This is a genomic window from Streptococcus raffinosi (assembly GCF_030284685.1).
Taxonomy (GTDB): Bacteria; Bacillota; Bacilli; order Lactobacillales; family Streptococcaceae; genus Streptococcus; species Streptococcus raffinosi.
The window spans coordinates 115,344-173,014 of record NZ_JASUZV010000001.1; the positions used below are offsets into that span (position 1 = coordinate 115,344).

The window sequence follows — 57,671 nt, forward strand, 5'->3', positions numbered from 1 at the left end:
GTCCCAAACGTAACTACAGATTTTTTTACCTCCAACTTTTTTTCAATCATTCCCTCTAAAATCCGCCTCGCCTCACCTTGTGCCTGACGTGTTTTAGATTTTAATGTACAAGAAACTTGTCTCCACTTTTCGCAATTCGTATCATAAAATTTTTCATAATAACGATACTTACCATTATCTAATGCTACAAAAAACATAACTACCTCTTTTCTAAAATTAAAAAGCAGGTATCTAGTTAATACCTACATTATATCATTATTTGTACTTATTATTCTCACACCATCGCAAATACTCATAAAATCCTCTAACATTGATTAAAGTCATTCTCGTTGACGGTCTCAACAATATCTCCCTAAATTCTTTATTCTTACCAATAGCAGTCATATATTTTTCCAACGTCTTCTTTGAAAAAGTCGGAAAATACTTACTTATCAATTCTTGTTTCCCAACCATAATATCAGGAAAATCATTAACATTCAAAACCATGTTTACCTCTTTCGTTCGTTATTTGCTCAAAAATCACGCCTTCCTGGAAAATCGATTATTCGGTTTTTGGCAAAATAAAAAGGCTATGAAAAAAATCATAACCTTAAATGCTTTTTAAAATTACAGTTGCCCAATCAGACCTTGCCGACAGCAAACGCAAAACATTTACTGTCTCAGCACCTACGACATCATAAAATAAAATATAGTCATTAACAACCTGATACCTAATTGACGTTTCAATATCAACTCGTGATGATAAACTAGCTCCTACCATCGGACTATCACACAAACGACTATAAATTAACTCATCTAACTCTCTAACAAAATTATCTATATTCCTAGCATATGTTCCCAACTGCTTTTTGTAAAAAACTGCATCTTGAATATCCTTTAACACCTGACGAGAAACATTAACTTTATAACTCATTCTTCAATGCCAAACACTTTCCTAAATTCATCTTGTGATACCGTTTTTTCACTTGCTAAAGAATGATAACCCTTTTGTAATTCCTCAAAAAGTCTTACTCTTGCTTGCATCATCCTATACTCATCAAAATCAATCACAGCATACTTAGCATTGCCATTTTTCGTCAAAATGACTGGAGACCCCACCGAAACATCTTGCAACGACTTATTATAAAATCTCATATCTGAAACAGGAATAATATTTTCCATAATAACACCTCTTAAGCAATATTTTAGTAATATTTTAATTAAAATTATTATATCATAAAACAAAAAAATAGGGTACAGCCCTACTAGACTGCACCCCACCTATTCTAATTACTCATCATCATCTTCATCCTCCTCAATATACTCATACTCAATTCCACGCAACTTATCAATCAACTCAGTAATCTTATCTTTTGCACCAAGATAAACAGCACCCAAGATAACAATGATTCCAACAATCCAAGACCACCAAGCCGTTTTCTCACCTGTATGAGGTAAAGTTTTCATCTCACCTGTAGAAGTTTTAAAACTAACTGTACCATCAGAATTAGTCTTACCTCCCAAATTCTCAGCACTTGTCTTAACCGTATTACCTGCAGTATCTACAGCAGTAACCACAGCATCTTGTGTATTGACTACTTGATACCCTGATTCAAGAACAACTGGTGCATCATAACTTACATTTTCAATAACCTGCTTAGTGACTTGTGACACTTGTCCTGCATTAGTTCCAACATTTTCAACTGGATTTACTCCAGGAGCAATATTCTCAGACTGTTTATCACTTGACTTAACCTTGTCTGCTTTTTCTGAAACTGGTTTTGAATCCTTACCTAGTGAACTACTTGAAGAACCCTGCTTATCAACTGGTTTTACTGGTGACGTGCTACCTGAAACCTCCACACCTGCACCATCTGTAACCGTTGCATCTTTACTAGATTTTGATTCCTTACCTAGTGAAGTGCTTGTAGAATCTTGCTTATCGACTGGTTTTACTGGTGACGTGCTACCTGAAACCTCCACACCTGCCCCATCAGTTGGCTGTCCCACAGTTGAATCCTTACTAGGTTTTGATTCTTGACCCAAAGACGTATCACTCGTAGAACCTTGATTATCAACTGGTTTAGCAGTTGACGTGCCATTTAAAGACCCTACGTCTGTCCCAGTTGTTGGTTGTCCTACAGTCGCCCCTGTATCGCTCGTAGAGCCTTGATTATCAACTGGTTTAGCGATTGACGTGCTGTTTGAAACCTCTACACCTGCCCCATCAGTTGGCTGTCCTACAGTTGCACCTGCATCACTCGGAGAAACCAAAGCAGAACTGTCTCCCAAAGTCGCAGACGAACTTACCCCATCAGCAAATACAGCACTTGCATTAGATAGTACCAAAGTTGATACTGCTACCATTGATAATAATTGTTTTTTTGTCATTTTAAAAATCTCCATTTTCTTTTTTTATTTTAACAACTATAAGTCCTTTGACAGACTCATAGTCTTATTCTTTAACAGCATAGCTATAGTAACTTGCAGGTTGACATACTCGATAATGCACCTTATCCTGAACATTACTATAATTACATTCAGACACAAGGAATGTTCCATCTTCATTTACATGCTCGACAAACCCAACATGTCCATACTGAGGAAATGTACCATCATTACCACCTGCAGTTGAAACAACAGCTCCCTCAACAGGTGTTGAAGATTCTTTCCATCCCTTAGAAACCAACGACCTGACCCAATCTTGACCGTTACCATTACCATTATAGATTCCTGCATCTTGACAGATACCTGTTTCTTGCAAACGATTAGCAACGTACCAAGTACATTGTCCAACAGGATATGAATTAGCACCCAACGTAGTCAATGAAGCTGACGTAGGCTGACCGTATTTCAACTTATCAGCATACTCGCTAGGGAAATCCCACGAACTAGCTAACGAACCACTCGCAAGATTTGAAGTTGGTACATCGCTACTTGTTGACGGTGGGTCAGGTGTTCCACCATGCTCATCTATATACTTGTCCATTTTTTCCATGAACTCAGCACGTCTTTTTCCTGAACCTGACGTATCAGTAAAATAAACCCCACCGTCACTAGGACTTAAAGACCCATTCGCATTTTTTTGAGCCTTCTCATCCTGAATCTTAAAGGTTTCATTATGATTCGCTATAATCGTTTGTTTCGTTAAAGCTACCACAGCAACTTCATCATTGAAGTTATTAGCATTTTCAGGGTTAGAGTCAAAAGCACCATAACCAAACATATTAGAACCTGCATTAGTCGCTACACCTGCAGTCCCAAGCGAACTTTCATTCATAGCGATTGCTAAAATAGCCCTAACATCCAAATTCGACTTTGATTCCCATTCAAGCAATTTAGCACCATTGATTCGGTTTTTATCATAATTAACCCCTAACGTACTCATAAAGCCATCAATCTGTTCTGCAGTAATTCCATACCTATGAACTAACAAATTATGAGTATAAGCATCACCATCCGACCAATGCTGACAATATTTAACTTGCCCATTCGTTCCTAATGAACTTGTACCACCTCCTGAACCGTCTCCAAGAACAGCAATAAATATAAAACCAATCAAGAAAATCGGTATGAGAGGTGGAATCAACATTAGCAAGACTAGCTTTATTTTTTTATGAGCAAGTCCTCTTATCAACACTACCTCCTATTTCTTCTTAATTGTTCTTTGATATTTTTTTCATTAACCTTATAACGTTTAAATCCTGTCTTAGGCTTTTTCAATTCTTCACGTTGTTTTCGTTGCTTCAACAAACGCTCTTTTGTCTGTTGATTTTGCACTTTTTGATTAGGAACTTTAGGCTTTTGCGTATTCAATTTAGGTTTTTGAGCTACACGATTACGATACTTATTAGCTCTACTCAAAACTTCATCACGAGCTTGTCCTTTCTTCATTCCTGCTCCTGCATAACCATAGACATTAGCCATTGCTCTATCACGAGTATTACGGATTTTATCTTTCGTATCAGCAAGACGTTTCATACCAACTTCTCTACGATGTTGTGCAACCTCTTGACCTCTTTCATCAGACCATCCATTCTTATGAGCTAGATATTTACCTTTTGCATTGAGATAAGTCTTATCTACTCCCTGAACACCCTTACGAAAAACACTACCTACACCATGTCTCATGGCACCTGTTGTCATTTGTCTCATCATAGATAGACGAGAAATATTCCTTTGAGTACCATTACCATAACGTCCTGAACGCCCTCTTCTAAACTGTCTCATAGAACGATTCAAACGTCTCATTCCAACATTGCCGAAATTATAACCCAAGCCACGCATAAATGATTCTGCACCATTAAATTGGAAATGAGAAAGAATCCAATCACGCTTACAATAAGCTACAATCAGGACAATAATTTTCATAGTCGTTGAAGCAAAATAATTAGGAAACATTGCCTCAGTAACTTTAGTCAGAACCATATAGAAATAGAGAATAAAAACAGTCAAGAAATTTACTGCAGAAGCCGAAACCTCAACTACAATAGCACTCTTAATAAAGCGATAAAACATATTCTCAAATGGGGGAAATATAGCTAATAAGAAAATAAAAGGTGATAAAATCAGCAACAAGAAAAATACCATTTTAAGAATGAATGATATTATCGCCATCAGTATTATGATGATTCCCATGCCGATTGCGTCAAACATAGAAATAAACCCATACAAAAACTTATCTCCCCAAGCATTTTGCATCCGAGGAACTTTAGGCTTTTTCTCATCACCTACAAACTTATCAATAGTTGTTTTATCATTGAATTTAAACTTATCATCACCTGACTTATAATCTAATAATTCTTTGAGCGTATCAGTCGTAACCTTATCATCATTAGACGTAAACGTCCCATCAGCATTCATTTCCTTAACATCCGTATTCATATAAACATAAGGTTTCCAAATGGCTTGTCTAAAGTAAAGGTCAAGAACCCCATCAGCACTATTATAAGGCTGAGTTGTTCCAACCATTGAAGCCGTTGACTCAGAGGTCAAAGAATTAGTATTGTTATAGACATTCTGAACCACATAAGCCCCATTAATATTTGAATAAAAGAGCAAAATAGCTAAATACACAAATACAGACCGTCCTAATGACGTAAAGAAATTACCACCTTGAATATGTCGAGAATAGGCATACATCACCATGATTAGCCCTGCTAACGATAGTAAGCCAGTCGTCAACAAACTACTAAATACACTCGCAGACGTTGAAACAATAGTTGTCAAATAACTATCAAGATTCGTATTATTCCCTGATTGAATAAACTCATAGACCATTGAAACTAACCAAAAAATTTGTTTTGTTAACCAAAACGGAATCGAAATAACCGTATTGATTAGATAGTTAGTCTGAGCATCCATATTTAGAAATTTCTTCGGAAAATAGACCTTACTATTAAAAGATGATAATTTCTTTTTTCCCATGTCCTGATAAGTAATCGCAATATTAGTATCATGCTTTGGGTCTGAATCCTTATTATCAGCAGGGCTAGTAGCACTTTGAACAACCGTAGGCTTATTACCATTTAGATTACTAGGTTTTGCTCCATCACGTTTAGGGTCAGGCCCCATTATAGGCTGTTTTTTATCATCACTACTTGAAGCATTACTACCACTCGTCGAAGAACTATCACTTCCTGAAGCCCCATTTTTTTTAGCCTCATTTTTCTTCTTAATATCTTCAGGTTCTTCAGGGCCATAAGTTTTAGAATCACTAGATTTTTTACTTGAATCAGAACCCTTATAATTTTCCTTTAAGAGTGCATCCTCATAGCCTATCTTATAAACATCCTTACCATAATTATTATTGAATGGTTGACTGTTCGACTTTGCTAAAACAGGAGAGGCAAGCCCTAAACTAACCAAGCTTAGAGCAACAAAAAGAGCCAGTTTAGTCTTTTTCATACACCCTCCTTTCTTAAACAGATTTCAACTTAGACTTAACTGTATCAAACAATTTATTAATCTCAGGGAACATCCCCTCAACCGTGATACGTTCTCTACGACCAAATGTATCAAAGTAAATACATTGAGCATGCCCTGTATTTCCTAACCATTTTCTAGTTGTATCAGTCTTTTCAACACGCAAATAATCAAGAACCTCATCAATTTCAGTTTCTTCAAGAAACGCAAAGACCGTACCAAAACCAGTGGTATCATCATTAGTCACTACATCAGCAACCGATTGTGTACCAAGGACAAGGAAGTTATTAAACGAACGCCCAACACGTTTCATCTGCTTTAGAACAGAACGACCTGCAGACGTTGACTTAAACTGCCAAGCCTCATCCACGACTACCACAGTTTCAACTTCCCTATCACGTTGCCCAAAGAGCTTACAGAAATAACCAATACCATACATGACAACCAAGCTATTTTTCTGAGCTTTTTCAATCTCATCCGTTTCCTCAGACGGTAAATCAAGACCTGCAATTTCAAGAACCGTTGTTTTAGCAGTTAAGTCAATAGCATGATTTTTTCCATCTGAAAAACAAAGCGAAAGAATAGAATCCTTAGATTTCTTATCCAACAGCATACCTGCAGAACGAACTTTTTCAACATCTGATTTCATCATTTCCTCGAAAACGTGTCTCATCCCAACAAGCTCCCCTGCTTGACGTCTTGCCATAACAGTCTCAATCGCAGTCATATAACCATATTCAACAATATCTGAATGATTCGTCAACACAGCCGAAATCATAGACTCAGCAAGCTCACTAGCATCCGTACCAGTAAGGAATACGATAGGGTCAAGCACACCATGATTTCTAGGATTGTTTGGGTCGAGCGTCACAAAATCAATAGACCTGATATAATCTTGCAACTCAGGAAACTCATCATTTTCCTCTAACTCAGCTAATACACTTTCATACTGTTTACGCATCTCAGACTTAGGGTCAATGTATAATGACTGAATTTTGAGCATGGAGTGATAAGTAAACAAAAGCTTAATCAAGAATGACTTACCACGACCAGTAGCACCAATAACAGCAACGTGAGGATTCGCAGTCAATTTCCCCTCAACATTATTCTTGTTTGCTTGAAGCAAATTGACATAGACAGGATTAGAGCTTGCCTCAATGGCAGACCTATAATCACCCTGCCAAGATTTCAACTCATTATCCACTCGCCCAATCGCAAATCCAACATCAGTACCAACCTTACGTGTTGTAAAAAAAAGATTCTCACAAAAAGCAGATAAGGACATCTTTTGAATGAAATTCTTATCATAGGTCGTTAGAACCTCACCTATACGTGTCTTATACAAGAGATACAGTTGGTCAGCAGAAGCTTTAGACACCTTAACCCCAATACTTGCCAAGGTCTTAGTCAAAATTTCATACTGTACTTTCAACTGTTCTATTGATTGAGCTGAGAAATCCAAGCAATGAAGATACTGAACAATAGGCTCACCCTCATCAATATTCTCTTTCAAATCATCCAATAATAGAATCGAAGAAACAACCTTAGCATTTTGAGTATCACCATTTTCGTCAGCATCTATCGCTGTTCTATTCAATCTACGTCTATTACGATTCGCTTTACCCTCAACACCTAATGCGCCTTTAACAGCCATAAAATTCCCTAATACGGTAGAACCAACAGGAAAATTTAAACCAACCAATTTATCCAAAACGTGCATAAATGAAACGTTTTGAGGAATTTCTACAATCGGAAGATACCAACGATAAGTCGCATCATCAAAATCCGACATTTTAATAACGCTAACATTTTCAAGTGTAATAGCTACATCATCAATATTCTCAACATTATCCTTAACAGCAATCAACTCAGACTCATTATCATAAAGGAATCCTTGAATGAAGTGTAAACGTTGTAAAAACCAATTCTCATCAGTCGTTAAACGAGTAACATCGAGACCTGACAAGTCTGAGTAAGCTGCCTCCTCTTGCTGAACATATTCTTCATACCAATTTTCAGGAACACCCTCGAAGAAACCTAGTAAATTCATAGTCATATCTCTAGTACGTCTAAAGGCTTGTTCCATTGTTTGCTTCAAATCGACAGACAAATGAATTGATTTCAATGGCACAATAATATGATGCCAATAGTCGAATGGCATACCAATGGAATCAACCAACGTTTCAACCATGCCATTAAGCACATATTCAGCCAAATCTGCTGTCGCTGAATCCCAATCAATATCATCAGCTAACAACTTAAAACGTGCTGACAAATCTTGATTGACAGGTGTTGTCTTAATCATAAAATCACGATAAGTCAAACAATTTGCTAATGCTGAATACTCAATATCCTTCAATTCTTCTTTACCCTTTTCATCAACAGAATTGACAATTTTTGACGGAATCCGATAAATAGCAAATACTGAACCATCCTTACGAAGTACAAGATTATCATGCACATCCCAAATCTGATTCAACATCACATCATCATCCATATTCACCATCTTACTTAGAAAACTACTCATTAGACCTCCTTTCTTCCACGCATTTTTTTAGCTTTCACACGTTTATAAATCAAACCCTTATTGATTATCAATGTTTTATCTTTGCGACCAAAACGAAAATAAAAGATAAGATAATCTTTCAAATACATAAACAAACTCTTACCCTGCACACGCAAATCTGAAAACAAACCTGCTAAATACCAACCAAAGAAACCTGCCGATACAATCTTAAAGCCAAATACAAAATTGAACGGTTTATATAATTGCCAAATCAAAAACGAAATAATGACAAAATAAATCACTCGACTTAACTTAATAGGCGTAGGTAAGCTATACTGTTCGTTTAATTTTTGAATCCATACAGGTTGAGATAGAGCCTCAGTATAAGAGTACAGCTCTTTATCTTCAACCGACTCCTGTTGCTCCTCTCGACTCATTAAGCACCACCACCTTTTACTTTATCTATAATTGTCTTAGCAGAATCCAAGAAACCAACAGGGTCTTTACCAAACCAGTAAGCAATCGCACCAATGACACAAGCCCAAATAGCACTACCTGTATCACCTGAAACAGCAGATTTTGCTATTTTCCACACAACAATTCCACCAATTATCCATACACCAAAATTTTGAAATAACCATTCATATAAACTTTGAAACGTCATTCAGTCTTATCCTCCTTTTTTACCTTCGCATAATCTGCAGGAATTTCATGTTTTAATTCCTTAACAAAATAAGAATCATTTTTCTTAGCTAATTTGAAACTAAAATTCTCACTATGCGTTATACCCTTAATTTCAAATGTAGCTTGCACATAAGCATCCACAGAACCATCTTTGTGAATCTTGTAGTAAGCCCAATCCGTTGACTTATAAATAGCACCATTGATAGTAGTCACACCATCAGCAATCAAATCCAAGTTTTTCTGACTCGTAGTATAGTTCTTGAAAAACAAATCCATGAAGTCATTCAACTTTTTCTTGTCTGAATTTGACAATTCTGTAGTTTGACTTGATAGAACCAATTCTTTATCATCAGAACTAGATTTTTTAAGATTCGTTACTGCTGAATACCAAGGCAGACCTGAAACATAATATTTTCCATCTTTACCACCAAACGGAACATTAAATCCGACCTTAATATTTTCTGCAGAGTCCCCTGAACCTGACTTATAAACCACTTCATAAACAGCAACGTTATCTTTAATTTCTTGAAGATAACTGCTTAACAAGGACGTTTCCTGTCTTAACTGCCCCTGATTCTGTTCTGACGGTACATAATCGTAATAACTATTCAATTCATCTAACTGTTTTTTCTGAGACTGATTATCCATTGAATAAGTGAAATAAGCATTGACATAACCATCTAAAAACTGCTCCAAACGATAATCAACCTTATCGGACGTAACCTTTTCAACTTTAGGCTTTTGATTACCAGTCAACTGCCCATAAACATTCAACCCAATAGCCGTCGTAGCTAACAAACCAAATCCAATCAACCCAGTCACAAATATTGTCGTCATCTTACGAGACGAAATCTGCCTCATCTGATGCTTTTGTTTCTTACCAACTTTTTTCAAGACCTTTGGTTTAGCCTTTTTCTTAACAATTTTTTTAGCCAATTAAACCTCCCTTTCAAGAAACATCAACGTAATATCTATCTTCAATCTGCAGTAAATATCCTGCTCTCAAATACTGACTAACAAAATTAACCCAAGAACCAGTCTTATAAAAGGTTACAAGCAATTTGTCAGAGTCAACTTGACCTATCACTTTAATCATTGCCTCGACCTCATCCTTAGATAAAAATTTGTAATAATGAGTCGCAATAAAATATATTGAACGACCTTGATTCAGCAAATAAGCAACTACCGTAGAATCACCATCATAAAGCTCCTCTACAGCTTGTTTAAGCACATACACCTCACGCAGACTAAAAATTCTATCAACATTCCAATCAGTTATTGAACATATAAAAAAGGCATCTTCTTCAATGCCTCGCTCATACATCCGTTGTCTAACTTGATTTTCTGTAAACTTCATCAAGTCCAAATCACACAGCTTTTTAGACTTACCATTTACTCTAGTCCTAATCACTGCAATCATTTATCTTATAATTCTTCCTCCAAACGACTAAGCAATTTTTTTGCTTCCTGCAAATGTTCTTGAATATTTGCAAGAGTCTCATTAGCTCGCTTAACATCATACTCAGTCTCCTCACTAGCAACTGACCTACGACTTTTAGCGTGAATCGAATCTACAATAGCAGACACAGACCTACCAAGACTTTCAATCTCATTGCTACGCTCTAACATCAACAAAATCCATTTTGTCATATCACTTACCTCTTAAATTTTTCCAAATCAGAAATAGACTCATCAGCATTGATTAACTCGTTAAAACCTCCCATCACCTTAAAACGTACCATGACTCAATACCATCTCGACCAAGAAATTCATAACCCAACTCACTAATCGCAGATTCTATCTGTTCAATGTTTTCATCAACCCACTCAGAAATCATAGACTCACCTTTAAGCTCTCTAAATTCCTGATTAGAAAGCAATTCAAGATTATCTACAAGTGTTTCCTCCAAAGTCCATTCATCAAAACCATTTACCCAAATATCATCAGGATTACATCCCTCACCATCAACACACTCACGACCATCATAAATCTCATTTAACCGTTCCTTAATATCGTCAGATAAATCCTTAAAGTTTTTCCCATAATAAAAATCTGAACAAGCTGAGACAAAATCTGAATAAGTCGTAACCACTTTAAAACCCATTACTTATTCCTCCACTTTTTTCAAAAAAATAAGTGATTAGCCTATGAAAACTAATCACTTTGTCTTATCGATTCTTTAAACCTAGTTTGCAAAATCTACAAACTTTTGACCTTTTTTACGCAAAGCACCAACAGCCTTACGCATTTCACCATTGAAATACCAATATTTTTTTAACTCAGTTTCAATATCAGGAATATGATACTGATTCAATTCTCGACCAGTTAAATCCTGCAATGCTTCATCCTTAACATAGTCTTTCAATAGCATAGCATTGTTAAAGGCTTCTTCCCAATCTTCTTTGGTTAAAGCCTCCCCTAATGCAGTCGTAGTAGTTTTGATTTTTTTCAAAACAGCATCTAATTGTTCATTGTTTTCTGCCATTTTCTAAATCCTCCAAATTTTCTATGACAGTTTTATGACTTGTCAAGGTCATTTAACTCACCTTAATTTTTCCCAAAAAGAAACGATAATGTTGTAAATACAAAACCACCAAGCCAACATAGAGGAACTATAGTAAATCCATGCTCACACATCTTAAAAACATAATCAGGAAAACTATCAGCAATCACAACATAATTTGAAAATATACCAAACATAAAGGCAAATAGACAATCAAAAAACAAACCTACAAGCAGATAAACGATAAGTCCAAAAACAAATCGAAAGAAACACACTATCTATATACCTCCTTGTATCTTAATAATGACTTTTCCAAATGATAATCAGTTGCTAACTTAATAATCATTTCCACCTGCCTATCTTCATCCTGCATCTGACAACCGAACAATAAGAGCTTTCGTTTGGTATTAGCCATATCTGATAGAGAATCAAAATAATCCCTTTGTACAAAACTCAAATCATCCTTTATCAATCTAGGACAATCAGAATTCCTAACCCTAACTAAAAGCTCATTCATATCCTCACGTTTTCGCTTGAATAAATCACTATCTATATCAGAACCATAGAAATATCGTTCAGGAATCATATCAACACATTTCTTTAAAATATCAGGTATTGAATCATTATCCTCTAACCAACGCATCAACTCCTCTTGCTTATAAGTTAAATCCAATCAAAACCTCCTATAATTCATAGTATCAACTTTCTCAAAAGAAAAGCATTAACCATATCAAAACAATAGCACGTTGATAGAAATTCAACTTAGAACCATCTCGTTTACAAAAATAAGTACCACTATCAGTTTTCTTTGAATAAATACCAAACAAATGCTCAGTTAATTTATCTTCCATAAAAAACTCACTCCACAATAAATTCTTGATAATATGCTTGACTATTACATCCTCGAATAGCTCCCTCAACCTCCTTATCACTTAAACCATGAAAAATCTCCTCATACCAATCAAGATTCTCTAATTCTTCTTGTGCCTTTAAAGAAACTGTTTCATACTCAGAATTAAGTCGCTTATCCAATTTATCAAGCCTATCTGATACATAACAAAGTTCACTATATAACTGCTCCCCCTGATACCTATAATCTGAAATATATCCTTTATCAATCAACATTTCCATCAAAGCTAAATATGATTCAGCCTCGACTTTACGAACCCACCTACCATCCGTACTTTTACCTACCCACTTAATCATAAATACTCCTTACCTTTTTAATTCTATTGACTAATAGTCTATATTTCAAAAAGTCACTTTCATCAAAATCAAGAACATCTTTTTTCCATGTAGAAACAACAAGACTATGAATAAAACTTTCAGAAACAAAATAATTCAATAGTTTATTAAACAATTCTAGCTGATAACTATTAAAATCAAACCCATCAACAATGACATAGAGTCTTTTTCGCCCCTCAGGAAAATCATTAGCTCTCATTTTTAAAAATTGCAAGTAAGAAATAAACTCATCAAAATCAAGAAACAAACCTCCAGCCCTAGCAAAATCTTTATCACGATTAAGTCGTTCTGATAGAACAACAACATTTACATTCTGATTTGCTTTTAAATAACTTACAAACCAATTAAGAAAATATGTTTTTCCTGCACCTGCAGAACCATTAACAACCATATAAGTTTTTTCATCCCCAATTAATCGACTGAATATATCAAACACACAATCACGAGATTCTAGTATAGATTCTAACTTTTTACCTTTAGAATCATAAAGATCATAAACTCTTTCCATAACGCCCTCACTTTAAACTATTTTTTCTTCTTCAATAACCATCAAAGTAATAATCAAAACAACAATATCCAAACAAAAAGCACCTAACAAAAACCAAAGATTAGTTGAAACAAAACCAAAACAACTTATAATATCCTCTTTACCAAAAATCAAAGTGTAATAGACAAAACCAAATAAAGCCAAAAAACACAGAAACCAAGCTATTAGATAGGCTAACAGAACCACCACATTTTTAAAAAAAGAATATAAGTTTTTTATCACAATAAGCCTCACTTTAAACTATTTTTTATATCATCAAGCATCTGTTGACCTCGTTCAGTTATCTCACCACTATTCAAAATCATAGCAAGATAATCTTCTTGCACAATCTTGTCATACTCACTTACCAGAGCGAGACTAGGTGCTACCTGCTGAGACAACCACTTAATCGTCTTCTCAATGCTATAAGGTTCAGGCTTCGTACTTAACACTAAGGGAAGACTGCCACCAAATAGCTTTTGCCACTTTTTATCAGCAAGATAAGCCCCCCACTCATTCAAACCATCATAGACATCAAAATTTGCATTGATAAGACCTCTTGCAACCTCACCTAAATCTATACCTTGTAAATATTCTTGCACAACTGCATTAGCCTTTTTCTGTGCTAAACGAATCTCATATCTGTTCCACTCATCATAGACGCATAACGCATCCTCAACACTAATACCATCTTCTTTCGCACGTTCATAACGCTTCTCATAAAAATTAAAGTAAATCTCAGATTGACGAGAACCAAAATAAAGCGAGATACCCTGTCTGTTATCTTCTCTATCTTGCTCATCCTCATAATTAAGAGAACCACCCCCAATATAATTCCACCGTCTCAACTTTTCAAAATATAGCTCTTGATTGTAATACTTAGTAATCATATCAGACAGCTCAAATTGTTCACTTTCATTACCCTTACCCAAATACAACTCATCAATCGCAATATCAAGACGTGTCACATTCATACTTGCTCGATACGAGAAATCAAGATTCTTGAAAAAATCAAACCACGTCAAATCATACTTAGCTAGAAGACATTCAAATTCCCTGCATCCCTGACCTGACATCTGCAAGGTTATCTGATAATTACCAGTATCAAATTTATCTGCAAAATCAAAAATCCAAATATTACCACGTTGCCAAACGTGATTATAATTCATCAAGCCTGACGTAACAGACCTAAAATCCTTAAACTTGCAATGCAAAAACATCTTACAAAAGAAATCCAAATCACGAACATCCTTAAATGTGATTCTCACATAGTCTATCAGAACCCTCAACCTCTCAGATTCTGCCTCATCATAGCCGAACGCCTTTTTCATGGCTACAAACGTACCAAGAGATAATTTTCGCATTCCTCGCTCATACTGACTAATCATAGACTGACTCATACCGACTACTTTCGCAAAATCAGCTTGATTAAGCCCTGTTTTCCTGCGAAACTGCTTCAAATACCTTGCATCCATCCAGTTTTCTTCCTTTTCTAGCTAAAATATAAGCACTTTTTGCCGATTTTATAAGCAAACCTTGAATCTCGCAATCGCAAGCTACACAAGGCTTTAGGGAGGTTTGATACCCCAATTTTCCAAATTGTTACCCCCCTATTAGAAATAGGGGGTTGAAATCAAAACCCCTCCCTCTGTCAAGACCATAGCGTGTCCGTAAAGAGGACGTGTACGAGCCAAGCGTAGCTTGGCTCTAGTCCCCTTTACTAGCTATGGTCTTGACAGAAAGAGTGGCACTTATACCCTTTCTAATTGTCGGCATCACGGTCAAAATGGATAGAAACCATCTCTTTCCATGTACCATCAAACGATTCAAATGAGTCAAAAAGCCCCTCTAAAAGCAGACAATCCTCCTCAGTCAAAACAACCTTACCATTATCTCGTTTAAATTTCTTAAAACCTCCTTTTTCAATAACATCAATAAGTTTCTTAATCTGTCCAAAGGACTTACCTATAGACTTAGACAATTCCCCAATAGTCTTAAAATCAGTAGAATCAGATAAAGTTTGTATAGGCAAATCAATAGGCTCATCTAAATCAATAAGATCCTGAGTCTCTACATCATCCTCCTTATCAACATCACCCTGATAATTAGGTTCATGTGGATTTTCAATCCTAGAATAAGTCTCAAATATATCAAAGAAAGAAAAACCTGCAGTCAGATTCGGAGCGTAAAATTCTTGAGCAGGCAAGCCGAAAATAGCACTATAACCTCGACCATACACCTTTTTACCATTCAAACGCTCAATAAACCTAAATTTTTTATTAGCATTTTCATCACCAAAGGTCATTTGATAACCACTATCTGACAAACGTCCCATCGAAATATGGTGCATCATATTATCACGCAACTTAGTAGGTAAATCATCATAAGTAGGTTTTTGCATAGCCAAAATAACATAAGAACCAACCTGACGACCTTTAAGAATGATTTCAAGTAAATCGTCAATCATTTGTCCTCCAACTTTAGCATTTCTATTGAGTGAAGCCATCAAAGCGTTCCACTCATCAATCATCAAAATAGTAGGCTTCAAACCATACGTATCAAAACGCCCTAATTCACGCTCACTACGTTCCTTAGCAATTTTACGCATATAATCATAACGATTATTCATAGTCTGCTTAAAATCACCAACCATTTTAGCAATATCTTCTTTTTCAAAGAAAACACGTCCTTTTAAAACATCCAAATCCTCCATAGGAACAAAATCAGCACGTTTTGGGTCACCAATATAAACAATACATTTCTTTAAGAGACCAACTAAAATCTCACGCAAAAGAACTGTCTTACCACCACCAGTACCACCAACAATAAGTAAATGTGGATTCTCGGTCATCGACCACTTGACAACCTTAGATAAAACAAGCTCATAATTATCATTTAAGACAACATCTTTAGCCTCAATACGATTAAGAAACGCTGAATAAGCAAGCTCATAAACAACAAATTTTTCTTCATCAATCTTATTCATAAAATCCATGAAATAAGTTGTTTCAAGCTCAGAACCAATACGAGAGAATCGGTCTTGAAATTTACTACCTTGAGTCCCCAAATAAAGCCTTAAATCATATTTACCCTGTTTGAGATACACTTTAGGAAATTTCTTCTTAGACCTACCACCCTGCTTACCACTCGCCTTTTCATAATAAAAACCCTGCTCATTAAGAAAATTCGCAGTAAGCCACAAACGATAAATCCTTTTATACAATGGGATTCTATCCTCAGCAAGTACATGCAAAAAAGACACCAATGGATAAATCAATACCAAAAAGACCACTACAGGAATCATACTCAAATAATTCATAGCAACAAACTGCTCATAATTTAAGTAAGAATAATACCCAATAGCCAAAACAAAGGGCAACGCCCAAAACAGTTTAAGCATCCAAATAAGATTCAAATGCCAAGGTCTTATCCTAGTCCCACGATAAACAAAAATAATACCACCCCATTTCAAAAAATTTTAAATAAAAAGATAATAGCTATATCATTCCAAACTACTATCACGAATAAAAATTAAAAAGTATTACTTAAAAAGTCTTATTTTTGTTCGTTGTGTTGTTCAGGTTTAGGCTTAGGAGCTTGTGGTTGACCTCCAACCTTAGAAATAGAACTAGCAAACAACTTAGCCTCACCACTTCCAACTTGCGAATAAGTTACAACTATATCATTAAGGCTTACCTTATCACCAAACTTAATACCCAAATCATTAAACGCAGACAAAGGCATATCTGTAATAGTAACAAATACTTGCTTATGCACCTTAGAACGTAAGGCAACATCAAAACCAAGCATTTCACCAGTAGCAACTTGACGATAAGTACCATCACCATTAGGTTGACTCAAATCATCTTCATAAACAAGATTATCACGGACTTTTTCAATAAAAGTCAATTCGCCAAGCTGTTCAGCAGGATTCTCAATAACATCATTCAAAATACGATACTGTTTGCCAACAATATCCATCTTATCCCCAAGATTCAATCCATAACGTGCCATAATTTTAGTACCTCACTTCCTTATTTAACAACATTAATTTTCTTAGCAAAAACTGAAACGTAAGGAGCTACCTGACGACCCTCAGCATAATCTTCAAAAAACATAGGCTCACAACCATCAAGATTAACTCTAGCATCCTCCTCAATCACACCATCAATCACAGGAGTAATCACATAAAATAACCCGTGACGCTCATTCATCAACAAATGACGAACATAAGAACCACGCTGACCATTTACCTGACGTGGTGCTTGTGCCTCTTGACCCAAATAAATAGCATCACCAATAGCATTTACATCCAATTTAATATCATCTAATTTCATTACTCACTACCTCACTAACTTAATTTTCTTTCTTTGACTTAAAACCAAACACACCCAAAACAAACAACACAATCCCTGAAATCATAGCCAAAACAGTCGATTTTTCACCAGTATGAGGAAGAACTGATTCTTTCTCAACAACAGGTGCTTTATAGCTTACAGGTTCAGCAGGAACCGAAGGCTTATCCTTAACAGGAATCACAGGTTTTGGATTCTCAGGTGTTTTAGTCTCTACAATACCAAAATAAATCACATCATCATTCACATAATGAAAAACATCATTCTTAATAGAATCCCCTGCTTTAACACGCAAAGCCGAAATAACAGCTTTAACTTGAATCTTAGATGATGAACTCAACTTAGAAAGAAAATCCTTATTAACATCAAAATTCCATTTACCAGTCTTACCATCATAAGAAACAGTAACATTTTGACGTAACATTTCATCAGTTACTTTTTCACCAGTTTTAAGCACAGCATTTGTTTTATCCGTCAATTCAGCCATGTAACCTTGATACTCGTCATGAACCGTATCAAGATAATCTGTAAAACCATAACGATACAACGGTTTAGCAGAAACATCAACCAAAGAACCAGTCAACGGATATTTAACTACATCACCAAGTTTGACTGTCTCATGATTCACGTCCTTACCATCCTTATCAGTAACCTCTTTCTTAACTGTCAAAGGTTCCTCATAAGTATCTTTATGCCAAGAAACAGCAGGAACAGCAGGCTTTTCATTAGTATTTTTCAACTTGAAGTACAACTGACCTGCAGTATTATAAATCCATGTATCATCAATATTAAGGAAATGAACCCAATCTGTTGACTGTCCATCCTTAACATTAAAAGACTTATTCAAAGCAAATGACTTGCCAATAACATCATTAAAGGACTGACTACCATCATGACCTTTAGAATAAAGAACATTACCATCCAAATCTTTAACAATATAATTAATGTTCTTATTAACAGCCAAATTTTGACCCGTTACATTCAAATCATACTTGTCTAAATCAACACTAGAAATAGTAATCTTTTCAGACCCATCACCATTATTTGAAACAGTATAATTCAATTTACCATTCAAAGTACCAGTCGCAAATGATGAAACACCATCGTTTAAATCGTGTGTACTTGAAAAAGTGCCATCATTATTAACTGTTACCTTTTGCCAAGTATTATACTGACCTGCATCCGTCACAGACTGAGACTCACCTTTTCCCTCAGTAGCAACGTTAGTAGCCTTATTATAATCAGCAACTTGCTTATTATAATCAGCTACAGTCTTATCAATAGCTTCAGCCTGCTTCGCATAATCTTCTTGACCTTTTTTCTCAGATTCTACAGACTTTGTTTCAGTCTCATTAACAGTAAGACCACTGTTTTTAGCCTCAGAAACAGAATCAGTCAAATCTTTAGAAACAGGTACAGCAGTTGTATAAGTTGGATTCTTAGAGACCTCAACAGCCTCAGTACCATTCACAGGTGTTACTTTTGTTGTTGTATTATCTACAGAACTTGTCGAATTAGCAACCTCATCTGCAGATACAACACCACCAAACAAAACAACTGCCCCTGCCAAAGCAATCCCTGAAACCAACTTTTTACCATACTTACGGAAAAATCCGTGACCTTTTACATCATTTTTAAATTCCATTTAATACATTTTCCTTTCCTAAAACAAAAATCAACAACAATATTTTTTATATTCACGATGGAGAACGTGAACTTATCATAATAAATCTCCTTTTTCCAATTAAAAAAAAGCCATGTAAAACATGACTAATAAATAGAAACTCCCTTTTCATGCCATCGAAGCCTGAAACGCATTTTAACATCCGTATCAAACCCATATAACAAATTAGCAAAAGTTGGATAAATACCTTTTTCAGTACAATTATAAGCTATAATCTCATCCTCATAATCATCAACAAACTCTTTAAGAGCCTTAATATCTGTCTGATTATAGGCGTAAGGATAATGAGGTCGATACTCAACACCCTCAGAATCAGTTATTAAAAGCGAATACGTTTTCTTTTCCTCTACAGCTCTGTCTCCTACAACAAACGGTCTAGGAACAATAGAGATAGTATAACCAAGAATATTAAACACCTCCTATCTAAAACAACTCCCATTTAACACACTTACGCCACTTTTTATAAGAATGAAGAAGCAATTCACAAACACCATCATTCACAACTATACCATGATGGACAATCACTTCACCATCAGAATAATAACCGTCTAACAAATCAAAATCAAGACCAGTTAATACTAATGAATAACAAAAAGACCTCTTAGCCCCATTTTCAACAATAAGAAGACCATTAGCAACATCATCATCAACATAAACTTTAACAACTGACTTCTTTTTAGAACCCTTTAATAGAGCTATTAACTGAGACTTTACAAATAAACTGGTAATCACATTCACATATACACCCCACAAATCAAACTAACCATACCAAAGAAAAAACAAAATCTATGAATGAGCAATGCCCCATCAGCCCACAAAATAACTCCCTTATAAAAAAGAAAAAGAGCAAACAAAATAAGAACAACACCCATAATAAAATCCTCAACTTACTTTATCTAACAAATCATTAAATAACTGAGCGACCTCAGACTTATAAACAAGTTTAACTTTAGAATCAACTAACATAACAGGAATATCTTCAACTTTTTTAGTCGAATTAATTTGCTTTATAATACCATGAGCCATACTTCCGTTAAGACCCATTTCAGTCAAATCCTTATAAGACAAACAATCTTCTCTATCAAACTCCGAATTTGCCAAAGACTTATAAGAAATCAGATCATCAAGACTACAATCAAATATAAAAGCCATCTTAACCAAAGCCTCAGTATCAGGAAAAGCATCTCCTGACACCCAACGTTGAATAGAACGAAGACTAACACCTAACTCCTCAGCTAAACGCTTATTATCATAACCCTTATGATGAATTAAATGTTTAATATTACTTTCTACTTTTAACTCCATAACAATCACCTAAAAAACAAATACTTCTGCTTCAGCACATGACTTAATAAAATCACTTTGTGCATCACCATTAAAACCACAAACATAAAAAGCTAAACCATAATTATGTTCAACATCTTCAATTTTACGAATAATATCATCTAAATAACCTTCAACAAACTCCTTTAAACTATCAAGACTAGATGAATAAGGACTAATCTTCTCACCAGTTTCCTTATCAGTAATCACAAGTCTATAAAAACCATCATCAAAAACAAAATCAATCTTATAAAATTCATCTTCCATCATAGAACACCTCACAAGTAATTCTTCAAACAAACTAGCTTACAAGAATTTACCAACCTGATAAACTCTTATAAACTAACAAAAACTTACTTATTATTAGGACGAAACCTCATCTAAATAAGTTTTGTCAGTCTTTCTAATTATTATATTCTATTAAAAAAACTCTACAGAAAAAATCCATAGAGTATGAGTACACTAAAGAAAAAATACGCATGCTCTTATCTTCGCACACTAAATCATGTTTCGAAAATCTTCACGACTTTCACCACTTAGAACAAGTCACAGCACAAAAAGCGTCTTACTCACCTTGCCCATTAGCAGATTCAAAAAGAATCCACACACCGCCCACAGTCTTGTTAGCCGTGATTTCTGACATAACCACCAACTAACGCTGTCTCCACCCCGTTAAGGGTAGCAGTTCTAGTTTTTCGCTCTACACGGGAAAACATATCAGCTAAAACCCTAATACCTTTTTAATCTATAATTAGCTCACTAGCTTTTTCCTGCTGATATTCACTCCTCAAAGTATTATTGCTATTGATGTATTGCTTACTTCTATTGAGCTAATACTTTATATAAGTTCATCTATCACCCCTAGTAGGCTAATTATAGATTAAAATGTCAAAACAACAAAAACTATTAAACACTAAACAAAAATTTTGTACAATAAAACCTTGTCTTTTTAACCAAAACATACTACAATAAAATTACCACATTTTATGACGTTGTTTTGATAAAGATGTTATAGATTTATCATTATGACGTATTTTTTATACAATTTTCAAAGAACTGGAATACTCTCTTTACTAAAAAAGAGTATTATTTTAGCATAAACAAAATACATAATTCAAAGCACGAAAACTCATTTTAATTACAGTAATTGTTATGCCACAACCTGTAGGTTGTTTATGTATATATAATAACACCCTGTAGGTTGTATGTCAACAGTTTTCTTGAATTTTTTTATATTTTTTTTAAAAGGATAAAAATATGTTCAAAGAAAGACTTAAAGAACTCAGAAACCAAGCAGGACTAACACAAAAAGAAATTGCCAACAAATTTAACACTAGCCAACAAAGCTATGCAAAATGGGAAAATGGAAAAACAAACCCATCACAAAAAAGCCTAGAAAAACTTGCAGAATTTTTCAATGTCTCTATAGACTATCTTATAGGTAAATCAAACATAAAACACCCTGAATCAGACATAGATAAAGCTATAGATAAATCAGTTGCTTACAACGGAAAACCCATAACAAACAACGATAGAGAAGCTATAAAAGCCTTTCTAAACACCTATTTCTCAAACAAGGACTAAATACCCTATGAACCTGCTAAAACTCATTAGACAGGCTGAAAATCAGGGATGCAACATCATCTTTCTCAAAGACTACACAGAACAAGGCAGATACCTTGAATACAACAGCCAAAACTTTATTTTCATAAACGATAACCTATCAGAACTCATGAAAATAAACGTAATCTTACACGAACTAGCACATTTTAAAAATCAAGATACTAAAAACAGTCTATCCAATATAAAAAGTTTTACACATCATATCGAAAATAATGCTGAAAAAGAAAGAATCATAAATCTTATGACTCTAACTAACTCAACATATCCTATTGACGAATCATTCAATTATCTTGACTACATGAAAACAACAGCAATTCCCGAAAAATACGAAAATATCGTCAAAGAAATTGCTAAAACACTCTATCAATCAAATAAAAAACAAAAATAGACTAGGATAAAACCTAGTCTTTATTCATCTGAACTACTAAAATCATACTCCTCACCTTTAGATTCCTTTGCCTTTATCTCATCATAAGTTTTAGAACCCACTTTTACAAAAGTATCATCATCAACAGTTAGAATATCATTATCCAAACGATAAGGCATCGTAGCATCATTTCCAATAAACACATTTTTATCCTTATCTATAGAAAAAATAACATCCTCATCTACCTTTTTACCTTTATTACCCTGAATCTTTATCACTGATTCATCATCAATAGTAGCTCCCATATTGTTCGAAGCATTATAGGTCTTATAATAAGTACCATCCAAATTTTGCCCACCACACGCAGTTAAAATTACTGCAAATACAACCAACAAACAAATACCAAAAATCCTTTTTCTCATTGTAATCACCATTTTCTTTCATCTTTCTTATATTTTACAAAATTAACTACCTGAAATCAATATCAAGCCAAAATAAAACGTACCAATCAACCTGACTGATACGCTTTATTTTGTACTCATAACTAGATACTTGCATGGTTAAATTTTGGTTAACTTCCAAAATAACTAAAAGAATTTATCCTCAAAAAACATACATCACAGCCCTCTATAAAACAACTAAATTTTATACCATAAAACGCTTTATTTTTCAGTCTCATAAAACGCTTTCACTCAATATTTACTTAATATCTCGTGACATCTGTCACTTAAAGTGGTAGAATAAGCATTGTACGGGGTAACCCAATAAAAAATTAAGGAGATGTTTAGACCATGACTGCAACTAAACAACACAAAAAAGTCATCCTTGTTGGTGACGGTGCCGTAGGTTCATCTTACGCTTTCGCACTTGTAAACCAAGGTATCGCTCAAGAACTTGGTATCATTGAAATTCCACAATTGTTCGAAAAAGCTGTTGGTGATGCACTTGACCTTAGTCACGCCCTTGCATTCACTTCACCTAAAAAAATCTATGCAGCTAAATACGAAGACTGTGCGGATGCTGACCTTGTAGTTATCACTGCTGGTGCTCCTCAAAAACCAGGTGAAACTCGTCTTGATCTTGTTGGTAAAAACCTTGCCATCAACAAATCAATCGTTACACAAGTTGTTGAATCAGGATTCAAAGGAATTTTCCTTGTAGCCGCTAACCCAGTTGACGTATTGACTTACGCAACATGGAAATTCTCAGGATTCCCTAAAGAACGCGTTGTAGGTTCAGGTACTTCACTTGACTCAGCTCGTTTCCGTCAAGCACTTGCTGAAAAACTTGACGTTGACGCTCGTTCAGTTCACGCCTACATCATGGGTGAACACGGTGACTCAGAATTTGCCGTTTGGTCACACGCTAACATCGCTGGTGTAAACCTTGAAGAATTCCTTAAAGACAAAGAAAACGTTCAAGAAGCTGAATTGGTTGAATTGTTCGAAGGTGTTCGTGATGCCGCTTACACAATCATCAACAAAAAAGGTGCTACTTACTATGGTATCGCCGTTGCCCTTGCTCGTATCACTAAAGCTATTCTTGACGATGAAAATGCAGTACTTCCATTGTCTGTATTCCAAGAAGGTCAATATGGTGTAAGCAACGTTTATATCGGTCAACCTGCTATCGTTGGTGCACACGGTATTGTACGTCCAGTTAACATCCCATTGAACGATGCTGAACAACAAAAGATGAAAGCTTCAGCTGATGAATTGCAAGCTATCATTGATGAAGCATGGAAAAACCCAGACTTCCAAGAAGCTTCAAAAAACTAATGTGACATTAGTTAACTAGAAAAAGTCTCCGGAAGGAGGCTTTTTTAGTAGATTAAAGAGACAAAAACAGCCAATTCAAATGAATTAGCTGTTTCATATTATTTAGCTGAGATAGCTGCTTTAGCAATATAGCTAAGTGGTTGGTTAAAGTGTGGCAAGAAGAACAAATCAAGTAATTGGAGACGATCAATAGTGACACCTTCTTGAATTGCCAATGAGAACATGTGGATTCCCATTGAGATATCCATACGTGATACCATTTGAGCACCAAGAACTTTACGTGTATCTTTGTCATAAACAATCTTGATTGTGACTTCTTCATTTCCATCTTCCATAAAGGCAGCTTTTTGAAGATCCGTTGAAGCTACTACTGCAGGATTGAAGCCAAAGCGTTTTGCTTTTTCTTCAGTCAAACCAGTAGATACCATGTTCAAACCATAGATTGAAATACCATTTGATCCTTGAACACCATTTGATTCGACATCGCCACCACCGGCATTATGACCACCAACGATACCTGAACGAACAGCATTTGAAGCCAAGGCAATGTAGTTGACATCATCAAGGGCATTGTCATAAACGGTAGCACAGTCACCAACGGCGTAAACGTCCTTAACTGATGTTTCTTGTTTCTTATTAACAAGGTAAGCGCCATTACGGAATGTTTCCAACTTACCAGCACCAAGAGCTGTGTTAGGACGGAAACCAACAGCAAGAACAACCATATCGACATCGTAAGCATTTTTATCTGTAACGATGCGTTCTACCTTAGTTTCACCTTCTACTGCTTTAACAGTTTCACCAAATGCCAATTTAATACCGTGGCTTTCCATATTTTTAGCCATAAGGTCAGTCAAGTCATGGTCGTAATAACCTGCCAAACATGTATCAACAACGTCGATAAGGATAACTTCTTTTCCATGACGTTGGAAAGCTTCAGCCAATTCAACACCAATGTAACCAGCACCTACAACCGCTACACGTTTGATATCTTGAGATTTGTCGTTCAATTTATCAATAACTTCTTGAGCGTTTTGGAAAAGTTTAACGAATTGAAGGTTTTCAAGCGTAGCTTCGAAAGTACGGCTACCTTCTTTAATTTCGGCACCTTCGATTGGAGGCAAGATTGGTTGAGAACCTGTAGCCAAAATCAATTTGTCATATGATTCAACATGCTCTTTACCATCTACGAGGGCTGTAACAGTTTTACCATCAAAGTCAATAGACTCAACTGGTGAGTTCATATAAACTTTAGCGCCCTTGCTTTCAAGTCCTTCTTTGTTGGCATAGAAAAGACCATCAGAACCTGAGATTTGATTACCGATCCAAAGGGCCATACCACAACCCAAGAATGAAATGTTAGAGTTTTGGTCGAAAACAACTACTTCATTTTGGTCTCCGTAATTATCGAGAATAGTATTAATACTAAAAGTACCAGCGTGGTTAGCACCAACAACTACGATTTTTGACATAAGTTTATCCAACTTTCTTTTGATAATAGTTTACTAATTTATTCTACCATAATCGGAAAACGGTTACACCTTTTATGCTCAGACTTTGTTACTTTTTGAACAAATTAAGTATTTTTGCTCTATATTCCTAATTGATTGTGTCAAATCATGCTAAAAACCGCATTGTGATAACAGATAGTATCCCTAATATGACCTCGGTAATACTTACAGTTAGCAATCAGTACTTTGCTCTTAAAAATGCAAAAAAAGAGTGAGTGACACTTACCTCCCTAGAAGAAGATGTCACCACTCTATTTTAATTAGACTAATTCATTGAAATCCCAAACATCTGTCCAACCTTCATAAAAATCAGGTTCGTGACAAACCATAAGAATACTACCTTTGAAAGCTTGAAGAGCGCGTTTTAGTTCTTCCTTAGCATCAACATCCAAGTGGTTGGTTGGTTCGTCCAGAATAAGGACATTATTTTCACGATTCATCAGGAGACAGAAGCGAACTTTAGCCTGCTCTCCCCCTGAAAGCACTTGAATTTGGCTTTCGATATGCTTAGACGTTAACCCACATTTGGCTAGAGCCGCACGAACCTCAGCTTGATTTAAGGCTGGGAAAGCGTCCCAAACAGCTTCAAGGGGCGTCTGACGTGACCCTTCTGCTTCTTGCTCGAAATAACCTAGGTCAATGAAGTCACCTGTCTCAACTTCCCCTTCAAGTGGTTGGATGATACCAAGCAAACTCTTAAGCAAGGTAGTCTTACCAATACCATTGGCACCAACAATAGCTACCTTTTGATTACGTTCAAAAGTAAGGTTCAAAGGTGCCTTTGTCAAAGGACGGTCGTAACCAATAACGAGATCTTTGGTTTGGAAAATAAAGCGACCAGGTGTACGACTTTCCTTGAAATGAAATTCAGGTTTGGGTTTCTCTGCCTGCAACTCGATAATATCCATCTTATCCAATTTCTTCTGACGAGACATGGCCATGTTTCGAGTTGCAACACGCGCCTTGTTCCGGTTAACAAAATCTTGCAGGTCTGCAATTTCCTTTTGCTGACGTTCGTAGGCGGCCTCTAATTGAGCTTTTTTCATAGCATAAACGGATTGGAAATTGTCATAATCGCCTGCATAACGAACCAAGTCCTGATTTTCAACATGGTAGACAATGTTAATCACGTCGTTCAAGAATGGAATATCGTGAGAAATGAGGACAAAGGCATTTTCATATTCTTGAAGATAGCGTTTAAGCCAGGCAATATGTTCTGCATCCAAATAGTTGGTTGGCTCATCAAGAAGCAAGATATCTGGTTTTTCAAGCAATAACTTAGCCAAGAGAATCTTGGTACGTTGACCACCTGAAAGGTCCGTTACATCTGTATCCATACCAAAATCCATGACACCAAGGGCACGAGCAACCTCATCTATCTTAGCATCTAGAGTATAGAAATCACGAGTTTCCAAGCGATCTTGGAGCTCACCTACTTCTTCCATTAGAGCATCAACGTCAGCTCCTTCTTCAGCCATAGACATGTAAATTTCATTGATGCGTTCCTCGGTTTTAAAGAGCTCATCAAAAGCCGTCCGAAGAACATTACGAACGGTCATTCCCTTCTCAAGGACAGCATGCTGATCCAAATAACCCGCTGTCACATACTTAGACCATTCCACCTTACCTTCATCAGGTTGCAATTTCCCAGTAACGATAGACATGAAGGTTGATTTTCCTTCACCATTAGCACCAACTAAACCAATATGTTCTCCTTTAAGCAAACGAAAAGAGACATTTTCAAAAATAGCACGGTCACCAAATCCGTGACTAAGATTTTTGACTTCTAAAATAGACATATGACCTATGGACTAAACCAAGATTTAGTCCCTTCCTTTCTTGACATTAACTTAACCATTTTACCATTTTTAAGGTAAATTTGGACCATAAATCCTCCAAAAAGCAAAGAAAAAGCAGGACGAGCCTGCTAAATCTTTAGTCTTTTTTCAAAATGCGTTTGAAGACAGGATATAAAAGAGGAACCGCAATGATTGTAACAACTGATGTCCCAAAAGTACCACCAATCTTAACCACTGAAGCCAACATTGCAGCCTTTAAAGGTAGAGATGCGACGACAGTGTTTATAATTGTATATTTGACAAAATTAAGAATGATTTTCGTCACCGCAGCTATCACCCCAATGAGAATAATATAACTCGTTTTATCATTTGACTTGAGAGCCTTTTCAAAAACGAGATGAAGGACATAACAGACAATCAGAGATTCTAAAATCGTAATCCAAACTTCAGCAGCATAACCATTGAGAATATCAAACAGCCCTAATCCTACTGTTGCTACAAGGGCACCTTTTTTTGATCCAAAAATCAAAACAGCAATCACAACTAAGGCATTTCCTAGATGAACAAACTGAGCACCCAAGGGAATACGTAAAAATTGTATAGATACAATAATCAAGGCAGCAAACAAACTGAGTTCAACCAATTCACGAATTTTATTATTTACCATTTTTTTCCTCCAATAATTTTTCAAAGCCCTTAAATAAATAGCCTATGTGGGACTCAAAGCAGAGTCCATATTTTACAGGACGACCACTGGACATGGTCGATAAAAGAACCCTATCCATGAAATTCAAGGCAAAGTCACAGACTTCAAGCAAATCCAAGTGGTGAAAATACCCTGACGATAAGATAGCAGTTAGGATGTCACCACTCCCATAAAAATGTGTTGAATAACTAGGGCGCATGAGGTAGGTCGTTTGCTCATTTTCTTTATCAAAATAAGCTAATCCAATTTTTCCTTCCTCTAGTGAGACTCCGGTCAAAAAGACTTTCTTGGGGCCAAGTTTGCCTAAACCTCTTAAAAGCTTTTCGATAGTAGCTTTATCATAGTTGTCTCTTTCCAAATATGGGGACCCATTCAAAAGGGAGGCTTCTGTCATATTAGGGATAATCACATCCGCCTGCTGACAAAAGTTTCTCATAGCTTCCACATAAGTCTTGTCAAATCCCTGATAGAGCTGGCCATTATCTCCCATTATGGGATCGACAAATAAAGGAATTTGCTTCTCTTCAGCCAATTGAGCAACTAATTCTAGCTCCTCTCTTGACTTGAAATAACCACTAACCAAGCCATCCACTTTAAAGTCCAACTGCTCCCACTGTTGGCAAAAACCTTTCATGTCTTCTTTAAGATCTCGTAGATAGATATGCTCAAACTCGCCGGTATGTGAGGACAAAAGAACCGTAGGCAAAGGAAGGACTTCTATCTGACAGGACGACATGATGGGGAGACTACTGGTTAAGGCGACCTTGCCCAAACCAACCAAATCATTAGCAACTATAAGAGTCGTCATCTAGTTTCCTTCCCAAACTTTTTTAAATTGTTTAACAAAGCCCGTATGGAAATAAATGTAATAGGCTAGTCCAAGACCGATTATGGCTGCCACAATATCAAAAGGAAGTTTCATGATTGCAACTGCTGGCGTACCATAGACAAAGGCACGGCCCAGTCCGTAACCCACCAAATCAATGAGAGCTCCAAGCAAAAGACCTAAAATGGCTCTTGATTTAGACAATTTGCCTAAACGTCTGCCAACTATAAGTGCAATAGCAAGGACTTGTAGGCTATGTGTCACTAAGGTCACCCACATTGGAAGAGGGTAAAAGAGAAAGTCACCAATAAAGGAACCCACCCCTGCTATAATGACAGCTTCCGTCGGAGGAAAAATCAAACCAACCAAGAAAATAACGATACCGTTAAAATAGAAATGACCTCCTGGGACGGGAATAGATAAGAGACTCGAGCTCAAAATAATGACAAGTGCCATAAAAAAGGCCGAAAGGGTTAAGCGTTTTGTTGACATACCTAAAACTCCTTGATTAATAAATATAATTCAAGTTTATGAAAATTCTGACGATTTTACAAGAGGGCTTTTTAGGAACTGTATGGGTACAGAATTCCATTCATCAAAAAATCACCACACAAGCGTGTAGTGACTCATTTTATTTATCTTTTTTATCAAAGTATTTAACTGGTGCTTTTTCTAGATTTCGTAGCGATACCTTAGCAGTGGCATTTGCCTCCGTACCATAGTCTGAGAAATCAATGATTAAGTCATGATCAAAGTCAGCAACGGTATAGTCAACCACAATCTCTTTGACTTCCTTAGGAGCAATCTTGGTCTTATTAGCAATCTTATCTCTGTCATCATCTTGAGAAAAGACCATTGTAGCGACCTTGACTTCCTTATCTTCTTGTTTAACATCAAGAACTACCTTCATCAATAGAGTGTAGGCATTCATGGTTTCTTTACTTGTGTTGCTAAGTTTATAGTGTACACGGACAGCCTTTTGTCCTTCAGGTGATTCGATTTTCTTGGCAGAAAGAACTTGTACACTAGCATCTTGGCCAGTAAATAACAATTTGTTTTTATCGTAAGTCCATGTAGGCTCCTTTTCTGTCGTACAAGCCGACAAGCCAATGATGATCAAACAGGCCAAAGCGACAAGGCCTAAAATTTTCTTAAAAGTCATTTTTATAATCTCCTTAAACTTGTTTTGAAGGGGAGTTAATATTTCCTTACAGCCTTTTTATTATGTCAAAATCTAATAATCTTGTCAAATTTCCCCAGTAACCTTGCCTAAAGCCTATATCTAAGGTACAATAAGGAAAAATCTGTAAGGGGTCAGTTATGAGTATTTATCAAGATATTTTAGAAAGCATTAAGAACGATATCCAAAATGGTAGTTTGGAAAAAGGAAGCAAGTTACCTTCCATTCGTCAACTTAGCCAGACTTACTCCTGTAGTAAGGATACTGCCCAAAGAGCCCTCTTGGAGCTTAGATATCAAAACTATATCTACGCTGTCCCCAAAAGTGGCTACTATGTTCTTGAGGGACGCTCCGATTCAAGTGACAAAGTCCTTCTCAATCTTAATGACTACAATCAGTTAGCCTACGAAGACTTTCACCTTTGCCTAGATGAAAGTTTGGCTGGTCATCAAGACTATCTCTTCAATTACTACCATGAACAGGCTGGACTTTCAGAACTGGTTGAAGCGTTAAAAAATCGACTAGCAGCTGATGATATTTATGTGAATGCGGATCAGATTGTCATCACTTCAGGAAGTCAGCAAGCCCTTTACATCCTCTCACAGATGGATTTTGGCAATGGTGGTCATAAAATTCTCTTGGAACAGCCTACCTACCACCGTATGAACCAACTGGTTAACCGTCAAAAATTGACCTATGAAACCATAAACCGTGGATTTGATGGATTAGATCTTGACCTCCTTGAAAAGTACTTTAAATCTGGCCAAATTAAGTTCTTCTATACCATTAGCCGTTATTCCAATCCTCTAGGTTTGAGCTATACCGCCAAAGAAAAGGAAAAGCTAGCTCAACTAGCCAGTCAGTATAATGTTTATATCGTTGAGGATGACTATATGGGGGACTTTAGTGACAGTAAAAATCTTCCGATTCACTACTATGATACCCATGACCGCATTATTTATATCAAATCATTTTCCATGGCACTTTTCCCCGGGTTACGTTTGGGGAGTGTTGTCCTACCACAAAATCTCAGAGCTACCTTTTTGGCTCACAAAGGACTTATTGACTATGATACCAATCTTATTATGCAAAAGGCCCTCTCAGTCTACCTAGATAATGGCATGTTCCAAAAAAATATAAAAAAACTGCGTGATCTTTTTCAAGAAACCATGGCTAGAAGTCAAGAAACTATTGAACGAGCTAATGTGACTTTACCCTACCAAATTTCTCCTAGACATATCACTTGGCAGCTTCCTAAAGGGCTTTCTTTAGAAAAATTTAAAGCTCAAACACAGATGCGTTTCTTAGAGTCTTCCTTTATTAGCCCTACATCTGATACCTATCTGCAAATAGGTCACGAAGAAGAATTGAAAACTTTTTTAAGACTTTTGCAAACCATAGACTGAAAACTCGTACACACAAAAAGCCATCAAACGATGGCTTTTATTTATTTAGTCTGTTCAAAGCGAAGGTGGACAATCACCTTGTCTCCATAACCGTTACGCTCCAAATCACGTTGTAAGCGATATGAAATGTAATGTTCAGCAATATTGATAAAACCAGCTTCCATAAGACGATTTTCAACCAATGACTGAATCATGTTAATGGTTGGGCGTTCCACTTGGGCGTCTTGAAGATCAAGCACTACTTTACGAGTTACTTGAGCTAGGTTTTGGCGCCAAGCATCATCAATAACATACACAGTCTGGGCTGCTTTTAAGATGGCTTGGTAGATTTTATCAGGATCAAATTCAGCAACTTGACCATTACGTTTAATAATTTGCATGGCTACCCTCTTTTCAAGTTTTTTTCTTTTATTATGCAGAGAATTTACATATTTGTCAAGTGCAAATCACTGAAAGACCTTTTCTAACTGCCTACTCCCAGAATTTAGAAATATAGAGTGGCTTGCCATGTCTATCAAAGGAAAGTGTTGCAGTATAGGAATCTGACTCATGGTGCCGCATATAATTAGCGATTCTTTTATCACCGTTTATCAGGTGAATGTCATAAGTCTGCCCGTCAGAGCTCACAAAGTGAGCATTAATTCTAGCACTACTCGTTTTTGAGCCAACATGACTAATATTTATTTGTTCAACTTTGCCATCAATGGTTTTAGCTATGGGTCCTCCATAATCTTTGTAAATAGTGACGGTAGCTAAAACATCCTCAACCAAAACATAGGTCATTCCGAAAATAAACAAATAAACTATCGGGATGACAATGAAAGATAATTTACTTTGACAAAATTTTTCTTTATGCCAAGCCCAGATATCTTGAGGTGACATGATTAAAAACTTCTTAACATACTGATGAACAAGTAACCCATAGACTAACACTAAAAATGTTAATTGCCCCAAGGGATAAGCAAAACTGGGTAAGCCATCAATAAGTATATTGACTTTATCAGATTCAAAGGTGTAATGTCCCCATACCCCATCAAAAAACTCTAAATACAAGTTAACTCCTTTTTGAAATATCGTCTAATCACTTAAAAATCCATCTTCTCAGATGGATTTTCTAACTATTAACGTACTTCTGCTTTAACTTTTTCAGTGAGAGCTTTAGTAATTTTTTCCATGTATTTGGCAACTTCTTCGTCTGTGAGGTTGTCATTTGGATTTTGGAAGGTGAGGCTATAAGCCATTGATTTCATTCCTGAACCAAGTTTTTCACCTGCATAAACGTCAAAGAGTTTAACGGCAACCAAGCGTTTCACTCCAGCAGAGTTAATAGCATCAAGAACTTCTTGATGGGTGATGTCAGCCTTAAGAAGAAGGGCGATATCACGTGATACTGCAGGGAATTTTGTGATTTCAACAAATGGTTGATCTGGTTGCAAGGCAACTTCTACAGCGTTGAGATTAATTTCAGCTACATAAGTTTCTGGAATACCGTAGTTTTTAGCGGTTTGCGGGTGGACTTGACCAAGGAAACCAATGGTTTGACCATCAAGTACAATAGTCGCAGTGCGACCTGGGTGCATACTTGCTAGGTCTTTTGTCGCTACATAGTCAACAGTAAGGTCAAGCTTATCAAAGAGAGCTTCCACGATACCTTTGGCATAGAAGAAATCAACTGGAGTTGCTTGGGTTTGGAAATCTTTTTCCGCAACAAGACCAGAAATGGCAAAGGCGAAGGTATTGATTTCGTTTGGCAAATCTTCTTTTGGATTACCTTTTTGCTCAAAGACTTTACCGATTTCGTAGATAGCTACGTTGCTATTCTTACGGTTAACATTGTAAGCAACGGTATCAAGCATACCAGAAACCATGTTTTGACGGAGAGCTGAGCGATCAACAGTCATTGGCCACATCAACTCAGTCAGGTTACTTGGTGTCACTGCAAATTCAACAGCTTTTTCAGGTGTTGTCAAAGCATATGAGATAATCTCAGTCAGACCGGCTCCTTCAGCAATGGTACGAATCTTACGGCGTAGAGCTTGTGTTTTCGTTAATTCACCAGCTGTACCTGCTGCTTCTGGGAGTGTTGTAGGTAATTTTTCATAACCATAGATACGGGCAATTTCTTCGACCAAGTCAGCTTGGATTGCAATGTCCCAACGGCGACGTGGTACAGATACTGTGAATTTTTCAGCATCACCTGAAAGACCAAAGCCAAGTTTGGCAAAGACATCTTCAATGTCTTCGAACGTCAATTCAGTTCCAAGACGAACATTTACATAGTCAAGACTTGTAGAAACTTGAACTGGTTCTGTGTCCACTGAACCTGCTTGAACACGGCCTGCAAGAACAGTACCATTTGCCAATTCTTGCAACATTGCTGCAGCAAAATCAAGGGCTTCAAGTACAGTATCGTTATTGACACCTTTTTCAAAGCGTGATGACGATTCTGAACGAAGGTTAAGACGGCTGCTTGTCTTACGAACAGATTTGCCATCAAAAACAGCAGCTTCGAGAACAACGTTTTTAGAATTGTTGTCAATTTCAGTTGAAGCGCCACCCATAACACCTGCAAGAGCTACCGGTTTGTCAGCTACTGTGATAACAATATCTTCAGCAGTCAATTCACGTTCTTCACCATCAAGAGTGACCAATTTTTCACCATCACGAGCATCACGGGCAACGATACGTGAGTCTTCAAATTTGTCCAAATCGAAGGCATGCATTGGTTGTCCAAAGTAGAGAAGAACATAGTTTGTCACGTCCACCACGTTGTTGATTGGACGGATACCAGCATTCATGAGAAGATTTTGCAACCATTGTGGACTTGGTTGGACAGTGACATTTTCAACCACACGGCTAGCATAAGTAGCCACTTTATCGCTTTCGATAGCTACTGAAATCTTATCAGAAGCTGGCTTGCTGTCTTCAGTGACCGCTTTTTCTGGGAAGTGAACAGATTTACCATAGATTGCAGCGACTTCATGAGCAACACCACGCATAGAAAGGGCATCAGCACGGTTAGGTGTGATTGACAATTCGATGATTTCATCATCAAGGTCGAGATATGGGAAAATGCTATCTCCAGGTACAGCATCTTCAGGCAAAATTTGGATACCATCCGCAAATTCTTTAGGAATAATGCTATCTGGAAGTCCAAGTTCAGCCAAAGAACAAATCATCCCGAGAGATTCCATGCCTCGAATTTTCCCTTTTTTGATTTTGTAGTTGTCTGCGATACGAGCACCAGGAATGGCAACAATGACCTTGATTCCAGCAGTGACGTTTGGAGCGCCACAAACAATTTGACGTGGACCTTCAGCATCTCCTGTATCTACTTGACACAAGTGCAAGTGGGTTTCAGGCACATCTTCACATGATAAGACATGACCAACAACCAATTTTGACAAGCCTTCAGCAGGTGTTTCAACACCTTCCACTTCAATACCTGTCGTCGACATTTTTTCAGCGAGTTCAGCAGTGATAACATCCACATCAACCAACTCTTTTAACCATTTATAACTAACTAGCATAATAATGATACCAAGCCCGTTAAGAGCTCTCAGCAAAAATAGGAAAGGCAACGCTGGTGCATCAGCACCTAGGCGCCTTTATCTTTTTTGCCCAGAGCTTAGGGCGGGTTCAAATCCTTTCTCTATAATTAGGAACAAAACATTTGGATTTAGAAACAACTAATCTCGAACTTTGAGGTCGTATTCAAATCCTTTCTATCATTTAGGAATATCTACATTTGACATAAGAGGAAGACGAACTGACACGTTTAATCGCCTTATAAACTCCTCTCTATCAACTTAATAATCGGTTTATAGTTTTAATTTAAGCAACCAGTCACGGTCTACTTTACCGTCACCAACTGGTAAATCGTGTTCTGCGAATTTTTCGAAGCCATATTTATCGTAAAATATCTGTGTTTTAAAATTCCTTTCCCAAACACCCAACCAGGCCCAATCACAACCTAAATCACGAGCTTCCTGTAATGCAAATTCAAAGAGTTGCTTACCCAAGCCCATGCCTTGGAAGGCCTGACTGATATAAATTCGTTGAATTTGAAAGGCATTGTCCAAATGCTGCTCTGTTTGTGCAGACCCTACATTGGTTTTTAGAAAACCTGCCTTTTCACCATCAACCAGAATGAAAAAATAACGTGATTCTTCGTGAGTGATTTCATCGAGGAGAACTTCCTCAGACAGCGCAGTATCAAAGTAAGCTTGCAACTGGGACTCTGTATTATCATGAGCAAATGTCTCCCTAAAAGTATCTTCCGAGATAACTTTTAATTCTTCTACTTCTTCTGGAAGAACCTTACGAATGGCAACTGTCATGACAACCTCCTAAACCTTATTTAAACTGTTCTGAGAAACGAACGTCTCCTTGGTAGAAACCACGAATATCGTTAATTCCATAACGGAGCATGGCAATACGTTCTTGACCAAGACCGAAAGCGAAACCTGAGTATTCTTCAGAATCAACACCTGACATCTCAAGCACTTGTGGGTGAACCATACCAGCACCAAGGATCTCAATCCAACCTGTCTTCTTACATACGTTACATCCTTTACCACCACACTTGAAGCATGACACGTCAACCTCAACTGAAGGTTCAGTGAATGGGAAATAAGAAGGACGCAGACGGATTTGACGCTCTGCACCAAACATTTTTTGGATAATCATTTCAAGTGTTCCCTTAAGGTCACCCATTGAAATATTTTTACCAACGACTAATCCTTCGATTTGGTGGAACTGGTGACTGTGAGTCGCATCATCTGTATCACGACGGAAAACACGTCCTGGTGAAATCATTTTAAGCGGACCCTTAGAAAAATCATGTTTATCAAGCGTACGAGCTTGTACAGGACTTGTGTGAGTTCTCATCAAAATTTCTTCCGTAATATAGAAGGTATCTTGCATATCACGCGCTGGGTGATCTTTAGGCAAGTTCATGCGTTCAAAGTTGTAGTAATCTGTTTCCACTTCAAAACCGTCAACGACTTGGAAGCCCATACCCAAGAAAATGTCTTCAATTTCTTCAGCTGTTTGACTAAGAATATGACGGTTACCAAGTTTGACTTGGCGTCCTGGAAGGGTAACATCAAGACTTTCAGAGTCAAGCTGTGCTTGAATTTTAGCGGCTTCAACAATTTTAGCGGCTTCGTCAAAAGCTTCAGTCAAAACGTCACGTACTTCGTTGACCATCTTACCAACTTTAGGACGTTCTTCATTTGGAAGGTCTTTAAGGCCCTTCAAGAGATCCGTCAAAGACCCTTTTTTACCTAAAACTGCCACACGCAATTCTTGTAATTCTTTAGAGTGTTCTCCACGCATTTTAGCCAATTTAGCTTGCGTTGAGGTTTTCAACTCTTGCAATTGTGTTTGTAAATCCATGAGATTCCTTTCTTAAATAACAATTTCGAATCGCAAACAAAAAACCACGTGCCAAACTCCAACCCGGAGCGTTGACACGCGGTACCATCCGTTTTTTATCCGGTTACCCAGACCTTGATTCGTCAGTCGTTGTTTTCATGAGTGAATTCACCAAACTTCCCTTGAGGGGGCTTCCAGTCCGTGGCCCCCAATCCCTGACAATTTCCATAAGGTTACTAGTCTCTACGACTTCTATTCAATTACCATTTATTTTACCAAAAAAGCAAAAAGCTTTCAAGAGCTGACAAAGAATCCTTTAGTTAATACCAAATTAAAATTATGTCTAAGATAATTGACATATCCATAGGAACTTGCTACAATTATGTCAGATAAAGTTGACATATTTAACTGCTACTTACAGTAACACATTAGCTCGTCTTTCAGAAGGAGGCCCATTATGAATCATGTCAGGAAATTTAGAAAGAATATGGGGCTTTCGCAATTAGAACTCGCAAAATCTATTGGTGTTTCCCGACAGACCATTAATATGATTGAAAATAACAAATATAACCCAACACTAGAGCTCTGTCTTAATCTAGCTAAAGCACTAGATACGGATCTTAACAGTCTCTTTTGGGATGGAAATTGCGAATAGAGATATAAGATAGAAAGAGGTAAATCATGGTTAAAGAAACTTTCACTGACAAACTTATCAAACGTTTTTACGGTATCACAGGTCCTTTAGATGAACAAAAGCGCCAACAGGTCGATCGAATGGGGAACAAGGCTTTCATAGTTCTTTTTTTCACTCTATTGTTTGGTAATTGTATTGCCTTTCTTCTAAGCTTTAAGTACCCTGAACTTGTGGCCCGTGTTTATCCTATCCTACTTCTGATTATCATTTGGGTAGTTGGTAGCATCCTTACTTATAAGTTTAAGATGAGTGCTGTAAACGCCATTGACGAGGAAGAACTGACTGAAAAAGAACAAAAGCAACTTAAACATGTGGGTCTGAAGTCAGGTTTATACTTTGGGATTAGCATGTTCTTAGGCATGCCCCTAGTTCAATTTTTAGTCGATCATAAAGACTATTTTACAGAATTATTCTCAATCCGTAATATGCTATCAGGCATTTTTGATGCTATCCTTTTTGGGGCTATCATGCAGGGCTGGGTAAATGCTCGTATCAAACAAGCCAAATCTCAAACTGATAAAGATGACCAATAAACTCAAAAGGACAAAGAAAAAATCCAGGTTTCCCAGCCTGGATTTTTTGCTCGAAAGAAGACTTCTTAGACTTGTTTACTCGAAGCCTAAAATGTGTCCAGAAAACTCAAATCTTAACACATACACTATAACTAACTTTGAAAAACACCATATCCCCATATGACATTCCCGTTATTATTGTAACATGGCCCAGAAAAAAGACAAGTCGACCTTTTTCTCATAAATCCTGTAATCCTAATCATAGGCTAAGAGATGCTATTTTGCGCAATCGATTGCGTTATTTTGAAAGCGCCAACCTAATTTTTTTATGATAGTCTAAGCAAATTTTTTGAGACTGTAAAAAAAGATAGTGATAAAACTATCAACTACCTTTCATGAAAATATAATCTATTTTTAGTCTAAATCAAGATCTTTCAATTTGACGGAAACGATTTTTGAAACCCCAGATTCCTGCATAGTCACCCCATAAATTGAATCAGCCGCAGACATAGTCCCCTTACGGTGAGTAACCACGATAAACTGACTGGATTTATCAAAGCGATTGAGATAGTCACCGAAACGTTTTACATTGGCTTCATCAAGGGCTGCTTCTACTTCATCCAAGATAACAAATGGAATCGTCTTAACACGAATGATGGCAAAGAGTAATGCTAGAGCGGACAAGGCCTTCTCCCCCCCTGACATAAGGTTAAGCGATTGAATTTTCTTACCTGGAGGTTGAACAGAAATCTCTACACCAGCTTCCAGAAGGTTGTCAGAAGTCAAAATCAAATCGGCCGAACCGCCTCCAAACATCTGAGTAAAAGTCTGTTTATAGCTCTCACGGATAGCCTCAAAGGTCGCTTTAAAGCGTGATTTCACTTCTCCATCCATGTCATTAATGGTACTAAGCAGGAGACTCTTGGCTTCAAGCAAATCATCTTTCTGACCGTTCAAGAAGTCCAAACGTTGCTTGACTTCTTCAAACTGGTCAATAGCATCTAGATTGACTGGCCCCAAAGCCTTAATAGAACGTTCAAGCCCTTGTAAGTTCTGACGAACCTGTTCCACATTTTCAAGAGCTTGCGTTTGCCCCTTAGCCACTTCAAGCGTCATCTGATAATCTTCAGCCAACTGAGTCGCAAATTTACGAAGTGATTGACTAATCTGACGCTCTCCTTCCTCCAAGCGAGTCTGTTGACGAATCAAATCCTCATTGCGATTACCCGCTTTAGCCAAGCGTTCCTCCAAGTCTTCCAACTGACCTTCATAGTCTTGCACTTGAATCTTGGCACGCACAAGGGCCTGCTCCAAATCAGCCTTACGTTGGACAGCTTCATCACGCTGAGCTTTCAGATGTGGTATGCGGTCAGATTGATCCTGGTCAACCTGGTTATCGAGGAGAGCTAAGAGACTATCTGATTCCTTAACTAACTCAGACAAATCGGCTTGAAGACGATTTGTTTCCGTCTTGGCAAAGCGCAATTCTGCTTGTAAGTCCCGTTCCTTTAGCTGAAGTTCAGATTGCTTGTCTAAGAGACCTTGTTTTTGTTGGCCAAGCGCATCCTTATCTTCCTTGATAGCCTCAATTCGGTCGTTGATTGCCTCACGTTTTGATTGCATTTGAGTTAACTCTGCTTTCAGACGCTCGGCCTTATCTTGAAGATTCAAGTCTTCAGAGCCCTGAGCAGCCTGTTTGAAACTGTCCACTAATGCTTGACTTTTCTCAACTTCTGTCAAAGCTTGTTGATGCTCCAAATCCAGTTTTTGCTCCTCTAGACGAGCGTTTTCTCCATCTGACTTGAGATTCTCTAACTCTTTTTGGAGCCCCTTACGTTTGGTCTTAAGGTCTTCAACTTTGGCTTCACTGTCGCTTAATTGAGCCTTAATCTGACTGATTTCAGCAGTCAATGCATCCAGTTCTGGCTTGATAAAGAGATTGTTATTTTGTTTATTGGCACCACCAGCAAAAGCACCACCAGGCCGGATTTCAGAGCCGTCAAGTGTCACCATGCGCACTTGGAAACGTACAACTCGAGCAGCCTTGTTGGCATTGTCAATGGTATCAAAGATGGCCGTTACTCCCAAGAGATTTTGGAAAATATTGGACAAGCGTTCTTCATAAGTTACCAAATCGGAAGCCATTCCAATAAAGCCAGGTGCACTCGCAAGACTTTGAACAAACTGTCCATTAAGTTGACGTGGTTTAATGGTCGTTAAAGGCAAGAAGGTTGCACGCCCCTGACGATTGCGTTTTAAATAGTCAATTGAACGCTTAGCAGCAGCTTCATCCTCGACAATAATATTTTGGCCACTCGCACCTAGGGCTATTTCAAGCGCCGTTTGATAGTTAGTATCAAAGGTCAGGTGTTCACTAACAGCTCCAATAATCCCTTGAATCGATTGGGCATTCTGAAGGACAGCCTTAACCCCCGCATAGAAATGACTGTGATTCTTCTGGATTGACTCCAAACTTTGACGACGAGCATCTTTGCTTTTAAGATAATCCATGAGGTCAAACATTTTCTTTTGGGCCTCTTGGTAATCCTTATCGATAGCTTGATAAGACTGAGCCTTTTCTTTGTAGGTAGCTAAGAGGCCTTGAAGACTTGCTTGAGCTGCTTGATAAGCTTTTTGGGCCTCGCTGGCAACTTCCTGAGCGGAAAGCAAATCAGCTTGAGACTGCTTATATTCTTCAGCTTGAGCCTCCAGTGCTTGGGACTGGCTGTCCATGTCATGATTCACCTGAGTCAAACTATTGGAAACTTTGGCCTCCTCCTGCATAAGACTAACATAGTCCTCACGCAAACGTTCAATAAGCGTATCTGGATCTTCCGAAAATTGCTCTAACTCCGTTTGAATAGTAGTCAAATCTTGGGCAATGGTTTCCAGCTCACGAGTTAATTCAATTTGACGTTTGTTGACGCTATCAAGAGAAGTTTCTGCCTCTTCTTTTAAACTTTCTAACTCACTAAGGCGAGCTTCAGTCTCTTCCTTCTTCTCAGAACGCTGCTGACTTTCCATAGTATAAAGATCAATTTGACGCTCAAAGTCGCTAATGAGACGTGTGACATCCACTAAGGTTTGTTGGTCAGAGGAAATTTGATCTGAAATTTGATGGCGTTTTTGCTTAAGCTCTTGGTTCTCAGTCTCTAAACGATGCCGTTCTTCATAATAGCTGGCTAATTTTTCTTTGACTTCTGCCAAGTCTTTTTGCGCTTTGGTTAAGTCTGATTTGCCAACTTCAATATCGTGTACCAAAAGATTAAGTTGAGTCTGTTTACGCTCTTTATCTAATTCCAAGTAACGTTTAGCTGTCGCTGCTTGTTTTTCAAGTGGCTTAACCTGACCAACCAGCTCAAAGATAATGTCTTCCAAACGATCAAGATTACCCTGAGTTTGATTGAGCTTACTTTCAGTCTCTTTCTTACGTGTCTTATATTTGAGAACACCAGCGGCCTCTTCGAAAATAGCACGGCGTTCCTCTGGCTTGGCATTGAAAATAGCCTCAACCCGACCTTGAGAAATAATGGAAAAAGAATCACGTCCAAGACCAGTATCCATGAAAAGGTCATGAATATCACGCAGACGAACCTTACGACCGTCAATCAAGTAATCATTGTCACCATTTCGATAAATATGACGCTCCACACGAATAGATTCACCAGCATCAGCGATAAAGCCATCACTGTTATCAAGTGTAACTGCTACCTCGGCATAGTTGAGGGCCTTACGAACTTCTGTACCAGCAAAAATAACGTCAGGCATCTTGCCACCACGCAAACTCTTGGCAGAGGATTCTCCCAAAGCCCAACGCAAGCTCTCTGTAATATTTGATTTTCCTGATCCATTTGGACCTACAACGGCTGTTACTCCCTTGTCAAAGACGACCTGCGTCTTGTCAGCAAAGGATTTAAAGCCCTGCATTTCAATTGATTTCAAATACATGCTTAATTTCCTAGTTGTTCAAGGGCAGCCTTGGCAGCCGCCTGTTCAGCTAATTTCTTCGATTTTCCGAGACCTGTACTGAGTTCTTTACCATCAACAGCTACCTGCATGGTAAATTCCTTAGCATGAGCAGGCCCAGATTCTTCAATAACGGTATAGGTAATATCAACCGTACCATTGACTTGAAGACGTTCCTGGAGTTCCGTCTTGTAATCCGTTACTCGGTCAAAGTTGCCTTCTTCGACTTTAGGAATCATCACTTTATTCAAGAATTTTTCAACAGCAGATAATCCTTGGTCCAAATAAAGGGCACCGAGGAAGGCCTCCCAAAGGTCACCGAGAATAGTGGCACGTTCACGACCACCAGATTTTTCCTCACCCTTACCGAGACGAATAAACTGCTCAAAGCCACAAGCTTTCGTAAAGCCAGCCAGACTCTCTTCACGAACAATGGTACTACGCATCTTAGACATCTCCCCTTCTGGCTTATTAGGGTAGCGATTGTAAAGGTAAACGGAAATGACTAATTGCAGAGCCGCGTCTCCTAAAAATTCCAAACGTTCATTATGTGAAATGTTTAGGAGGCGGTGCTCATTGGCATATGAGGTGTGGGTAAATGCCGTTTCTAAGAGGTCTTTTTGGCTAAAAACAATACCAAAATCCTGCTCAAGTTTTTGTTCAAGTTGATTCATAGGACATCCTTTCTTTTTAAAGCATACTAATTATGATTATATCAAAAAAAAGCAGATTTTCACGATGGAAAACTGCTTTTAGGAGACATATCTACTGATTTTGTTTGCTTGGTCCCACTAAACTAAAAGAGCTGAGCACGATACTCAACTCCACTTTCTTAATAGTCTGGACGAACAACACCTGTAACCGTTTTACGTGTTGTTTCAATATCTTCCTCAAGGACAACCTTGATAATACGCTTAGTTTCTTCAGGAGTACATGCTACCAATGGTAAACGAAGTGGACCAACTTCGAAACCAAGATGGTTGAGAACTGCTTTGACAGGAGCAGGACTTGATACTGAGAAGAGAGCATTAACTTTCGGAATGAATTTGCGTTGGATGGCTGCAGCAGTCTTGATATCGTTATTTTCAATAGCCTCGAGCATGGCATGCATTTCATCACCATTTGTATGAGAAGCTACTGAGATAACTCCATTAGCACCAAGGTTCATCGCATGGAAGGCATCACCATCTTCACCGGTATAAACCAAGAAGTCTTTCGGTTTATGTTCGATAAGGTAGGCCATATTGGCAAGGCTAGTACATTCTTTGACACCGATAATATTTGGATGTTCAGCTAAACGAAGCATAGTATCTGGAGCCATTTCGACAACAACACGACCAGGGATGTTGTAGATGATAATTGGCAATTCAGAAGCATCCGCAATCGCTTTGAAATGTTGGTACATTCCCTCTTGTGATGGCTTGTTGTAGTAAGGCACGATAGCCAAACCTGCTGCGAAACCACCAAATTTAGCAACTTCTTTAGCAAACTCAATGGAGTCACGTGTATCATTGGTCCCGACACCAGCAATTAGTGGTACACGACCATTGACAATTTTTTGAACCTCTGCAAAGAGTTCCAACTCTTCGTCGTGAGTGAGTGTTGGACTTTCAGCCGTTGTTCCTGCCAATAGAAGGGCTTCCGTATGGTGAGCCAAAAGGTGCTCAATCAAGCCTGGAAGAGCATCGTAATTGATAGAGCCATCTTCGTGGAAAGGTGTAATGAGTGCTGTGATCAGTCTAACATCTCTTAATTGATCAATTGACATAATATTCTCCTTCAACCGTTTTCTAATCCATTCCATTTTACCATAATTTTGACCAGACAGACAGCTAAGTTAACAATTTTCTGAAAACATGATGTGGCATTGTTTCCAATTTATGGCAATTCACAAAAAAACAGAGAGACAGGGCTCTCTGTTTGATTGAAATTGATTCAAAAATAGTATTTAAATACAACACGAAATCCTTACTGATTTCTGAATCATGGCGCAGTGGTTGATTGCTCAAAGCAATGCTTTGAGGTGGCAGATAAGACTTACTAAGTAAGTTCTTCCTTTCATGTTTGCAACAGTCGTACTTCCTAATCAACTGTGCGGGGGGAGTATAAAAGTCCTGTGGACTTTTATAGCCTGAGCCTTAAATCATAAAAGCGAAGGAGAAATCAAACTCTTCGAGTTACTGATTTCTGAATCATAACGCAGTGGTTGATTGGAACTACTCATGTTTGCAACATTCCTACTTCCTAATCAACTGTGCGGGGGTAAAACTACGAAATCAAACTCTTCGAGTTACTGATTTCTGTTTTACTCCCTATTTCAATTCAAATTTCAATTCTGATGTTGGGTGAACCAAACCACGTTCGTGAAGGGTTTCTGCGATTTGGACTGAGTTCCAAGCAGCACCTTTAAGGAGGTTATCTGAAACAACCCACATGTGGATACCTTTTTCAGCATCCAAATCTTTACGGATACGTCCAACAAAAGTATCGCGTGAACCTACAGCGTTAACGGCTTGTGGGTAGACTTGGTTAGCAACGTCATCTTCAAGGACTGCACCTGGGAAAGCTGCAATTGCAGCTTTCACTTCGTCAATTGGTGCCACTTCTTTTGTTTCAATATAGACTGACTCTGAGTGAGCTGACAAGACTGGAATACGCACACATGTTGCTGATACAGCAATGCTGTCGTCTTCCATGATTTTCTTAGTTTCGTTTGTCATCTTCATTTCTTCATAAGTATAGTCATTTTCAGTGAAGACGTCAATTTGAGCCAAGGCGTTGAAGGCGATTGGGTAGTGTTTCTTATCGCCACCACATGGCAAGATGTTGGCTTTAACATCACGTGGATTAACACCATCATTCAATACTTCTTTCAACTCACGTTGGGTTTCAAGAATAGCTCCCATACCTGCACCTGAAACAGCTTGATAAGTTGACACGATGACACGGTCCAAGCCCCATTTTTGACGAACTGGTTCAAGGGCAACCATCATTTGAATGGTTGAACAGTTAGGGCAGGCGATAATACCGTTGTGGGCATCAAGCGCATGTGCATTGACTTCAGGCACAACCAATGGTACGTCTGGATTTTGACGGAAGTAAGATGTGTTATCAACAACTACTGCACCTGCTTTAACAGCGTAAGGTGCATATTTGGCAGAGGTTGACCCACCAGCTGAGAAGAGGGCAATATCAACGCCTTCAAACACGTCTTCAGTCGTTTCCTCAATAGTCACATCTTGACCTTTAAACTGCAAAACTTTTCCTGCAGAACGTGCAGACGCAAGGTAGCGAACCTTATCAATTGGAAGTGTTGATTCTTCCAACATTTTGATCATTTGAGCACCTACGGCACCTGTAGCACCGACAACAGCAACTGTGTATCCCATAGTTAAACCTCTTTCGGAATTTTCTATCAATTTAGTTTAGTGAATCTATTATACTACGTTTAAGTCCAGTTGAAAAGGGTAAAAAATCCAAGAATAAAGAAAAATCCCCTACCAAACGGCAAGGGATAAGAGGCATCTTTCGATGAGAGTAGCAGGTTCACACAACTACTCAAGGTCCGCTCCTGCGTTACAATCTAATGTAGACCTCCTCAGCGCAAAAGGCTCCTAAGAGCCAATCGACTCATCGCATGTTTTTATTTTAACATAATAGGCGACAGAGTCAAGCCATGAATTCCATTAAGGTATCGTATCTTAACCATCTGCCTTATTTGCCATCATCATGACCATCTTTGTAGCCACGGAGGTATGCTGTTTTCTCTGAAGTTGTTGTGAACTTACCAAGAAGAGTTGATTCCTTTGAATATGAATCATAATTATCGATGCCTTTTTCAGCATCCGCAAAGCCATCCTGATAGCCCTTGGTATAAGCGTTATTATTGACTTTTGAATGGTATGAATTTCCATAGCGATGATAAGAGCGTCGACTCATATACATCCAGAACCAAGGATTACGGATGACATCTTGTCGGTAATAACGGTCACGGGTTTGATAGTCGTCATTATTGTCAAAAATACTTTTGGCCTGTTCATCCGAAAAATCATCGTTTTGCTTTGAATACTTTTTGAGTGTCTCATCATCACTTACTTTCGCACCCGATTGAAAGTTAGAGCGTTCAGAGTCATTTAGCTCAGGAGATGACATCTGAGGCTTTTTGTAGCCTGAAGTTGTATCCGATTTTGACTTGCTAGAACTGTTACCAGAAGAAGACTGGCTTTCTGAATGGCTCTGACTGCTATCTGATTTAGAGCTAGTATTACTGTCCGCACCCGAACTATGCGATCTACTAGAACTAGCGTAATTATCATGGCCACTACTTGACTTGTAGCTCTTACTGGCCCCACTATCAGACTTAAAGCCTTTTCCTGAATCACTATCAGAATGATGTCCTTTGCTAGAACCAAAGCCTGATTTGGATCCGCTTCTGCTACCCCTGTTTGAAGAACGAGAGCCACCTCGTCTGCTTCGTAGAGAAACGATATTCCCGGACGTTTCTTGAGCTTTAACTTCTTGTGCTGTTGTCAAAATTAGGCCTGACACCAAGGTCACACCTAAGAAAACCATTACTTTTTTCATTAAAAAATCCCCTTATTCATCTTATGGCCTTATTATACCACAGAAGAAAAATCGGGGAAATCCGTAAAATTACATTAAAGGTCCTATCAGAGAAAAGAGGTAGCCTCCCAGACGATGAGACACAGGCATTTTAGACAAACTTTCCAAAGTTACTTCATCTGAGAGTGCCTGGGTTACTTCAAAATATTGTTCAATCTTAAGCACTTCTAGATTTTTATAGAGATAAACCCCATTTTCAAAATTTTGATAGAGGCTACGGTAGTCTGTGTTAATGGTCCCAACCACAGCCTGTTTGGCATCCGAAACATAAATTTTAGCGTGAACAAAGCCTGGTGTATATCGGAAAATGCGAACGCCAGCATCTAACAAGGGTTTAAAGTAAGTCGTCGCAATATCAAAGGCATACTGCTTATCAGGAATCCCCGGCATAATGATACGTACATCTACACCTCGTCTAGCCGCAAAGGTCATGGCTCTGACGAGTTCGTCATCCAAAATCAGGTAAGGTGTCATAATATAAACGTAATCAGTGGATGTATTGAGAAGATGGAGGTAAACATTTTCTGCAACCTTGTGGTAGGTCAAAGGTGAATTGGCATAAGGGAGAACCAAACCCTGACTCTTGCTTTTTTGAGGTTTTTCTTGTAGATAGTGCTCCATATCTGTCTTGTCTTCTACTCCAGTCACCGTCCACATGGTCAAAAAGAGAACTTTTAGCGTTTGAACAGCTGAACCATCTAGGCGAAGGGCTGTGTCCTTCCAATGTCCAAAACGTTGACGTTTATTGACATATTCATCAGCAATATTAACGCCACCAGTATAAGCGACCTGACCATCAATCACTGTGATTTTTCGGTGGTCTCGGTAATTGTAATAGGTTGATAGGATGGGCTTGACTGGTGAGAAGGTCTGAGCTTTAATGCCAACCTTGTGCAGTCGCTTGATATAATCGTAGGACAAGGTGGTCATCTCATTCATCCCATCAAACATGACACGAACGTCCAGGCCTTCCTTAGCCTTTTCCTCCAAGATGGCTAAAATCTCTCCCCACATGACTCCTTCATCAATGATGAAATATTCCATAAAGATATAACGCTCTGCCTTTTTCAGATCCTCCAACAAGGCTGGAAGCATATCATCTCCAAGTGGGAAATAAGTCACTTCAGTATCTCTATAAATTGGAAAATGAGCAGGACTATGCTCCAGAAAATAAGCCAGTCTTTGCAGCTGCCTATCGCTATGAGAAAGATAGTCCTCAACCTCTAGCTCAGTAGCCAAATAGTCTGAAGCCTGAACTGTTGCTTCCACAAGACGCTTTTTCAAACGTCTAACACCAAAATCAGCGAGCGAAAAATAGAGCAAAGCTGTCCCAAAAATGGGAAAGAGGGCAATGATGATCAACCAAGAAAGTTTGGAACGGGAGTCCATGGAACGATTGAGCAAATAAAAAAAGGTAAAAACACTCAATAAGTGTTCCCATAAGATAATAGATGGAAAATGCTCTTGTAGGCTAATATATGAAAAGACAAGAAAGGCCAATTCCAGTAAGAAAAACAGGAAAATGGGTACCTTACGATTAAGTAGAATTTTAGCCCATTTAGACGGCTTCTGAGGCAATAGCCGGGCACTTATTTCTTGGGACATACAGGCTCCTTTAGAATGAAAAAAATCGGCTTTGTATTCCGACCTCTTTCAGCAATTTATTTAGTCTTAGTGACATTCTAACATAGGTAAAAGGCATGAGCAATTAACCAGTATTATTGATAGCTAATAGCTCATTTTTCTATTTTCCTAACAGGACCATCTAAGGTCTTTTGCATCCAGACAATATCATGCCATTGCTCAAACTTGTAGCCCACTTTTGGAAAATGAGCAACTTGGACATAACCACGTTTTTCATGCATGGCAATACTAGCCTCATTTGGAACAGCTATACAGGCTAAGAAACGCAGAAAACCACGCTTTTTCAACTCTTTTTCAAGGGCATCGTAAAGTTGGCTTCCCAAACCTCGACCACGGGCATCTTCGTGCAAATAGATGGACAATTCAGTTGTCCAATTATAAGCTGTCCGGGCATAGTAGGTTGAAGCATAGGCATATCCCAGAACTTGCCCATTCTCTTCAGCGACCAGATAAGGGTAAGTTTCAAGGGTTTTATTGATACGATTCTCAAATTCTTGAACACTGGGAACCTCATATTCAAAGGTAATCGCTGTCTTTTCAACATAGGGGGCATAGATAGACTGAATTGCCTTCGCATCTGACAGCTTGACTGGACGAATGGTTAACATCATTTTCTCCTCTGACTTGATTACCTTTATTGTAACCTATCAAAAAAAGGGGTTCAACCCTCTTTTAACAAGCTATGTCACTACATCAATGGTGCGACCAATTTTGCCAGTAAGCCCAATGCCTTCTGATAGAAAGGAAGATTTTCGACATCAGCGACAGTCACTTGGTGACACTTGGCTTTTGTTGCTTGGAAATCTTCTTCAATCGCTAGAACTGAATCAGTCCTATAGAGATAGGTCGCACACTCAAAGTGGTGATAAAGGCTACGATAATCCAAATTAATGGTTCCAACGGTTGCCCTACTATTGTCACTGACAAAGACCTTGGCATGAACAAATCCTGGGGTGTACTCATAAATTTTAACACCAGATTCCAAAAGTGTTGGGTAGTAGGTCTTAGCCAAGTAGTAGACTGTACTTTTATCAGGAATACCAGGCATGATGATACTGACATCTACGCCCCGCTCTGCCGCAAACTTCAAAGCATGGAGTAATTCACCATCCAAAATGAGATAAGGTGTCATGATATGAACAAAATCACGCGCATGGTTAAGAATGTCAATATAGACATTCTCACCAACCTTATCCTTGTCCAATGGAATATCTCCATAAGGAACAACAAAGCCAGGGGTATCAAAGGCCTCATGTTCAACCATATAGGGCGTCACATCTAACCTTTCGTTAGAATAGGTCCACATCTGCAGAAAGAGGACTAAGAAAGTATCAACTGCTGGACCCTCCACCATAAGTGCAGTGTCTTTCCAATAACCAAAACGCTTAATCTTGTTAATGTACTCGTCAGCAAGATTAACGCCACCTGTGAAGGCGACCTTACCATCAATCAGCAAGATTTTCCTGTGGTCACGGTAATTGTAATAGGTTGACAGAAAAGGGGTAACCGACGCAAAAACACGAGATTGAATCCCAATTTTTTCCAAACGTTTCTTATAGTCGAAACTCAAGGTTGAAAATTCAATCATGCCGTCATACATGACACGCACTTCCACCCCTTCTTGAACCTTTTGTTTCAAGATAGCTAGGATTTCGCCCCACATATCACCCTCGTCAATGATGAAATATTCTAAGAAAATGTACTTCTCAGCTTTTAAGAGCTGCTTTTTCATTTCCTCGAACTTGGCTTCACCACTTGGAAAATAGGTGGTCTTCGTGTGACGATAGACCGGAAAATGCCCATTCACATTTTCAAGATATTGAACCAGATTATAGTTGCTGGTGTGACGCTGTTTAAGTTCTTCAAGAGCCTGCTCATCCTGTTTTAAAATACCAGAACTACGGTCAATATTGCTCTGAATAGCCCCCTTCATCCCTCTATAGCCCAAATCAAGTTTCGTATAGGCCAAAAGAAGGGTTCCGATAATAGGAAAAGGCAAGACTATCAGGAGCCATGTATTAACAGCCGTCGACTCCATATCACTTTGAAAGAGATAGATAATGGCTAGGATACGAAGGATCACCTCTGTTACCTGAAGATGGACCCTGTATTGGTGCAACCACAAGTAAGACATGGTTACAACAACAAGCTGTAGCAAGATGATTAAGAGGATAATCGTGGCACGACTAAAGATACCACGAAGAAGGCCTCGGCGTCCTTTATCTAGAAGACGTTCAATTTTAGCTTCGTTCTTGATAGCATGACTCCTTTCTTTTTTAATTATTCTTATTATAACAAAAAATGAGCTTAATTCATTAAGTTTCTTTAATTGTTATCATCATTCAATTTATCTAACAGTGCCTGTGCTACTTTTTCTGGAATGCCAAGGGCATGGATATCCTCGACAGTAGCTTTTTGGATAGATGTCATAGACTTGAAGTGTTTGAGAAGTTTTTGTTTACGTTTAGGCCCAAGACCGTCAACCCCATCGAGTTTAGAGCTAAAGCTATTCTTACTACGAACTTGGCGGTGGAAGGTGATGGCAAATCGGTGGACTTCATCCTGAATGCGGTGAAGGAGGAAAAATTCCTCGGATTGACGTGGCAAATCAATAACTTGTAAGGGATCTCCAAAGAGCAATTCGTTGGTTTGGTGCTTGTCATTTTTCTGAAGACCCGCAACTGGAATAGAGAGATTGAGTTCCTTACGAAGCACATCCTTGGCGACATTGACCTGACCTTGGCCACCATCCATGATAATGAGGTCTGGTGGCGTTAAACCGTCACGTTTGACACGACTATAGCGACGACGAATAACCTCACGCATACTAGCATAATCATCAGGCCCTTCAACCGTCTTAATCTTGTATTTGCGATACTCTTTTTTATTGGGTTTGCCATTTTCAAAGACAACCATGGCAGATACCGGGCTTGTTCCCATGATGTTAGAGTTATCAAAGGACTCGATACGGACCGGTGTCGGAATGCCCATGAGTTTGCCTAGATTTTCAATGGCTCCTTGAGTCTTAGCCAAGTCTTTTTCGAGGAGATCAAATTTTTGAGTCAGACTGACACGAGCATTTTTAGTCGCCAGATTAACCAACTGCTTCTTTTCTCCACGTTGAGGCTTGAAGACCTTAACTCCATCTCCAACCAGAGCTTCGACAGACTCCTGATCAATGTCCCCTGGAATGAAAATCTCCTTAGGCTTGAGATGACGACTATCCAGATAAAACTGCCCCATATAGGTCAGAAAATCCTCTTCGGCTTCATTATAATAGGGGAACATATTGACATCACGCTGAATGAGTTTTCCCTGACGGACAAAGAAAACCTGAACACACATCCACCCCTTGTCCACGTAGTAACCGAAGATATCACGATCCTGCATATCCTGACGAATAACCCTTTGCTTGGTCCTAAGCGTCGATACTGCCTCAATCAAATCCCGATACTCGGCTGCCCGTTCAAACTCCATCTGGTCAGACATGTCCTTCATCTTGACCTTGAGCTGGTTAACGATTTTGTTGTCGTGCCCATTTAGGAAATTCTTGACATCCTCAACCAAACCTTGCCAATAGTCCCTGGTAGTGTGACAGATGGTGTGGGCATTACATTGTCCAATATGGTAATAGAAACAGACCTTATTGGCAGGATTTTTACATTTCTTAAAGGGGAAAATACGATCCAAAAGTTTCTTGATTTCATTGGCAGCACCAGCATCTGGGTAGGGACCAAAGTAGAGACCACCATCTTTCTTAACCTGACGGGTGATCAAAAGCCTTGGATAGAGCTCCTTGGTAATCTTGATAAATGGGTAAGATTTGTCATCCTTGAGGCGAATGTTAAATTTAGGCATATTCTCTTGGATGAGGTTAATTTCCAAAAGCAGGGCTTCAATATTAGACTCGGTAACGATAAATTCAAAGTCTGCAATCTCAGATACCAATAGCTCCGTCTTGGTATCATGGCTTCCTCGAAAATAACTACGGACACGATTTTTTAGATTTTTAGCCTTACCGACATAGATAATATTGCCGAATTTGTCCTTGTGGAGATAGCAACCTGGGTTGTCAGGGAGCAATTCCAACTTATGTTTAATCAGATCATTCATGCTCTCATTGTAGCAAAAAAAGAGCTGAAAAGCTCTCTAAAATTAAAGACAAATTTCTCTTTTGAGACTTTCCTAAGGTGATGACGGACGTCAGCAAACTCCTTTGAAGTTCCATGACTAAGTTTCGAGTCTAAGGTCTTCAAACTTCCGCACGCCTGAAAAAATTGTCATAGGCGTTTATATCACGGCGGAAAGTCTCGGTTTACAATCACTTCGTTCGCAAAAAATTTATTATTCAAAGTCATTTGCAAACTAACTTTGTATATTACACAATCAAAAATGGTCTAACTACATTTTATGAAGATTTTTGAATCCATTAATCCCATAAATAGCAATAATATTGAAACAAAATTAATTGCTCAAAATGTTCAAAATGTCTTGGTAGTTTTTGACTTGATAGGTTGGAACAGCGGGTGTTTCATTTGCCAAACCTTTGGGATTAAACCAAATGCTATCAATTCTTGCATTATTAGCACCTTGAATATCAGCTGTCAAACTATCTCCAATCATAAGGGCTGCCTTTGGGTCAAAATTAGGGATATGGGCAGCTATTTTATCAAAAAAGTCTTTTGACGGTTTGTGTTCACCGACTTCATCTGAGATGAAAACTGCATCAAAGAATGGTAATAGGGTTGAAGCCTGCAAACGACCACGTTGAATATAAGAAACACCATTGGTTGCGGCATAAATCTTGTAGCCACGTGACTTAACTTCAGCTATAAAGGCATGAGCCTGAGGCAACTCCTGCCCCTGTTGACTCAGAAACTCTTGATAACACTCAGCCAAATAAGCACCATCAACTTCTCGGCCAAAATGCGCAAAGAGACGTGAAAAACGGGTACGAAGCAATTCAGCTTTTGTAATCAAGCCATGATTCAAATCTTCCCACATGGCACGATTCATCGGAATATAGTAATCCTTGTAAGTCTTAATATCTTTTGGAGCTACTCCAGCCTCCTCAAGAAAAGAGGTTAAAGCAGTATCTTCAGCACCATTAAAATCAAGAAGGGTATGATCAAGGTCGAAAAATAGAAATTTGTATAACAAGGCTAATATCCTTTCAGAATTCATTCTGACTTGATTATACCACAATCCCACAATCGTTGATATTCAGCTGATCAACCATTGAGACAACAAGGTGAATACCTGCCTACCACCACATTATCGATGAAAATATTGACATCAGAGGTGACTTTTTATAGAATAGTTAACGTAAAATATCTAGGAGGTTAACATAAATGAACAAAACTTATTCCATAACCTTGATTGCACTAGGTGCTGCCTTAATCGTAGCTCTATCGCCATTTCAGATTGCTTTAGGACCTATTCCTATCACACTACAAACATTAGTAATCGGCTTAATTGCTACACTGTATCGCCCTAAAGAAGCAACTCTTTCCGTTTTACTTTACCTTTTATTAGGAGCAATTGGTCTGCCAGTTTTCTCTGGTGGAAATGGTGGTCTTCACGCCTTTATTGGACCAACTGGTGGATTTTTACTTTTCTTCCCACTAAGAGCATTAGTCACATCACTTATTGCAAATCGTAAGAAAAACCTAATACAAATTTTCATCGCAAACTTTTTAGGTGAAGTGGTCCTTTTCATCGGAGGTGCCATTGGCTTTATAATTTTCACTCACTCTCCTATCCCAACTACTCTAAAATTGGTAGTCCTACCATTTGTACTACCAGACCTCATCAAAATTACCCTAACAACACTATTTAGTCTCTTGTTACTAAAAGCACTTCAATCTCAGTCTTACTTTAAAATTGAAAAATAGCTAAAAATACCACTCAGTCTGAAGGTATTTCGTAAAGAAATGATTCAGATTGGGTGGGTTTAATTTTAGGCATTATTACTTTATTTACGATAGAACCTATCCTACTCTATATTTTTGAATTGCTCTAGACTAAGGATAAACAAGTCTGCTTCTGTGACGATATCTTTATATCTCTAAAAAAGTGCTTCCTAACAAACTGTCTATTCATAACCTAGTCATTCTAGCTCTTGAAAATATCAGAATTTTCTGTTATAATGAAAGCCAAGTAAAATAATAAAGACATTTGGGGTGCTTTAGGCTGAGATGATACCCATTGAACCTGCTACAGTTAATACTGGCGAAGGGAAATGTGAAAAGGTTTTTTTCGTGTGTCGAAAAAAACTGTCTAATCTTATAAGCAAAACTCTAATTCTTGATTATAATTGGAGTTTTTTAATTTTTACCAGATAGACTAGATGTAGAGTATTGTGGTAAATCTTTCTTAAATGCCCAACTGTCTTAAAAAGGAATTTTTATGTTTAAAAAATGGCGTTTAAAAGATGTTATCTTACTTGCTTTCTTGTCTATCTTTTTTGGTGGTGTTTTTATAGGTTCAGGATATCTATTTGATGTTCTCACTATCATTTTGACACCTTTAGGATTGCAGGCTTTTGCCAACGAAATATTATTTGGTCTTTGGTGTATGGCTGCACCTATTACTGCTATTTTCATCCCACGAATCGGTAGTGCAACTATTGGAGAAGTTTTAGCTGCCCTTGCTGAAGTCCTTTATGGTAGTCAATTCGGTTTAGGAGCTCTATTATCCGGTTTGGTTCAAGGCTTAGGAAGTGAATTCGGCTTTCTTATCACCAAGAATCGTTATGAAAGTTGGCTTTCACTGACCGCTAATAGTATTGGAATTACACTCTTTAGCTTTGTCTATGAATACATTAAGTTAGGTTACTATGCCTTTTCTCTTCCCTTCGTATTATCCTTGCTTTTGGTACGATTTGCATCAGTATTTTTCTTCTGTGCGATTCTAGTTCGTACTACGGTCAAACTTTACCATCGGTTTTCCTCTAGGAGTAAAGCATAGATGGGAGTAGAATTAAAGGGGATTGTCTATCCCTCTTTCACAAAGCCGATTGACTTTACATTTCAGTCCCAAGCTTTTACTTTGTTGGTTGGGAAAAGTGGTTCGGGTAAATCAACCCTTTTTCAAATTATTGCCCAACTCAGTCCAGTGCCATATAGTGGTCAGATTCTTATCGATGGAATTGATATGAGACAACTTTCTGTAGCAGAACGTGTCCAATTAGTCGGTATCCTATTTCAAAACCCCCATCATCAATTTACCATGGAGACCTTGTTTGAGGAATTGGTCTTTTCCTTAGAAAATATTGCTTATCCAATTCAAGAGATTGATTCTAAAATAGAGGAAGTTGTGGAAAAATGTAGCAGCCAAAAAATTCTCCACCGTCCGATTCACCAATTGTCAGGGGGAGAAAAACAGAAAGCGGCCCTAGCAGTACTCTTTGCCATGAATCCTAGTGTCTATCTTTTAGACGAACCCTTTGCATCTATTGATCGTAAAAGTCGGCTTGAGATACTTGGGATTTTGAAGGAACTGGTTGAAGCAGGTAAAACGATTATTCTCTGTGATCATGATTTATCCGACTATGAAGCCTATATCGACCATATGGTTGAACTAAGAGACGACGAAATCAAAAAAATATTCAAAATCCCTTCCTCTGAAACTAGAGAAGTTTTTTCAAAGAAAGTCGGCTATAGTCAGGATCTTTTTCATATGGATCAAATGACCTGTAGCCTAAATAATTCTCCTCTCTTTTCCATTGCTGATTTTACATTCTATGAAGGGATTTCCTGTATCCTAGGGGATAATAGTGTTGGGAAATCAACCCTCTTTCGTTCCATTCTCCAATTTCAGAAGTATAAAGGGAAGATTCGTTGGAAGAATAGGCTATTAAAAAAGAAAAAAAGTCTATATGATGAGATAACGTATGTGGTACAAGAGGCGGATAAGCAGTTTATCAGAGCCAGTCTCAAAAAAGAGCTCCAGTTAGATGACCTAGATAGTGAGAACGATAAAAGAGTCAAGGAAATACTGCAATTGTTTGATTTGGAGAATTCCTTAGATAAGAGTCCCTATCAGTTAAGTGGAGGACAACAAAAGATGGTTCAATTATTGATGATCATGACAAGTCAAGCTACTGTTGTCTTATTAGATGAACCGTTTGCAGGTTTAGATGATAGGGCTTGCGATTATGTTTGTAGGTGGATAAGGGAGGATAGTCAAAAAGGACGTAGCTTTTTAATTATTTCCCATCGTTTAGATCCGCTTGTGTCACTGGTTGATTACTGGATTGAAATGACATCTACAGGGTTAAAATATCTTAAAGAAGTTTCTATCACAAGGCCACTAAGATCTCTTGGTATAGAAGATAAAACGGAGGTGAGATAGAATGGTTAAAGTCCCCACTCAAACTCCGGTAACAAGCCTCTTTTTACTACTTCTATCCTTAGAAACCTCCTTTGTTCCATCCGTTATTCTCAATCTATCGGTTGTCTTCTTTTGCATCGTCTATATGAGCTTTTATCGCAAGTTTCGTATGATGATTTGGATGGTTTTCTTGGCTATCCTGCCAGCCTTTGCCAACTACTGGGCAGTTCATTTACATGGAGATGTTTCCCAAGAAGTTTTACTTGGAACTAGGGGTTTTGTGACAGTTTGTATAGGGATTGTATTTATCACAAGCATCTCACTAAAAGAGTTACTCTTGTATTTGACACAAAAGGGATTGTCACGGTCTTGGGCCTATGCCTTATTAGTGGTTTTCAATGCTTTTCCGCTAATTCAAAAAGAAATTAAATCCATAAAGGAGGCCTGTTTGTTACGAGGGCAAAAATTGCATTTTTGGTCTCCTTTGATTTATAGCAAGGTCTTGATTACCGTCTTTAGATGGCAACATCTATACTTAAGAGCCTTATCAGCACATGGATATAATGAAGATGCCATGATAGATAAGTCCTATC

At 38.0% G+C, this 57,671-nt stretch carries 61 protein-coding genes and 1 riboswitch (2 of these 62 cut by a window edge); of the genes, 10 read left to right on the plus strand and 51 right to left on the minus strand.

Going from position 1 to position 57,671, the window contains the following annotated elements:
* The 29 genes from QRD39_RS00550 to QRD39_RS00690 form a co-directional block, all read right to left on the minus strand.
* A protein-coding gene (locus QRD39_RS00550; protein ID WP_285955273.1) for a tyrosine-type recombinase/integrase crosses the window boundary here: on the minus strand, positions 1 to 197 show its 5' end (the start). The gene continues 934 nt to the left of window position 1, outside the view; the window shows 197 of its 1,131 coding nt (coding positions 1-197); its start codon is at positions 195 to 197; its stop codon lies beyond the left edge, outside the window.
* 58 nt (positions 198 to 255) lie between these two features.
* Entirely contained in the window at positions 256 to 486 is a 231-nt protein-coding gene (locus tag QRD39_RS00555; protein ID WP_285955274.1) for an excisionase, read from the minus strand.
* A 103-nt stretch (positions 487 to 589) separates the two neighbouring features.
* Positions 590 to 913 carry a type II toxin-antitoxin system RelE/ParE family toxin gene (locus QRD39_RS00560; RefSeq protein ID WP_285955275.1) on the minus strand — a complete coding sequence of 108 codons (324 nt, stop codon included), beginning with the start codon at positions 911 to 913 and terminating at the stop codon, positions 590 to 592.
* Positions 910 to 1,161 carry a prevent-host-death protein gene (locus tag QRD39_RS00565; RefSeq protein WP_285955276.1) on the minus strand — a complete coding sequence of 84 codons (252 nt, stop codon included), beginning with the start codon at positions 1,159 to 1,161 and terminating at the stop codon, positions 910 to 912. Before QRD39_RS00565 ends, QRD39_RS00560 begins: the two co-directional genes overlap by 4 nt.
* Before the next feature lie 108 nt (positions 1,162 to 1,269).
* Positions 1,270 to 2,370 (minus strand): LPXTG cell wall anchor domain-containing protein, encoded by a 1,101-nt coding sequence (locus QRD39_RS00570; protein WP_285955277.1) that lies wholly within the window; start codon positions 2,368 to 2,370, stop codon positions 1,270 to 1,272.
* A 64-nt stretch (positions 2,371 to 2,434) separates the two neighbouring features.
* Complete coding sequence (locus QRD39_RS00575) at positions 2,435 to 3,589, minus strand: CHAP domain-containing protein (protein WP_434556758.1); 1,155 nt, start codon at positions 3,587 to 3,589, stop codon at positions 2,435 to 2,437.
* 29 nt (positions 3,590 to 3,618) lie between these two features.
* A complete protein-coding gene (locus tag QRD39_RS00580) occupies positions 3,619 to 5,886 on the minus strand; it encodes a FoF1 ATP synthase subunit a (protein ID WP_285955279.1) in 2,268 nt (755 codons plus the stop codon).
* 13 nt (positions 5,887 to 5,899) lie between these two features.
* Positions 5,900 to 8,431 (minus strand): ATP-binding protein, encoded by a 2,532-nt coding sequence (locus tag QRD39_RS00585; protein WP_285955280.1) that lies wholly within the window; start codon positions 8,429 to 8,431, stop codon positions 5,900 to 5,902.
* Positions 8,431 to 8,847, minus strand: coding sequence for a TcpE family conjugal transfer membrane protein (locus QRD39_RS00590; RefSeq protein ID WP_285955281.1), 417 nt, complete (start codon positions 8,845 to 8,847; stop codon positions 8,431 to 8,433). Before QRD39_RS00590 ends, QRD39_RS00585 begins: the two co-directional genes overlap by 1 nt.
* A complete protein-coding gene (locus QRD39_RS00595; RefSeq protein ID WP_285955282.1) occupies positions 8,847 to 9,074 on the minus strand; it encodes a TcpD family membrane protein in 228 nt (75 codons plus the stop codon). Before QRD39_RS00595 ends, QRD39_RS00590 begins: the two co-directional genes overlap by 1 nt.
* Entirely contained in the window at positions 9,071 to 10,030 is a 960-nt protein-coding gene (locus QRD39_RS00600) for a conjugal transfer protein (protein WP_285955283.1), read from the minus strand. The genes QRD39_RS00595 and QRD39_RS00600 overlap by 4 nt, the downstream gene beginning before the upstream one ends.
* 13 nt (positions 10,031 to 10,043) lie before the next feature.
* Positions 10,044 to 10,514 carry a hypothetical protein gene (locus QRD39_RS00605; protein WP_285955284.1) on the minus strand — a complete coding sequence of 157 codons (471 nt, stop codon included), beginning with the start codon at positions 10,512 to 10,514 and terminating at the stop codon, positions 10,044 to 10,046.
* A gap of 5 nt (positions 10,515 to 10,519) precedes the next feature.
* Positions 10,520 to 10,744, minus strand: coding sequence for a hypothetical protein (locus tag QRD39_RS00610; protein ID WP_285955285.1), 225 nt, complete (start codon positions 10,742 to 10,744; stop codon positions 10,520 to 10,522).
* 73 nt (positions 10,745 to 10,817) lie between these two features.
* Positions 10,818 to 11,198, minus strand: coding sequence for a hypothetical protein (locus tag QRD39_RS00615; protein ID WP_285955286.1), 381 nt, complete (start codon positions 11,196 to 11,198; stop codon positions 10,818 to 10,820).
* An 81-nt stretch (positions 11,199 to 11,279) separates the two neighbouring features.
* Entirely contained in the window at positions 11,280 to 11,579 is a 300-nt protein-coding gene (locus QRD39_RS00620; protein WP_285955287.1) for a hypothetical protein, read from the minus strand.
* Between the two features lie 292 nt (positions 11,580 to 11,871).
* The gene (locus QRD39_RS00625; protein WP_285955288.1) at positions 11,872 to 12,270 is read right to left on the minus strand and encodes a hypothetical protein; all 399 of its coding nucleotides are present in this window, start codon (positions 12,268 to 12,270) and stop codon (positions 11,872 to 11,874) included.
* 34 nt (positions 12,271 to 12,304) lie between these two features.
* A complete protein-coding gene (locus tag QRD39_RS00630; protein WP_285955289.1) occupies positions 12,305 to 12,448 on the minus strand; it encodes a hypothetical protein in 144 nt (47 codons plus the stop codon).
* A gap of 7 nt (positions 12,449 to 12,455) precedes the next feature.
* Positions 12,456 to 12,803, minus strand: a complete 348-nt coding sequence (locus QRD39_RS00635) for a hypothetical protein (protein WP_285955290.1) — start codon at positions 12,801 to 12,803, stop codon at positions 12,456 to 12,458.
* On the minus strand, positions 12,796 to 13,350 hold the full coding sequence (locus QRD39_RS00640) for a hypothetical protein (protein ID WP_285955291.1): 555 nt from the start codon (positions 13,348 to 13,350) through the stop codon (positions 12,796 to 12,798). The genes QRD39_RS00635 and QRD39_RS00640 overlap by 8 nt, the downstream gene beginning before the upstream one ends.
* A gap of 12 nt (positions 13,351 to 13,362) precedes the next feature.
* Complete coding sequence (locus QRD39_RS00645) at positions 13,363 to 13,611, minus strand: hypothetical protein (RefSeq protein WP_285955292.1); 249 nt, start codon at positions 13,609 to 13,611, stop codon at positions 13,363 to 13,365.
* An 8-nt stretch (positions 13,612 to 13,619) separates the two neighbouring features.
* Entirely contained in the window at positions 13,620 to 14,843 is a 1,224-nt protein-coding gene (locus tag QRD39_RS00650; protein ID WP_285955293.1) for a replication initiation factor domain-containing protein, read from the minus strand.
* Positions 14,844 to 15,130: 287 nt separating this feature from the next.
* Positions 15,131 to 16,768, minus strand: coding sequence for an FtsK/SpoIIIE domain-containing protein (locus QRD39_RS00655; protein ID WP_285955294.1), 1,638 nt, complete (start codon positions 16,766 to 16,768; stop codon positions 15,131 to 15,133).
* 155 nt (positions 16,769 to 16,923) lie between these two features.
* On the minus strand, positions 16,924 to 17,382 hold the full coding sequence (locus QRD39_RS00660) for a conjugal transfer protein (RefSeq protein WP_285955295.1): 459 nt from the start codon (positions 17,380 to 17,382) through the stop codon (positions 16,924 to 16,926).
* A gap of 20 nt (positions 17,383 to 17,402) precedes the next feature.
* Entirely contained in the window at positions 17,403 to 17,705 is a 303-nt protein-coding gene (locus tag QRD39_RS00665; RefSeq protein ID WP_285955296.1) for a cytoplasmic protein, read from the minus strand.
* 19 nt (positions 17,706 to 17,724) lie between these two features.
* Entirely contained in the window at positions 17,725 to 19,368 is a 1,644-nt protein-coding gene (locus QRD39_RS00670) for an LPXTG cell wall anchor domain-containing protein (RefSeq protein ID WP_285955297.1), read from the minus strand.
* Between the two features lie 125 nt (positions 19,369 to 19,493).
* The gene (locus QRD39_RS00675) at positions 19,494 to 19,823 is read right to left on the minus strand and encodes a hypothetical protein (protein WP_285955298.1); all 330 of its coding nucleotides are present in this window, start codon (positions 19,821 to 19,823) and stop codon (positions 19,494 to 19,496) included.
* Between the two features lie 7 nt (positions 19,824 to 19,830).
* Positions 19,831 to 20,139: a hypothetical protein gene (locus QRD39_RS00680; protein ID WP_285955299.1), complete on the minus strand. Its 309-nt coding sequence runs from the start codon at positions 20,137 to 20,139 to the stop codon at positions 19,831 to 19,833.
* Between the two features lie 150 nt (positions 20,140 to 20,289).
* Positions 20,290 to 20,712 carry a helix-turn-helix transcriptional regulator gene (locus tag QRD39_RS00685; protein WP_285955300.1) on the minus strand — a complete coding sequence of 141 codons (423 nt, stop codon included), beginning with the start codon at positions 20,710 to 20,712 and terminating at the stop codon, positions 20,290 to 20,292.
* A gap of 9 nt (positions 20,713 to 20,721) precedes the next feature.
* A complete protein-coding gene (locus QRD39_RS00690; protein ID WP_285955301.1) occupies positions 20,722 to 21,000 on the minus strand; it encodes a hypothetical protein in 279 nt (92 codons plus the stop codon).
* 987 nt (positions 21,001 to 21,987) lie between these two features.
* On the opposite strand from QRD39_RS00690, the gene QRD39_RS00695 reads away from it, so the two are divergent.
* Together QRD39_RS00695 and QRD39_RS00700 are read left to right on the plus strand one after the other, a co-directional pair.
* On the plus strand, positions 21,988 to 22,314 hold the full coding sequence (locus QRD39_RS00695) for a helix-turn-helix domain-containing protein (protein WP_285955302.1): 327 nt from the start codon (positions 21,988 to 21,990) through the stop codon (positions 22,312 to 22,314).
* Between the two features lie 7 nt (positions 22,315 to 22,321).
* Positions 22,322 to 22,741: an ImmA/IrrE family metallo-endopeptidase gene (locus QRD39_RS00700; protein WP_285955303.1), complete on the plus strand. Its 420-nt coding sequence runs from the start codon at positions 22,322 to 22,324 to the stop codon at positions 22,739 to 22,741.
* Positions 22,742 to 22,761: 20 nt separating this feature from the next.
* On the opposite strand, the gene QRD39_RS00705 is transcribed toward QRD39_RS00700, so the two are convergent.
* Positions 22,762 to 23,154: a hypothetical protein gene (locus QRD39_RS00705; protein ID WP_285955304.1), complete on the minus strand. Its 393-nt coding sequence runs from the start codon at positions 23,152 to 23,154 to the stop codon at positions 22,762 to 22,764.
* Between the two features lie 357 nt (positions 23,155 to 23,511).
* Between QRD39_RS00705 and QRD39_RS00710 the strand changes: the two genes are divergently transcribed.
* The gene (locus QRD39_RS00710) at positions 23,512 to 24,498 is read left to right on the plus strand and encodes an L-lactate dehydrogenase (RefSeq protein ID WP_008534867.1); all 987 of its coding nucleotides are present in this window, start codon (positions 23,512 to 23,514) and stop codon (positions 24,496 to 24,498) included.
* 98 nt (positions 24,499 to 24,596) lie between these two features.
* Here the strand turns inward: QRD39_RS00710 and nox are convergent, their stop codons facing one another.
* The 6 genes from nox to QRD39_RS00740 form a co-directional block, all read right to left on the minus strand.
* Complete coding sequence (gene nox, locus QRD39_RS00715) at positions 24,597 to 25,970, minus strand: H2O-forming NADH oxidase (RefSeq protein WP_285955305.1); 1,374 nt, start codon at positions 25,968 to 25,970, stop codon at positions 24,597 to 24,599.
* Between the two features lie 299 nt (positions 25,971 to 26,269).
* On the minus strand, positions 26,270 to 27,808 hold the full coding sequence (locus tag QRD39_RS00720; RefSeq protein ID WP_285955306.1) for an ABC-F family ATP-binding cassette domain-containing protein: 1,539 nt from the start codon (positions 27,806 to 27,808) through the stop codon (positions 26,270 to 26,272).
* A gap of 136 nt (positions 27,809 to 27,944) precedes the next feature.
* Positions 27,945 to 28,475, minus strand: a complete 531-nt coding sequence (locus QRD39_RS00725) for an ECF transporter S component (protein ID WP_285955307.1) — start codon at positions 28,473 to 28,475, stop codon at positions 27,945 to 27,947.
* Entirely contained in the window at positions 28,465 to 29,322 is an 858-nt protein-coding gene (locus QRD39_RS00730) for a pyridoxamine kinase (RefSeq protein WP_285955308.1), read from the minus strand. Before QRD39_RS00730 ends, QRD39_RS00725 begins: the two co-directional genes overlap by 11 nt.
* Positions 29,323 to 29,832: an ECF transporter S component gene (locus QRD39_RS00735; RefSeq protein ID WP_008534874.1), complete on the minus strand. Its 510-nt coding sequence runs from the start codon at positions 29,830 to 29,832 to the stop codon at positions 29,323 to 29,325.
* Between the two features lie 139 nt (positions 29,833 to 29,971).
* The gene (locus QRD39_RS00740; RefSeq protein WP_285955309.1) at positions 29,972 to 30,502 is read right to left on the minus strand and encodes a DUF5067 domain-containing protein; all 531 of its coding nucleotides are present in this window, start codon (positions 30,500 to 30,502) and stop codon (positions 29,972 to 29,974) included.
* 158 nt (positions 30,503 to 30,660) lie between these two features.
* Here QRD39_RS00740 and QRD39_RS00745 point away from each other — a divergent pair, with 158 nt between their 5' ends.
* Complete coding sequence (locus QRD39_RS00745) at positions 30,661 to 31,926, plus strand: aminotransferase-like domain-containing protein (protein ID WP_285955310.1); 1,266 nt, start codon at positions 30,661 to 30,663, stop codon at positions 31,924 to 31,926.
* A gap of 41 nt (positions 31,927 to 31,967) precedes the next feature.
* Here QRD39_RS00745 and QRD39_RS00750 read toward each other — a convergent pair whose 3' ends face one another.
* From QRD39_RS00750 to pheS, 5 genes are all read right to left on the minus strand, one after another.
* On the minus strand, positions 31,968 to 32,306 hold the full coding sequence (locus QRD39_RS00750; RefSeq protein ID WP_002887879.1) for an ATP cone domain-containing protein: 339 nt from the start codon (positions 32,304 to 32,306) through the stop codon (positions 31,968 to 31,970).
* Positions 32,307 to 32,397: 91 nt separating this feature from the next.
* The gene (locus QRD39_RS00755) at positions 32,398 to 32,979 is read right to left on the minus strand and encodes a hypothetical protein (RefSeq protein WP_285955311.1); all 582 of its coding nucleotides are present in this window, start codon (positions 32,977 to 32,979) and stop codon (positions 32,398 to 32,400) included.
* A gap of 68 nt (positions 32,980 to 33,047) precedes the next feature.
* A complete protein-coding gene (gene pheT / locus QRD39_RS00760) occupies positions 33,048 to 35,456 on the minus strand; it encodes a phenylalanine--tRNA ligase subunit beta (protein WP_285955312.1) in 2,409 nt (802 codons plus the stop codon).
* Between the two features lie 291 nt (positions 35,457 to 35,747).
* Positions 35,748 to 36,266, minus strand: a complete 519-nt coding sequence (locus QRD39_RS00765; protein ID WP_285955313.1) for a GNAT family N-acetyltransferase — start codon at positions 36,264 to 36,266, stop codon at positions 35,748 to 35,750.
* Between the two features lie 16 nt (positions 36,267 to 36,282).
* Positions 36,283 to 37,326 (minus strand): phenylalanine--tRNA ligase subunit alpha, encoded by a 1,044-nt coding sequence (gene pheS / locus QRD39_RS00770; protein ID WP_285955314.1) that lies wholly within the window; start codon positions 37,324 to 37,326, stop codon positions 36,283 to 36,285.
* Between the two features lie 436 nt (positions 37,327 to 37,762).
* Between pheS and QRD39_RS00775 the strand changes: the two genes are divergently transcribed.
* Together QRD39_RS00775 and QRD39_RS00780 are read left to right on the plus strand one after the other, a co-directional pair.
* Complete coding sequence (locus QRD39_RS00775; protein ID WP_285955315.1) at positions 37,763 to 37,960, plus strand: helix-turn-helix transcriptional regulator; 198 nt, start codon at positions 37,763 to 37,765, stop codon at positions 37,958 to 37,960.
* Between the two features lie 26 nt (positions 37,961 to 37,986).
* A complete protein-coding gene (locus tag QRD39_RS00780; protein WP_285955316.1) occupies positions 37,987 to 38,532 on the plus strand; it encodes a DUF3278 domain-containing protein in 546 nt (181 codons plus the stop codon).
* Between the two features lie 393 nt (positions 38,533 to 38,925).
* On the opposite strand, the gene smc is transcribed toward QRD39_RS00780, so the two are convergent.
* From smc to pynA, 10 genes are all read right to left on the minus strand, one after another.
* A complete protein-coding gene (gene smc, locus QRD39_RS00785; RefSeq protein ID WP_285955317.1) occupies positions 38,926 to 42,459 on the minus strand; it encodes a chromosome segregation protein SMC in 3,534 nt (1,177 codons plus the stop codon).
* Between the two features lie 2 nt (positions 42,460 to 42,461).
* A complete protein-coding gene (rnc, locus tag QRD39_RS00790; RefSeq protein WP_285955318.1) occupies positions 42,462 to 43,151 on the minus strand; it encodes a ribonuclease III in 690 nt (229 codons plus the stop codon).
* Between the two features lie 158 nt (positions 43,152 to 43,309).
* Positions 43,310 to 44,245 carry a 4-hydroxy-tetrahydrodipicolinate synthase gene (gene dapA / locus QRD39_RS00795; RefSeq protein ID WP_008534885.1) on the minus strand — a complete coding sequence of 312 codons (936 nt, stop codon included), beginning with the start codon at positions 44,243 to 44,245 and terminating at the stop codon, positions 43,310 to 43,312.
* Positions 44,246 to 44,789: 544 nt separating this feature from the next.
* The gene (locus QRD39_RS00800; RefSeq protein ID WP_285955319.1) at positions 44,790 to 45,866 is read right to left on the minus strand and encodes an aspartate-semialdehyde dehydrogenase; all 1,077 of its coding nucleotides are present in this window, start codon (positions 45,864 to 45,866) and stop codon (positions 44,790 to 44,792) included.
* Between the two features lie 325 nt (positions 45,867 to 46,191).
* Entirely contained in the window at positions 46,192 to 47,061 is an 870-nt protein-coding gene (locus QRD39_RS00805) for a LisH domain-containing protein (protein WP_285955320.1), read from the minus strand.
* 69 nt (positions 47,062 to 47,130) lie between these two features.
* A complete protein-coding gene (gene cls, locus QRD39_RS00810; protein ID WP_285955321.1) occupies positions 47,131 to 48,705 on the minus strand; it encodes a cardiolipin synthase in 1,575 nt (524 codons plus the stop codon).
* 131 nt (positions 48,706 to 48,836) lie between these two features.
* A complete protein-coding gene (locus QRD39_RS00815) occupies positions 48,837 to 49,352 on the minus strand; it encodes a GNAT family N-acetyltransferase (protein WP_285955411.1) in 516 nt (171 codons plus the stop codon).
* Positions 49,353 to 49,432: 80 nt separating this feature from the next.
* Positions 49,433 to 50,983: a cardiolipin synthase gene (gene cls / locus QRD39_RS00820; RefSeq protein WP_353056650.1), complete on the minus strand. Its 1,551-nt coding sequence runs from the start codon at positions 50,981 to 50,983 to the stop codon at positions 49,433 to 49,435.
* 86 nt (positions 50,984 to 51,069) lie between these two features.
* Positions 51,070 to 52,857: an excinuclease ABC subunit UvrC gene (gene uvrC, locus QRD39_RS00825; RefSeq protein ID WP_285955323.1), complete on the minus strand. Its 1,788-nt coding sequence runs from the start codon at positions 52,855 to 52,857 to the stop codon at positions 51,070 to 51,072.
* 351 nt (positions 52,858 to 53,208) lie between these two features.
* Positions 53,209 to 53,904 (minus strand): pyrimidine 5'-nucleotidase PynA, encoded by a 696-nt coding sequence (pynA, locus tag QRD39_RS00830; protein WP_285955324.1) that lies wholly within the window; start codon positions 53,902 to 53,904, stop codon positions 53,209 to 53,211.
* A gap of 191 nt (positions 53,905 to 54,095) precedes the next feature.
* Between pynA and QRD39_RS00835 the strand changes: the two genes are divergently transcribed.
* From QRD39_RS00835 to QRD39_RS00850, 4 genes are all read left to right on the plus strand, one after another.
* Positions 54,096 to 54,638 (plus strand): biotin transporter BioY, encoded by a 543-nt coding sequence (locus tag QRD39_RS00835; RefSeq protein ID WP_285955325.1) that lies wholly within the window; start codon positions 54,096 to 54,098, stop codon positions 54,636 to 54,638.
* A gap of 274 nt (positions 54,639 to 54,912) precedes the next feature.
* Positions 54,913 to 55,001, plus strand: a riboswitch (TPP riboswitch).
* A 151-nt stretch (positions 55,002 to 55,152) separates the two neighbouring features.
* Positions 55,153 to 55,713, plus strand: coding sequence for an ECF transporter S component (locus QRD39_RS00840; protein WP_008534899.1), 561 nt, complete (start codon positions 55,153 to 55,155; stop codon positions 55,711 to 55,713).
* Positions 55,714 to 57,099 carry an ATP-binding cassette domain-containing protein gene (locus QRD39_RS00845; protein ID WP_285955326.1) on the plus strand — a complete coding sequence of 462 codons (1,386 nt, stop codon included), beginning with the start codon at positions 55,714 to 55,716 and terminating at the stop codon, positions 57,097 to 57,099.
* Position 57,100: 1 nt separating this feature from the next.
* A protein-coding gene (locus tag QRD39_RS00850) for an energy-coupling factor transporter transmembrane component T (RefSeq protein WP_285955327.1) crosses the window boundary here: on the plus strand, positions 57,101 to 57,671 show its 5' portion. The gene runs 80 nt beyond the window's last position; the window shows 571 of its 651 coding nt (coding positions 1-571); its start codon is at positions 57,101 to 57,103; the stop codon falls past the right edge of the window.

What these genes read in the sequence shown, in the direction of transcription:
- QRD39_RS00805 (WP_285955320.1), bottom strand. Translation starts at nt 47,061, where the DNA reads ATGAAAAAAGTAATGGTTTTCTTAGGTGTGACCTTGGTGTCAGGCCTA.
- QRD39_RS00630 (WP_285955289.1), bottom strand. Translation starts at nt 12,448, where the DNA reads ATGGAAGATAAATTAACTGAGCATTTGTTTGGTATTTATTCAAAGAAA.
- QRD39_RS00735 (WP_008534874.1), bottom strand. Translation starts at nt 29,832, where the DNA reads ATGTCAACAAAACGCTTAACCCTTTCGGCCTTTTTTATGGCACTTGTC.
- QRD39_RS00765 (WP_285955313.1), bottom strand. Translation starts at nt 36,266, where the DNA reads ATGACAGTTGCCATTCGTAAGGTTCTTCCAGAAGAAGTAGAAGAATTA.
- QRD39_RS00660 (WP_285955295.1), bottom strand. Translation starts at nt 17,382, where the DNA reads ATGGCACGTTATGGATTGAATCTTGGGGATAAGATGGATATTGTTGGC.
- dapA (WP_008534885.1), bottom strand. Translation starts at nt 44,245, where the DNA reads ATGTCAATTGATCAATTAAGAGATGTTAGACTGATCACAGCACTCATT.
- nox (WP_285955305.1), bottom strand. Translation starts at nt 25,970, where the DNA reads ATGTCAAAAATCGTAGTTGTTGGTGCTAACCACGCTGGTACTTTTAGT.
- QRD39_RS00595 (WP_285955282.1), bottom strand. Translation starts at nt 9,074, where the DNA reads ATGACGTTTCAAAGTTTATATGAATGGTTATTTCAAAATTTTGGTGTA.
- pheS (WP_285955314.1), bottom strand. Translation starts at nt 37,326, where the DNA reads ATGGATTTACAAACACAATTGCAAGAGTTGAAAACCTCAACGCAAGCT.
- QRD39_RS00840 (WP_008534899.1), top strand. Translation starts at nt 55,153, where the DNA reads ATGTTTAAAAAATGGCGTTTAAAAGATGTTATCTTACTTGCTTTCTTG.
- QRD39_RS00705 (WP_285955304.1), bottom strand. Translation starts at nt 23,154, where the DNA reads ATGGTGATTACAATGAGAAAAAGGATTTTTGGTATTTGTTTGTTGGTT.
- QRD39_RS00685 (WP_285955300.1), bottom strand. Translation starts at nt 20,712, where the DNA reads ATGGAGTTAAAAGTAGAAAGTAATATTAAACATTTAATTCATCATAAG.
- QRD39_RS00570 (WP_285955277.1), bottom strand. Translation starts at nt 2,370, where the DNA reads ATGACAAAAAAACAATTATTATCAATGGTAGCAGTATCAACTTTGGTA.
- cls (WP_285955321.1), bottom strand. Translation starts at nt 48,705, where the DNA reads ATGTCCCAAGAAATAAGTGCCCGGCTATTGCCTCAGAAGCCGTCTAAA.
- QRD39_RS00635 (WP_285955290.1), bottom strand. Translation starts at nt 12,803, where the DNA reads ATGATTAAGTGGGTAGGTAAAAGTACGGATGGTAGGTGGGTTCGTAAA.
- QRD39_RS00745 (WP_285955310.1), top strand. Translation starts at nt 30,661, where the DNA reads ATGAGTATTTATCAAGATATTTTAGAAAGCATTAAGAACGATATCCAA.
- QRD39_RS00615 (WP_285955286.1), bottom strand. Translation starts at nt 11,198, where the DNA reads ATGGGTTTTAAAGTGGTTACGACTTATTCAGATTTTGTCTCAGCTTGT.
- uvrC (WP_285955323.1), bottom strand. Translation starts at nt 52,857, where the DNA reads ATGAATGATCTGATTAAACATAAGTTGGAATTGCTCCCTGACAACCCA.
- QRD39_RS00815 (WP_285955411.1), bottom strand. Translation starts at nt 49,352, where the DNA reads ATGTTAACCATTCGTCCAGTCAAGCTGTCAGATGCGAAGGCAATTCAG.
- QRD39_RS00655 (WP_285955294.1), bottom strand. Translation starts at nt 16,768, where the DNA reads ATGCTTAAACTGTTTTGGGCGTTGCCCTTTGTTTTGGCTATTGGGTAT.
- QRD39_RS00620 (WP_285955287.1), bottom strand. Translation starts at nt 11,579, where the DNA reads ATGGCAGAAAACAATGAACAATTAGATGCTGTTTTGAAAAAAATCAAA.
- smc (WP_285955317.1), bottom strand. Translation starts at nt 42,459, where the DNA reads ATGTATTTGAAATCAATTGAAATGCAGGGCTTTAAATCCTTTGCTGAC.
- QRD39_RS00740 (WP_285955309.1), bottom strand. Translation starts at nt 30,502, where the DNA reads ATGACTTTTAAGAAAATTTTAGGCCTTGTCGCTTTGGCCTGTTTGATC.
- QRD39_RS00720 (WP_285955306.1), bottom strand. Translation starts at nt 27,808, where the DNA reads ATGTCTATTTTAGAAGTCAAAAATCTTAGTCACGGATTTGGTGACCGT.
- QRD39_RS00610 (WP_285955285.1), bottom strand. Translation starts at nt 10,744, where the DNA reads ATGACAAAATGGATTTTGTTGATGTTAGAGCGTAGCAATGAGATTGAA.
- QRD39_RS00590 (WP_285955281.1), bottom strand. Translation starts at nt 8,847, where the DNA reads ATGAGTCGAGAGGAGCAACAGGAGTCGGTTGAAGATAAAGAGCTGTAC.
- QRD39_RS00665 (WP_285955296.1), bottom strand. Translation starts at nt 17,705, where the DNA reads ATGAAATTAGATGATATTAAATTGGATGTAAATGCTATTGGTGATGCT.
- QRD39_RS00700 (WP_285955303.1), top strand. Translation starts at nt 22,322, where the DNA reads ATGAACCTGCTAAAACTCATTAGACAGGCTGAAAATCAGGGATGCAAC.
- QRD39_RS00605 (WP_285955284.1), bottom strand. Translation starts at nt 10,514, where the DNA reads ATGATTGCAGTGATTAGGACTAGAGTAAATGGTAAGTCTAAAAAGCTG.
- QRD39_RS00690 (WP_285955301.1), bottom strand. Translation starts at nt 21,000, where the DNA reads ATGATGGAAGATGAATTTTATAAGATTGATTTTGTTTTTGATGATGGT.
- QRD39_RS00730 (WP_285955308.1), bottom strand. Translation starts at nt 29,322, where the DNA reads ATGACGACTCTTATAGTTGCTAATGATTTGGTTGGTTTGGGCAAGGTC.
- QRD39_RS00640 (WP_285955291.1), bottom strand. Translation starts at nt 13,350, where the DNA reads ATGGAAAGAGTTTATGATCTTTATGATTCTAAAGGTAAAAAGTTAGAA.
- QRD39_RS00650 (WP_285955293.1), bottom strand. Translation starts at nt 14,843, where the DNA reads ATGGATGCAAGGTATTTGAAGCAGTTTCGCAGGAAAACAGGGCTTAAT.
- QRD39_RS00580 (WP_285955279.1), bottom strand. Translation starts at nt 5,886, where the DNA reads ATGAAAAAGACTAAACTGGCTCTTTTTGTTGCTCTAAGCTTGGTTAGT.
- QRD39_RS00750 (WP_002887879.1), bottom strand. Translation starts at nt 32,306, where the DNA reads ATGCAAATTATTAAACGTAATGGTCAAGTTGCTGAATTTGATCCTGAT.
- pheT (WP_285955312.1), bottom strand. Translation starts at nt 35,456, where the DNA reads ATGCTAGTTAGTTATAAATGGTTAAAAGAGTTGGTTGATGTGGATGTT.
- rnc (WP_285955318.1), bottom strand. Translation starts at nt 43,151, where the DNA reads ATGAATCAACTTGAACAAAAACTTGAGCAGGATTTTGGTATTGTTTTT.
- QRD39_RS00835 (WP_285955325.1), top strand. Translation starts at nt 54,096, where the DNA reads ATGAACAAAACTTATTCCATAACCTTGATTGCACTAGGTGCTGCCTTA.
- QRD39_RS00560 (WP_285955275.1), bottom strand. Translation starts at nt 913, where the DNA reads ATGAGTTATAAAGTTAATGTTTCTCGTCAGGTGTTAAAGGATATTCAA.
- QRD39_RS00775 (WP_285955315.1), top strand. Translation starts at nt 37,763, where the DNA reads ATGAATCATGTCAGGAAATTTAGAAAGAATATGGGGCTTTCGCAATTA.
- QRD39_RS00565 (WP_285955276.1), bottom strand. Translation starts at nt 1,161, where the DNA reads ATGGAAAATATTATTCCTGTTTCAGATATGAGATTTTATAATAAGTCG.
- QRD39_RS00710 (WP_008534867.1), top strand. Translation starts at nt 23,512, where the DNA reads ATGACTGCAACTAAACAACACAAAAAAGTCATCCTTGTTGGTGACGGT.
- QRD39_RS00555 (WP_285955274.1), bottom strand. Translation starts at nt 486, where the DNA reads ATGGTTTTGAATGTTAATGATTTTCCTGATATTATGGTTGGGAAACAA.
- QRD39_RS00585 (WP_285955280.1), bottom strand. Translation starts at nt 8,431, where the DNA reads ATGAGTAGTTTTCTAAGTAAGATGGTGAATATGGATGATGATGTGATG.
- QRD39_RS00725 (WP_285955307.1), bottom strand. Translation starts at nt 28,475, where the DNA reads ATGGTAAATAATAAAATTCGTGAATTGGTTGAACTCAGTTTGTTTGCT.
- QRD39_RS00800 (WP_285955319.1), bottom strand. Translation starts at nt 45,866, where the DNA reads ATGGGATACACAGTTGCTGTTGTCGGTGCTACAGGTGCCGTAGGTGCT.
- QRD39_RS00670 (WP_285955297.1), bottom strand. Translation starts at nt 19,368, where the DNA reads ATGGAATTTAAAAATGATGTAAAAGGTCACGGATTTTTCCGTAAGTAT.
- QRD39_RS00695 (WP_285955302.1), top strand. Translation starts at nt 21,988, where the DNA reads ATGTTCAAAGAAAGACTTAAAGAACTCAGAAACCAAGCAGGACTAACA.
- QRD39_RS00780 (WP_285955316.1), top strand. Translation starts at nt 37,987, where the DNA reads ATGGTTAAAGAAACTTTCACTGACAAACTTATCAAACGTTTTTACGGT.
- QRD39_RS00845 (WP_285955326.1), top strand. Translation starts at nt 55,714, where the DNA reads ATGGGAGTAGAATTAAAGGGGATTGTCTATCCCTCTTTCACAAAGCCG.